Here is a 57671-nt window from a genome sequence, read left to right on the forward strand (position 1 = left end):
CCTCCACACCCACCCCCGCCCCCCGTCCGCTGAAGGTCAGTCGGCGGGCTTCGTGAGGAACCGGTCGATCACCTTGGCGACTTCGGGGTGGGCGAGGTATTCCTCGATGCTGTGGGCCCGGTCGCTCGCGTTCACGACCGCGTGTTCCTCGGTCAGCTTGCCCCAGACGCGCTCCAGCGGACAGCCGATGGCCACCGCATCGGTGGGGCACCAGGTGTTGACCCACTCGGTGACCGTCTCGGGGCGGTTCGTCCCCGGCGGGGTGAGCCTGCTGGTGACCGCGTTCATCCCCAGGGGGCTGCCCGCGGTGACGAGGAGGGTGACCTTCATGCCGGGGAGGAGACGGTTGGCGACGAGGTCCATGCCGACCACCGTGCCGAGGCTGTGGGTCACCAGGACCAGTTCGCCCTCGTGCGGGATCTCTTCGCACACGCGGTCCAGGACTTCCTTGCGGACCTTCGGGTCACCGAGGTAGGCGTCCACGTCGCGGAAGATCGTCGCGATGGCCAGCGCGTCCACGTCGGTCTTGGCCGACAGCCAGCTCAGGGCGCCCTGGAGGGATCCGATGAGGGCGCTGCCGATGTTCTCGGCGGCGTCCTGTCCGTTGGGCGGCATGCCGGCCTGGACCGCCGCCTCCATGACGAGCTGCTCGTAGGTCCCCTCCGGCGACCGGGCGGCGAAGGCCTCGAGCGCCGCCGCGGCGGGCGCGTCGGCGTAGGAGGCGGAAAGCGCCTCGTGCTGCCCGAGGACTTCGACGATCCGGTCGCCGTAGAACGGGAACCAGATGTGCTCCGGGTCGACGGTACGGAGCCCGGCGCGGGTGAGGCCGTGGTTGAGTCCCCCCGCCCAGCCGCGGCGGAGCAGTACGGGGTCCTTGCCCTGCTGGCTCCGGCCGTGCAGGAACACCAGGTGCCGCTTGCCCTTGCCCCACAGTGCGTTCGGCGCGCCCTTCAGGCCGCGGGTACCGCTGGGCGCGGGAACCGTCGCCGCCTCCTTCGGGGCGGAAGCGGGAGCGGCTGCGGGGGCCACGGCGGGCGCGACCGGAACCGCCGGTGTGACGGGAACCGCGGTGGGGACGGGGCCGGCCGGCACGACCGGGGCGACCGGTGTCTCCACCGGGCCGGCGGCGACATCCTGTCGGAGCCCGGACTCGGGACCCATCTCCGCCAGCAGCGCCCGCCGCCCGGGGTCCAGCGGCAACGTGGCGAGGTGCTTGAGGATCGAGCTGGTGCGGGCGCCCTCGTTCGAGACGTAGTCGATGGTGTCGTCGCCGTCGATGCCCCTGCGCCAGAGCTGGCCGTCCTTGCGCAGGATGCGGCCCTGGGCGTCCGTGTTCGGCACGCCCATGTGGTGCAGCGCCACCACCTCCCACTGGTCGTTGTAGACCGGCGAGCCGGAATTGCCGGGCTCGGTGTCGGTCCGGTAGTGGAGGAAGTCGTCCAGCCGCTGCACGAGGGCGTTGTCGCGGAGCGCGATCTCCTTGAGCCGGCCCATCGGGTGGCCGATGACGTTGACCGGTTCGTTCTGGACCAGCTTGCCCTGCTGGATGCTCAGCTGGTTCCATCCGAACCGCTCGCCGGCGAGGCTGCCGTCGGAGGCGGGAGCGACCGCCACCAGCGCGTAGTCGAGATGGCTGTCCGCCGTGAAGAACGTGTCGGGTTCGAACGCGAACCGGATCGCCGCGTCGGAGGCGTTGTCGATGGTGACCTGGGCGTTGAACTCCAGGAAGCAGCGCCGTGCCGTCGCCACGTCCGGCAGCACGTGGTGGTTGGTGAGCAGCAGCCGGGGGGAGACCAGGAAGCCGGTTCCGTGGGGCCGTTCGAGGCCGTTGCGGAGGATCGAGATACGGGCGACGGTGGCGGCCGCGCGGGCACCCCGGGGCAGGAAGCTCCACGGCTGGAGGTCCTTGGTCAGACCGATGACCCGCTCCAGGGTCTCGGGCACGTCCAGCGCCTCCGCGCGGACGCTGCCCACGGCCGCCGTCGGAGGCACCCCGCCCCGTTCGAGCAGCCGGTTGGCCCGGGAGGCGATCCGCTCCGGGGTGTCCGGGTAGCGCACCCCCGCCGCCAGCTGCTTCTCGATCTCCTTCCGTTCCGCGGACGCCTCTCGGTACCGCCGCGCTGCCGCGGTCTGCTGTTCCTGCTCTTCCGGGGTTTCGTTGGATGGGAGCATGTCCCTCACCGTTCCTGTTGCCGTGGGTCTGCCGACGCCTTCCAGAAGGCGCACACGCTCCTCGTGCCGCAACAACAACGGGTCCGGTCACGACTCCAACCGGGCGGAGCGGACCGCCACCGCGGAACCGGCTTCCTGGGGCGATGCTCCGACGCAGAAGATTCCGGGGCGCTGCGCCGGACAGGTGGGCGGGCGCAGTTGCACCGTGGTGCCCCCAACCCGCCTTTCACCTGGGCGTTCGCCTGTCTGCTCCGCTCCGCACGACAGCGGCCCGGGGCTGGTGCAGCGTCGGGAGGAGTGCACGAGAACCCCCTCCGGGAAGAGGCTCGAATGGACGAGGTCGAACAGTACGAGCGTTACGCCGGTGGCAGCCCGGAGGCAGAGCGGCTGCTCTTCGAACGGCTGGCGCGCGAGCTGATGCGGGTGCAGCTGAAGGTGAAGAAGCGCAGCGGCGCGGCGGCGGTCGATCGGACCTTCCACGCCAAGGCGGTCCTCGGTGTGGAGAACGCCCGGCTGCGGTTCCACGAGGACCTTCCGGAGGCTCTGCGGGCCGGCTTCGCCGTGCCCGGAGCCGAGTACCCGGTCACGGTCCGGCTCTCCAACGCGAGCGGGGTCCGCCAGCCCGACTTCGCACCCGATCTGCGCGGGGCGGCGCTGCGCGTCGAGGTGGGCCCGGGCGTGGTCCACGATCTGCTGATGACGAGCTTCCCGGTCTCCCACGCCCGCGACGCGGGCGAGTTCGTCGCCTTCGCCAAGGCCATGGCCGGTGCCGACTCACGGCTGCGGAAGGGGTTCGCCCTGTTCGTCGCGCTCCCGCTGATGGTCGGCCGGCCCGCGGCCACCCGGATGCGGCGCAACGTCGTCGCGGGAACCCGGCGCACGGTGCACAGCCTGGCCCTGGAGACGTACTGGAGCCGGGGCGCGATCCTGTGGGGCGACCGCGGGCCGGTGCGCTACCAGCTGCGGCCCGCCGCGGGCGCCCCGCCGGCCCCGGCGGCGTCGGGCACCGACCCGGATCATCTGCGGCGCGAGCTGGCCCAGCGGCTGCGCCGGGGGGACGTCGTGCTCGAGCTGTGCGTGCAGCGGTACGTGGACGCCCGGCGCACGCCGATCGAGGACGGCGCGGCCGAGTGGCACGAGGCTGTCGCGCCCGTCGTGCCGGTGGCGACGCTGACCGTCCCGCGCCAGGACGTCGACACCGCCGAGGCCCGGGCGAGCGCCGCGCGGGTCGATCTGCTGGCGTTCAACCCGTGGCACACCTCGGAGGGCTTCCGCCCCCTGGGCAACCTCAACCGGGCCCGCAAGGCCGCCTACGAGGCCTCCAGCGCCCACCGTCTGGGCCGGCGCTTCGTGACGGTCGAGCCGCGGCGCAACACCCTGCTCGGGGCTCCGCTGCGGGCCGGTTTCCGCGCGGTCAACCGGTTCGTCCCGTGGCACCGGCTGCCCACGCCGCTCGGCCTGCTCAACCTGATGGCTTTCCGGCAGACGCTGCGGCGGCACAACCTCATCGACACCGAGCCCCGGGAGGCTCCGCCCGAGGCCGGCCCGGTGCCGGCACCGCCCGACGAGGAACTGCTGGTCAGACGCAGTTACGACGGCTCGTACAACGACCTGTCGGCGCCGCGGATGGGCGCTGTCGGAGCCACGTTCGGCCGCACCATGCCGCCCGTCTACCGCCCGGACCGGTTCGACTCGCCCAATCCGGTCACCGTGAGCCGGGAACTGCTGCGGCGTGAGGAGTTCATCCCCGCGACGTCGCTGAACATCCTCGCCGCCGCGTGGATCCAGTTCCAGGTGCACGACTGGGTCAAGCACAGGAGGTACCCGGTCTCCACCCGGAGCGTCGAGGTTCCGATGCCGCCCGGCGAGACCTGGCGGAACACGCCGGGCGGCCCGCGGGAGGCGGTGATGCGCTTCGGCGAGGACGAGCCGGTGCCGACGCCCGGCGACGGCCGGCCTCCAATCGTGTTCGCGAGCGACGTGTCCCACTGGTGGGACGGCTCGGAGGTGTACGGCGGTGACCGGTCCGCCGCGACGTCGCTGCGCGAGCCCGACGGCGGCGCCGGTCTGCGGCTGGAGGACGGGCATCTGCCGGGCGGCTCGAACGGCTTCCCGCTCACCGGGTTCACCGACAACTGGTGGCTGGGCCTCAGCGCGATGCACACCCTGTTCGCCCGGGAGCACAACACGGTGTGCGAAGCCCTGCGGCACGAGTATCCCCGCATGGACGAGGACCGGATCTACCACACGGCCCGTCTCGTCGTGTCCGCCCTGATCGCGAAGATCCACACGGTCGAGTGGACGCCGGCGATCCTCGCCACCGAGACGCTCGACGTCGGCATGAGGACCAACTGGCAGGGGCCGCCGAAGAAATGGCTCGACCAGCTGGGCGTCTGGCTGCTGGAGGCGAACGGCCGGCAGGGCATCCCGAAGAGCCTGCCCGACCACCACGGAGCCCCGTACTCCCTCACGGAAGAGTTCGTCACCGTCTACCGGATGCACCCGCTGATGCCGGACGACTACGAACTCGTCGACCACCGGTTCGGGCGGCGGCTCGACAGCCTGGACTTCACCGCCCTCCAGGGCGCCGCCACGGAACCGCTCATCCGCAAGACGGGGCTGGTGAACACCCTGTACTCACTGGGCATCGCACACCCTGGAGCGATCACCCTGCACAACTTCCCCCGCACTCTGCAGGCGTTCGAGCGGGACGGCGAGGTGATCGACCTCTCCGTGGTCGACCTGGTGCGCACCCGGCGCCGCGGCGTCCCGCGCTACAACGACTTCCGGGCGGGGCTGCACAAGCCGCGGATCCGGCGGTTCGAGGACCTGTCCGCCGATCCGGGGACGGTCGCCCGGCTGCGCGACGTCTACCGCTCGGTGGACGACGTCGACACGATGGTGGGGCTGTTCGCCGAGAATCCGCCCGCGGGCTTCGGCTTCAGCGACACCGCCTTCCGCGTGTTCATCCTGATGGCCAGCAGGCGCCTGCAGAGCGACCGCTTCCTCACGGTCGACTTCCGGCCGGAGGTCTACACGCCCCTCGGCATGGACTGGATTGAACGCAACGGCATGACCAGCGTCGTCCTGCGGCACTGCCCCGAGCTGGCGGGGATCCTGCCGCGGGGGGCGACTGCCTTCGCACCGTGGCGTCCGGTCGTGCCGGTCCGCAACGGAGGCGGTCACGGCTGAGCGGAAGCTGCCGGCGCCCGGGCGTCACACCCGGGCGCCGGTCAGGACGGCGTTCAGGACGGCGATGCGGGGGCCGGTGAGGGAGTGATCTCGAACTCGGGGGCCTTCAGGGTCTTCAGGCACGCGGTGTCCGGTGCGTCCGGGTCGTCGAAGAAGGAGGCGGTGATGTCCTGGGCGCACTTCGACGTCGCGAACACCACGTGCGGCTCGTACGGGACCGTGACGACCTTGGCATCGGTCAGCGTACGGGCGACGTACGGGCCGTTGTCCGCGCCGGTCTGGGAGTCGAAGCCGCCCGACAGGGCGAGGGTGGGGATGTCGCCGCGCGTGGCGTCCCTGATGGAGGGCGGGGCCGGGGGGACGTTCCACACGTCACAGTCCGGGTGCAGGAAGGTGAGCTGCGGGGCCTGCGCCTGCACCGGGCGGGGGAAGGACGGGAACGTCGCCTGTCCGCCCCGGAGCGCCGCCTGCTCACTCTCGTACGGGGTCCACTCGCTGCAGAAGACGCCGTAGACGAGGCCGTGCGCGACCCTGCCCATGGCCTGCGGGCTGAGCTTGCCCCCCGCCCACTGCTGGGCGATGCGCTGGGGCTTGCCGTGCGCCAGCTCGTCGAGGGCGGCGGGCACCTGGGGTGCCACGTGGGTGGCCGAGGTCATCCAGTTCACCAGGGCTCCGCCGTCGAGCACGACCTTCACGGGCTTGTCGCTGCCGGGGAGGGTCACGGTGGTGGTGACCGGCTCGGCCTCCAGCCGGCGGACGAGTTCGTCGAAGGTGGCCGAGAGGTTCGGGTAGCGCTTGTTGCAGGCGGGCTGTGCCGCGCAGGCCTTGAAGAGGCCGTCGAAGCCCTGCCGGGCGCTGCTCCAGGTCGCCGCCGAGCCGGCCCTGGACGGCGGCAGGATGCCGTCGAGACCCACCGAGCGGAGCCCTTCGGGGTGCAGGCGCATGTAGGCCAGGGCCAGGTGGGTGCCGTAGGAGATGCCGTAGAGGTTCCACTTGGGGATGCCCAGTGCCTTGCGCAGGTCCTCGTAGTCGGCGGCGCTCTGGATGTCGTTGTAGGCACTGAGGTCGATCCCCTCGGCCGCGAGCTTGTCGCGGCAGGCCTTGGTGGCTTCGACGTGCAGGCGCTCGGTGGCGGGGTCGTCCTGGACGAGCCCGACGGCACGGGCGTTGAACTCGTCGATGTTGGGGCAGAGGACGTTCGGCCGGGCCGAGTAGGTGCCGCGCTGGGACATGAAGATGACGTCGCGGTCACGGTTCAGGCCTCCGTCGATCGCCATCTGCGCCTCCCCCACCGCGTCGTCCCCGGGTCCGCCGGCGAGCCAGACGATGGGGTCGGCCTTGGGCGTACCGGTGGCCGCGGGCACGATCGCGACGCCGAGTTCGATCGTGCGTCCGCCCGGCTTCCCGCGGTTCTCGGGCACGGTGAGCGTTCCGCAGCGGGCCCCGTCGAGTGCCTCGATCGGTTCCGGTGTCCTCGGGCACGGACCGGGTGTGTAGGTGGCGTCGCCCGCGGTCCTGGCGACCGTGCCGATCGGTGCTCCCGGGGTGGGGTCGGTGGCGGTGCGGGTCTGCGCGCGGGCGGGCGCCGAGAGCAGCCCGGCGACGAGGAGGGCGGCCGTCAGGCCGGCTGATGACGGGGCCAGGAGTCTTCCTGCGCGGTGGTGACGGCGGGGCGCACGGGCGAAGGTCATCTGCCCTCCCGGTCAGTCGGGGATGATCGTGAACGGTTTGGGCTCGACGTCGTCCACGCAGCCGGTGTCGGGCGCGGTCGGGCGAGCGAAGAACGAGGCCAGTACGCTCTGCGCGCACGGCGACTGCGGGACCACCCAGTGGCCGATGCCGGGGACCAGCACGGAGGTCGAGCGGGACAGGTTGCGGGCCACGTCCTTCGCCCAGCTCGCCCCGGTCTTCACGTCGAACGTGCCGGAGATGACGAGCGCCGGGACCGGGCTGACGGTCGGCAGCCGCTGGGCGGCCGCGCGGTCCTGGACGTTCCAGATCCCGCACGCCGGGTACTGGAAGGGGAGTTGCGGCACCTCGGCGAGGACGGTGTCCGGCCACCCCGGGTAGACCTTGCGCCCGGCGTTCAGCACGTCGGTCTGCGTGTGTCCCGGTGCCCACTCGCTGCACACCACCGACTGGGTCAGGCCGTGCGCGAACTCGCCGGTCTTCTGCACCGATCCGGCCGCGCGGGCTTTCGCGAAGCGCTCCGGGTTCCCCCGGCTGAGCTCGTCGAGCGCCGCCGGAAGGTCCTCGGGCCGGGGGGTGAAGGCGACGATCAGGTTCAGCAGCGCGCCGCCGTCGAGGACGACCTTGACCGGCTCGCCCCCGCCGGGCGGCGCGACGTCCAGGGTCAGGGGCCGGGCCTCCAGCCTGCGCACCTGTTCCGTCAGCGTCCGGCGGAAGTCCGGGTAGCGGTTCTTGCAGGCGGGCTGCGCCGCGCACGCCTCGATGATGTTGTCGATCCCCTCGGCCGTGCTGGCCCAGGTCCACGGCAGGGTCACGTGCTGGGGCGGCGTGATCGAGTCGATCGCGAAGGCGCGGATGCCCTCGGGGTGCAGGCGCAGGTACGTGAGGGCGAGGTTGCTGCCGTAGGAGTACCCGTAGACGTTCCACTGCCGGACGTTCAGCGCCTTGCGCAGGTCGGCGAAGTCGGCCGCGTTCTCGGTGGTGTTGTAGGCGTTCAGGTCCACGCCCGCGGCCGTCAGGCGGCCGCGGCAGTCCTTGACCGCCTTCAGCATGAGCTGTTCTGCCTCGTCCGAGTCGTAGCCGAGGCCCACGGCCCGCTCGTTGAACCGGTCGATCTCCGGGCAGGCGAGGTTCGGCTCGTCGTAGAGGTTGCCTCGCTGGGCCATGATGATCAGCTCGCGGTCCTTGTTCAGGCCGGAGTCGACGAGGAAGGGGATGTCGTCGAAGGTGTCGGCACCGGGGCCGCCCGCCATGAACACCACCGGTTCCCGTGCGGGCTTCGCGGGGTCGAGGGCAGGGATGACCGCGACGGACAGCTTGATGGTCCGCCCGCCGGGGCGCGAACGGTTCTCGGGGACTTCGAGACGGCCGCAGCGTGCGCCGTCCAGCGCCTCGATGGGCTCGGGCGGCTCCGGGCAGGGTCCGGGCACGAAGCGGGCGGCGGGCGCGGCGGGGGTGGAGGCGCCCGGTGTGGGGGCGCCGGGCGCCGGGGCGCCGGGGCTGGGGCCGGCCGCGGTCAGGCAGACCAGTGCGGCCGCGGCGGTCACCGCGTGGATGCTGTGCTGTGGCATGGGCTTCGTTCCTCTGCCGACATCGGCGGCGGACCTGCCGGGCCGGGCCGCAGCGGTTGGGCGGAACGCTCGTCCTCGACGCTACCGGCCTGACCGGACGAACGCACGCGGGGCCGATCAGCGGCCCGGGCCCGCGCCGACACCCCCGCCCGGGTGCGGCGCGGTCGACGAGGATCGTACGGCGGCGGGCGTCGAGCCGAACGAGCCCGTAGCCCTTCCCACCTCGCCGGAGTGACCATGGCGCACCCCCGGAACCGTCCCGCCCGCGCCGCCGCCGGGATTCGCTCCTGCCGGTCCTGCTGCCCATCGCGGTACTGATCGTGGCGGCGGCGGCCGTGGGGTCGTGGCTGCATTTCACCGAGCGGCAGGCGCTCGACACGGTCCACACGGCGGGCTCGCGGGCGGCCGACGGGCCGGACGGCGATGGGGCGGACGTGCCCGGTCCCGGCGGGACGGGCGATCTTGGCCCGGCGAGCAGACAATGAGCACGAGGCGCCCGGCGCGGTGACGGTCCCGGGTCCAGCGAAGGGCTGATGGGTGATGTCGGACGAGAGAGCCGAGCGCATCGCGGAATTCATCGAGCCGTTGCGGGTGGAGCCGGGGTCTGAGGTGCGCCTCGACCGGGACTTCGATCCCCGCTACAAGGCCGGCCTGAAGAAGCGGGACGGCGCCGAGCTGCTGCGTACCGGGGTGTCGTTGCTGGCCGAGTACCAGGACCGGCTGGCCGCCCAGGACACGTACGGCGTGCTGCTGTGCCTCCAGGCCATCGACGCCGGGGGCAAGGACGGGACGATCCGTCACGTCATGAGCGGTGTCAATCCCCAGGGCGTGCGGGTCAGCAGCTTCAAGGTCCCCTCCGCCGAGGAGCTCGACCACGACTACCTGTGGCGGTACGCCCGTCGGCTGCCGGCGCGCGGCGAGATCGCCATCTTCAACCGCTCGCACTACGAGGAGGTCCTCGTCGTACGGGTCCACCCCGAGAACCTCGTCCGGCAGAAGCTGCCGCCGGAGGCGTGCGGGCCGGATGTGTGGGACCGGCGCTACCGGGAGATCAACCGGTGGGAGCGCTACCTCACGGACAACGGGTTCAAGGTGGTGAAGATCTTCCTCAACCTGTCCTGGGAGGAGCAGCGCGCCCGTTTCCTGCAGCGCATCGACCGGCCGGAGAAGAACTGGAAGTTCTCCGCGGCCGACGTCCGCGAGCGGGCCCGGTGGGACGACTACCAGCGCGCCTTCTCCGCGATGCTGTCGGCCACGAGCACGAAATGGGCGCCGTGGTACGTCGTCCCCGCGGACCGGAAGTGGTTCGCCCGGATCTGCTCGGCGGCGGTCCTCGCGCACACCCTGATGGACATCGACCCCCAGTACCCCGACGTGGGGGAAGAGGCGCGCAAGGCCCTGCTCGTCACCCGGCGGGAGCTGGAACGGGAGGCCCCCGCCGGAGCGCCGGCCGATCCGCACGCCGCCTCCCGGCGGCACGGGAAGAAGAAGCGCGGCTGAACCCGGAGGCAGGACGATGACGGTGCGGGCGGAACCTGCGGGAGAGGGGCCCCGGACTCCGGGGGACGACTGGTACGTGCGCCCTGCGGGGGAGGTCGCGGCCGCGTTCGGCGTCGACCCGGCGGTCGGCCTGTCCGCGGCCCGGGCCGCGGAACTCCTGACCGCGCACGGGCCGAACGCGCTGCCCGCGGAGGAACCAACCCCTGCCTGGCGCCGGTTCCTCGCCCAGTACCGCAGCTACATGCAGATCGTCCTGCTGGCCGCGGCGGCCGTCTCGCTGCTCATCCGGGAGTGGACCACCGCGATCCTGCTGATCATGCTGACCCTGCTGAACGCGGTGGTGGGCCTGCGCCAGGAGGGCAAGGCCGAGAGCGCGATGAACGCGCTGCAGTCGATGATGAAGGCGACGTCGCGGGTGCGCAGGGACGGGACGGAGGCCGAGATCCCCGCGGAGCAGCTCGTCCCCGGCGACGTGGTGCTCATCGCCGCCGGGGACCAGGTGGGGGCGGACGGGCGGATCATCGAGGCCAGTGCCCTGCAGATCGACGAGTCGGCGCTCACCGGCGAGAGCGTGCCCGCGGCCAAGGACTCCGGCAGGCTGGCCGGTGCCCTGCCGGCGCCCGGCGACCGGACGAACATGGCGTTCATGAACACGCCGGTCACCCACGGCAGCGGCGTGCTCGTCGTCACCGCGACCGGCGCCGGAACGGAACTCGGGAAGATCTCCGGGATGCTGGCGGTCACCGAGAAGGAGGTGCCGCCGCTCACCAAGGAGCTCGACACCCTGACACTGTGGATCACGGCCGCCGCGGGCCTGACCATGATCGTGATGTTCGCCCTGGGGCGGCAGCGCGACCAGGCCTGGGACGTGCTGTTCGTCAGCGCGGTCTCGCTGGCCATCGCCGCCATCCCCGAGGCCCTGCCGACGGTGACGCAGGCGATCCTGTCCGTCGGCAGCCTCAACCTGGCGAAGCGCAACGCCATCGTCAAGGAGCTGCCGTCGGTGGAGACCCTGGCGTTCACATCGGCGATCAACTCGGACAAGACCGGCACCCTGACGATGAACCAGATGACCGCCGTCGAGGTGCTGAGTCCCACCGCCCGGTACACGGTCTCGGGCACGGGGTACGGGCTGGAGGGGCGGGTCCACCACGCGGCGGGCTCCTCCGCCGGCGTCGAGGACGCGATCCTTCCGTACGTGGTGGCCAGCGACGCGAAGCTGGTGGACGGCGCGGTGGTGGGCGATCCCACCGAGGGCGCGCTGGTGGTGCTCGCGCACAAGGCCGGGCTGGACGTCGACGCCACCCGGGCGGGCCTGCCGCGGCTCGCCACGCTGCCCTTCGACCCCGGCTACAAGCTGATGGCCACCTTCAACGAGGCGCGCGACGAGTCCGGCCGACGGGTCGTGCGCTGCTTCGTCAAGGGCGCGGTCCCGGCGGTGGTGGCACGGGCCGCCACCGCGCTCGCGGCGGGCAGGACCGTCCCGTGGGACGGCGAGCTGGCGGCGCGCGCCGGGGAGCAGACCGAGCGGATGGGCGGCGAGGGACGCCGGGTGATGGCCGCGGCGACCCGGGACATGGATCCGGCCGCCTTCGACCCGGAGGGCGATCTCCTCTCGTACGTCACGGACCTGCGGATGACCAGCCTCGTCGGGATGGTCGACCCGCCGCGCGAGGAGGCCAGGGCCGCCGTGGCCGCGGCCCGGGCGGGCCACATCCGGGTCCGCATGGTGACGGGTGACGACGTCACCACCGGTGCGGCGATCGCCCGGCAGCTCGGCATCCCGGGCGAGGCGATCCTGGGCGCCGACTTCGCCGCCCTGAGCGAGGAGGAGCAGGTCGCCCGGATCGACGGCATCGGTGTGGTGGGGCGGGTCGCGCCGGAGCACAAGGTCCTGCTCGCCGACACCCTCAAGAAGAGGGGCGACGTCGTCGCGATGACGGGAGATGGCGTGAACGACGCACCCGCCATCAAGGCCGCGGACATCGGCATCGCGATGGGCAGCGGCACGGACGTCGCGAAGAACGCCGGACGCATGATCCTTTCCGACGACAACTTCGCGACGATCGTCTACGCCGTGGAGCAGGGCCGGAGGATCTACGACAACCTCACCAAGTACATCCGGTTCGTCCTGCTCCTGCTGGTCACCTTCGTACTGACCTTCCTCGGGGCCACGGTGTTCAACATCGCCGCCGGGGAGCCCTTCACCCCGCCGCAGGTGCTGTGGATCCACTTCGTTGTCAACGCGTCCTTCGGCTTCGCGCTGGGCTTCGACCGGGAGAGCCCCGGGCTGATGGAACGCCGGCCGCGTCCGCGCGGGGAGTCGGTGCTCACCCGGCCCGTGCTGATCACGGTGGGACTGGGCGGGCTGGCGATCACCATGGTCCTGCTCGGGCTCATCACGCTCGGCGCGTCCCTCTTCGACGGTGTGGCGACCGGCCAGTCCATCGCGTTCACCGCCTTCGCGCTCTGTCTGATCGTGGCCGCGTTCGAGTGCCGCAGCGAGACGGAGTCGGTGCTGACCCCGTCGACCTTCGACAGCAGGCAGATGAACCGGGTGGCGCTGGCCCAGTTCGTGCTGGCGGTGCTGGTCACCCAGATGGACGGCTTCCGCCGGCTCCTGGGGACGACGGAGATCGATGCCCGGCAGTTCGGATGGGCGTTGCTGGCCGCCCTCGCGCTCCTGATCCTGTGGGAGCTGGGCAAGCTCGTGGCCCGCCGGTCCCGAGGCCGCTGATGGGCGGGCGGCCCGCGCCGGCCCGCCACGGGAACCGCAGGCTCCTCCCCCGGCTGGAGGCGGCCGTGCCGGGGATCCGGGCGGTCTCGACCTACCGGCGGGAGTGGCTGGTCAAGGACCTGGTGGCGGGGGTCGTGCTGACCACCCTGCTGGTACCGCAGGGCATGGCGTACGCCGAGCTGGCCGGCCTGCCGGCCATCACCGGCCTGTACACGACGGTGCTCTGCCTGCTCGGCTACGCGGTGTGCGGGCCGTCCCGGATCCTGGTGCTGGGCCCGGACTCCGCGCTGGGCCCGATGATCGCGGCCACCGTCCTGCCGCTGGTGGCCGCCGACGGGGATCCCGACCGGGCCGTGGCGCTGGCGTCGGTGCTCGCGCTGATGGTCGCGGCGATCATGATCCTGGCCTCGGTGGCCAAGCTGGGCTTCATCGCCGACCTGATCTCCAAGCCGACGATGATCGGCTACATGAACGGTCTGGCGCTGACCATTCTGATCGGCCAGTTGCCCAAGCTGTTCGGCTTCAAGGTCGAGGCGGACAGCCTGATCGGCGAGTTCACCGGCTTCGTGCGGGGCCTCGCCGACGGGGCGGCGGTGCCGGCAGCCGCCGCGGTCGGCATCGGCGGGATCGTCGTCGTGCTCGTGCTGCAGCGCTTCCTGCCGAAGGTTCCGGCGGTCCTCGTGATGGTGGTCCTGGCCATCACCGCGGCCGTCGTCCTCGGCCTGGGCGACCGCGGTGTCTCACTGGTCGGGCAACTGCCCGAGGGCTTGCCGCCCTTCACGGTCCCCGACGTGCGGCTCTCCGACCTGCCGCTGCTGCTGGGCGGCGCGCTGGGCATCGCCCTGGTGTCGCTGGCCGACACGATCTCCAACGCGTCCGCCTTCGCGGCCCGTACGGGCCAGGAGGTCCACGGCAACCAGGAGATGACCGGCGTCGGCGTGGCCAACCTGGCGGCCGGCCTCTTCCAGGGCTTCCCCGTCAGCACGAGCGGATCCCGCACGGCGGTCGCGGAGCGCGCGGGAGCCAGGACCCAGCTCACCGGGGTGGTCGGGGCGGCGCTGATCGTCCTCATGCTCGTGCTGGTTCCGGGACTGTTCCGCGACCTCCCCCAGCCGGCGCTCGCCGCCGTCGTCATCACTGCCTCGCTGTCCCTGGCCGACGTCCCCGGAGCCGTGCGGCTGTGGCGGCAGAGCCGTACGGAGTTCCTGCTGTGCTGCGCGGCCTTCGCCGGCGTGGCCCTGCTCGGCGTGCTGCCCGGGATCGCCATCGCCGTGGCGCTGTCCGTCCTCAACGTCTTCCGGCGGGCGTGGTGGCCGTACCGCACCGTGCTCGGCCGGGCACCGGACGTCGAGGGCTATCACGACGTCCGCTCCTACCCGCGGGCCCGGCAGCTGCCGGGCCTGGTCATCTACCGGTTCGACGCTCCGCTCTTCTTCGCCAACGCCAAGACCTTCCGCGACGAGATCAGGCGACTGGCCGCCGCGGATCCGCCGCCGACCTGGATCGTGATCGCGGCCGAGCCGATGACCGACGTGGACACCACCGCGGCCGACGTCCTGGAGGACCTCGACGAGGAACTCAACGCGAAGGGCGTGCACCTGGTGTTCGCCGAGCTGAAGGATCCGGTGCGGCGGAAGATCGAGCGGTTCGGGCTCACCCACACCATCGACCCCGGTCACTTCTTCCCCACCGTGGAGGCCGCCGTCACCGCGTTCCGCCGCCTCACCGGAGCCGGGTGGAGGGACGGGGACGGCTGACCGGACGTCCGCGCACCGGGCCGGTGCGCGGGGACCCGCGGCCCACCCGGGTACGGCCGCATCGCGGGACCATGACTCCGGAGGACAGCGATGACCATTGATCCGCCGGTGTCCGAGGCAGACGAACCAGCCGAGCAGGTCGAGCGGCCCGAACAGGCCGAACGGGCCCGCGCGTCCGGGAAGCACCGTCGCCGGTTGCGCGTCACACTGCCGGGGTGCTGGGGCGCACTCGTCCTCGCCTGCCTGTCCTTCACCCCGTCACTGCTCCCCCGGGGCGGCGTGCTCCAGGGACTGATCTGCGGCATCAGCGCGGCCATCGGCTACGGGCTCGGTCTGGTCGCCGCCTTCGTGTGGCGCGCCTTCGCCGACCGGGACGCCCGCAGCCCTTCGCGCCGGTCCTGGCTCGTCATGCTGGGCTGCGCGGTCGTGCTGTTCGGCCTGGCGTTCGGGCTGGGGCAGTACTGGCAGCACCGGATCCGGCAGCTCATGGGGGTCACCGACTACAGCGCACTCGCCACCGTCGCCTCCCCGTTCGTCGCGCTGCTCGTCTTCTACCTGCTGCTGATGGCGGGCCGCGGCCTCCGGCGGCTGTACCACTGGGCGGCGCGGCTGCTCGGGCGCTGGATCGGGCCGCGGGCGGCACGGGTGGTCGGCTGGGTCCTGGTGGCCGGTGTGGCGTGGTCCCTGGTCAGCGGGGTGTTGCTGGGCGGCTTCGTGAACGCGGCGAACGAGGCGTTCGGCGTACGCGACACGCAGACGCCCGAAGGGGTGCACCGGCCGACGTCCGTCCTCCGCTCGGGCGGGCCCGGATCCCTCGTGCCATGGGACTCGCTGGGCCGGCAGGGCCGGGCCTTCACCGGCAGCGGCCCGACGGCCGGGGAGATCGGCGCGTTCACCCGCCGTACCGCGCAGGAGCCGATCCGCGCCTACGCCGGCCTGTCGACCGCCGAGGACGCGGAGACCCGGGCGGAGCGGGCCGTCGCGGACCTCCGGCGGGCGGGCGGCTTCGAGCGGGAGAACCTGCTCGTGATGACCACCACGGGAAGCGGCTGGGTCGATCCCGCCGCCGTGGACTCCTTCGAGTACCTCGGCAACGGCGACTCCGCCACCGTGGCGATGCAGTACTCGTACCTGCCGTCGTGGCTCTCGTACCTCGTCGACCAGTCCAAGGCGCGCGAGGCCGGCCGCGAGCTCTTCGACGCGGTGTACGACGTGTGGTCCAAGCTGCCCCAGGACGAGCGGCCGCGGCTGTTCGTGGCGGGTGAGAGCCTGGGGTCGTTCGGCGGCGAGGCGGCCTTCAGCGGGGAGTACGACCTGCGCAACCGCACCGCCGGCACCCTGTTCGCCGGTCCGCCCAACTTCAACACGCTCTTCCGCGAGTTCAGCGACCACCGCGACGCGGGCACTCCCGAGATCGAGCCCGGCTACAAGGAGGGGCGCACGGTCCGGTTCACCGACGATCCCCTCACCGGGATCCCTCCCGCGGACCGCGCCTGGGACGGCACGCGGGTGCTCTACCTGATGCACCCTTCCGACCCGATCGTCTGGTGGAGTCCCGCCCTGGCCCTGTCCGAACCCGACTGGATCGGTGAGGCACCCGGCGGTGACGTGCTGGAGGAGATGGTCTGGATGCCCTTCGTGACCTTCTGGCAGGTCACCGCCGACCTGCCGTTCTCGACGGGGGTGCCGGACGGGCACGGTCACACGTACAAGGCCGCCTACGTCGACGGCTGGAACGCCGTGATGCGGCCGGAGGGGTTCACGGCGCAGGACTTGGAGAAGCTGCGGGGCATCGTCCGGCCGGTCCAGGAGTGAGCCCGGCCGCCGCCCGGTCAGGGCAGCAGGAAGGTGGCCACGTAGCCGAACGCGTTGACCGCCCAGTGCAGGCCCATGGGGGCCAGCAGACTGCCGCTGCGGCGGCGCAGTTCGCAGAACAGGACTCCCGCCGCCGCGGTGAACAGCACGGCCCCGGCGACCGCCAGGGCGGCGCCGGCCGCGGAGTCGCCGAAGACCTCGGTCAGGGCGGGTTTCGCGGTCGCCAGGTGCAGTGACGGCAGGACGTGCCACAGGCCGAACAGCAGGCTCGACACGGCCGTCGCCCGCAGCGCCCCGTGGGTGCGGCACACCAGGCCGTAGAGCACGCCGCGGAAGGCGACCTCTTCCAGCAGGACGGTCCCGACGGGGACCAGCACCAGGACGCGCACGGCGAGCTCGCCCGCGCCCATCCCGTCGTAGCGCCGGTCCTCGAAGAGGGTCCTGGTGGCCGGCAGCAGGGCTCCGGCCAGGTAGACGACCGCGACCAGGCCGATCAGGGCCAGTGCCCACCGGGCGCCGCGGCCGAACGTGCCGGCGCCCAGACCCGCGTCCGCCCGGGTACCACCGGCACCGCGGAGCACGCCGAGCAGCAGGGCGCTCGCCACGACGGCCGTCACCAGGCCGGGGAGGCCGCTCCGGTAGTGCACGGCCAGGTTGGCCGCGACAAGGACGGCCAGGGTGAGTCCCACGGCCGGCCCGGTACCGAGGGGGCCGCGCCGTCGGCGCCCCGGCGGGTCGCTCGCGGCCCGGGGCCCCGGCGCCTCGCGGGGCTCGGCGTCACCGGGGTCGCCGCTGGGCATGACGTCCACGCTACCGGGCACCTCCCGGGGGCGCCCGGCCGTCGGAGCCCGGCACGCCGAAGAGCGGCCCCCCGCTGTGCGGAGGGCCGCTCCCACAGGTCTGCCGAAACGTTACGGCGCAACCTTCAGCAGCTTGTTCGCGGTGCCGGAGGACGGGTTCTTGATGGCTCCCTTCGTCGCGGCCCCGGTCAGCGCGGCGGCCGTGTCGGCCGGCGTCGCGGACGGGTGGGCCGCCAGGTACAGGGCGGCGGCGCCCGCCACGTGCGGGGAGGCCATCGAGGTTCCGGAGATCGTCTTGACCCCGGTGTCACTGTCGTTCCAGGCCGACGTGATCTCCGAGCCCGGCGCGTAGAGGTCCACGACCGAGCCGAAGTTCGAGAAGTCCGACTGCTGGTCGTCCTCGGTGCTGGACGCGACGGTGAGGGCTTCGGGCACCCGGGAGGGGGAGCCCTGGCCCGCGTCGGCCGACTCGTTGCCGGCCGCCACGGCGAAGCTCACGCCGGCGTCGATCGCCCGCTTGACCGCCGCGTCCAGCGCCTGGTCGACGCCGCCGCCGAGGCTCATGTTGGCGACCGACGGACCGGAGTGGTTCTGCGTCACCCAGTCGATGCCCGCCACGACCTGCTCGGTGGTGCCGGAGCCGTTGTCGTCCAGCACCCGCACGGCGACGATCCTGGCCTTCTTGGCGACGCCGTGCGCGGTGCCGGCGATGGTTCCGGCCACGTGCGTTCCGTGCCCGTTGCCGTCGTCGGCGCTCTCGTCGTTGTCGATCGCGTCGAAACCACTGGTGGCCCGGCCGCCGAAGTCCTTGTGCGTGATGCGGACCCCGGTGTCGATGACGTAGGCCGTGACCCCCTCTCCGCCGCCGTCGGGGTAGGTGTACTTCTGGTCGCCGGCCGCGGCGGCCTGGTCGATCCGGTCCAAGCCCCAGGACGGGGGCTTCTCCTGGGTCTCGTTGATGGTGAAGCGCTTGTTCTGCACGACCGTGCCGACAGCGGGGTCGGCGGCGAGCCGCTTGGCCTCCGTCTCCGTCAGACCGGACGCGGAGAAGCCGTTGACCTTGGAGCCGTAGGAGCGCTCCAGCTTGCCGCCGTACTTCTTCGCCAAGTCCTCCTTGTTCGCGGATGCGTCGAGGATGACGACGAAGCTGCCGTCCACGGAGCCCGGGGCGCCGAGGCCGTGCACAGTCCCTTCGGCCGGAGTGGCCGCCCCTGCGAGGGGGCTCGCAAACAGGGCCGCGGCGACCGCTGTTGCGGCACCCGCTGCTATGGCCGTGTTGCGAACAGCTTTGGACCGCTTGTGAGTTGCCATGTAGAAGGTTCTCCTCGTGTTGACGTGTGGGGCGTCAAACGTTCTGAAGAACCCTGTTCCGATTGACAGGAGCAAATCAAGGGCGAACCGGGGGTAAGGACTTGTTCAACAAGGTTTCTGAATACGCCCTCCACACCTCCTCCACCCCGCACACGCGTTCTGACGAACTCCTGCGTGCCATATGCACGTTCTTCGGTGACGGTGCCGGCGGCCCGGCGTGCGATGCCGGCCGCGTAGGAGGCGAGCCCTTCGGCCAAGACCCCGGCCCACCCGACATGGCCGTCGGGGCGGATCAGGAACACCCCGGTTCCCGATCTCCACGGCGAGGGCCGGGTCCCGGTGCCGGGGACCTAGGGAGGGACCAGGCAGTTGCGACGGCAGCGCGGCCGTGGAGCGCCGGGCGCGGCTGCGCGACGGCTCCGCCCGAGCGGCGGACGAACTTCGCTTCGGGCCACCGGACGGTGCGGTGCCCGTGGACCACCATCACTGCGAGGCAGGCCGCCGACAGGCGCCGTCGGCGCCCCGCGGGTCCGCAGCGGTCCGGGAGCCGGGCCCCGGACCGCTGCGCCGGGGGCTCCGGCGCGGCGCGGCCGTCGGGTCAGATGACGCCCTGGGCCAGCATCGCGTCCGCGACCCGCTCGAAGCCGGCGATGTTCGCGCCGGTGACGTAGTCGCCCGGGGCGCCGTACCGCTCTGCGGTCTCGTAAGCGACGGCGTGGATCGACCGCATGATGGCGGCGAGTTCTTCCTCCACCCGCTGCGCGCCCCAGGCCACCCGGCCGGCGTTCTGGCTCATCTCCAGCGCGCTGACCGCAACCCCGCCCGCGTTGGCGGCCTTGCCGGGCCCGAAGGCGACCCCGGCCTGCTGCAGGATCCGTACGGCCTCGGGCGTGGTCGGCATGTTGGCGCCTTCGGAGACCGCCTTGACCCCAGCCGCGACGAGCGTACGGGCGTCCTGCGCGTCCAGTTCGTTCTGCGTGGCGGAGGGGAAGGCGATGTCCGCCGGCACCTCCCAGACCCGCCTGCCGGGCACGAACCGCGCCGAGGCCCCGCGCCGTTCCGCGTACTGCCGCACGCGTCCGCGCTCGACCTCCTTGACCTGCTGGAGCAGGGCCAGGTCGATGCCCTTCTCGTCGACGACATAGCCCTGGGAGTCGGAGCAGGTCAGCGGGTTGGCGCCGAGCTGCTGGAGCTTCTCGATCGTGTACTGCGCGACGTTGCCGGAGCCGGAGACCACCGCCGTCAGCCCGTCCAGCGACTCGCCCCGGACCTTCAGCATCTCGGCGGCGAACAGCACGCTGCCGTAGCCGGTCGCCTGCGGCCGGATCGCGGAGCCGCCCCAGCCCTGGCCCTTGCCGGTCAGGATGCCGGCCTCCCAGCGGTTGGTGATGCGCCGGTACTGGCCGAAGAGGTAGCCGATCTCGCGGCCGCCGACGCCGATGTCCCCCGCGGGTACGTCGGTGTGCTCGCCGATGTGCCGGTGCAGCTCGGTCATGAAGGACTGGCAGAAGCGCATGACCTCGGCGTCCGACCGGCCGCGCGGGTCGAAGTCGCTGCCGCCCTTGCCGCCGCCGATCCCGAGGCCGGTCAGGGCGTTCTTGAAGATCTGCTCGAAGCCGAGGAACTTCACCACGCCGATGTCCACCGACGGGTGGAAGCGCAGGCCGCCCTTGTACGGGCCGAGGGCGCTGTTGAACTCGACGCGGTAGCCGCGGTTGACGTGGACCCGGCCCCGGTCGTCCTGCCACGGGACACGGAAGACGATCTGCCGCTCCGGCTCGGTGAGCCGCTCGACCAGGGCCGCGGCCGGGTCGGCGTACTCGGGCCGGGCGGTGAAGACGGGAGCCAGGGTCTCGAGGACCTCCCGTACCGCCTGGTGGAACTCGGGCTGCGCGGGGTTGCGGCGCTCGATTTCGGCCCGCAGTGCTTCCAGCCTGTCCTTCGAGTCCTTCACGTGTGTCCTTCCAGGAGTGCGCGGTGCGCGGACGACGGCAGGTGCGTGGTCCGCGCGGTCCGCGAATGCCGGTGGCTTCCGAGTGCAGCACGCTGCGCACACGCGCTTTTCGGAAGAGTTCTTCCGGAGGGCGGCCCCCTTCGCGGAGGCTACCCCCCGCGGTGCCGATCCGGGCAAGGCTTCTGCCCTGCGGACAAAAAAGCGCGTCAGCCGTCGCTGCCGGTCCCCCGGCCGGGTGCGCTCATGTCCCCCGTCGCGGGAACGCCGTCGGCGAGCCCGTAGCGCAGGAACACGGTGCCCTTCGAGCCGGCGGCCGGGGGTTCGAGGAGCGTGAGGCTGGTGGGCACCTCGCCCCCGTCGAACACCTTCTTCCCGACGCCGAGCACGATCGGGTGCACCCAGAGGTCGAGACGGTCGAAGAGCTTCTCGCGCAGCAGGGTCTGCACGAGGTTCAGGCTGCCGACGACCTTCACGTGCTCGTGCCGGTCGCGGATCTCGCGCACGGCGGCGGCGAGGTCCGGGCCGAGCTGCGTGGACCCGGCCCAGGACAGGTCGGGCCTGCCGCGCGAGGCCACGTACTTCGGGACGCCGTTGAAGAGGGTGGCGATCCCTTCGTCCTCGCCGCCCTGCTGGTGGGGCCAGTAGGCGGCGAAGATGTCGTAGGTCCGCCGGCCGAGCAGGAGGGCGTCCGTGCCCTCGTACGCGGCCGCGACCTGCTCCCCGGAGACCTCGTCCAGCAGCGGCGCCTGCCAGCCGCCGAACGGGAACCCCACCGGGTCCTCGTCGGGGCCGCCGGGCGCCTGCCCGACGAGGTCGAGGGTCGCGAACAGCTCGATGTGGATGAGTCCCATGACGTGCTCCAGGTGAGTCGGCGTTCTCCGTCCATGGATAGACCCGCGGGCGCCCGCGGACCCATCGCCGCGGCGGACATTCGCTCCGGTCGGTCACCGACGGGTCATGACGATCGGCCGGACGGCCTGCACGCCGGCGGGTCGAAGCGGAAGGTGGTGACCACCGCCGCGTGGTCGGAGGGCCAGTCGTTGGCCGCGACGTCGGGCCAGGGGGCGATGCGTCCCGTGGCCAGGGTGGTGGAGTCCAGGACGGTGAGGCGGTCGCCGGCGTGGAGCACGAAGTCGATGCGGTCCTGGGGTTCCGGGCGGCCGCTGCCGTCCTCGTGCCGCGGGTGGACGGGGGACCAGGTGGTTCCGGGGGCCGCCACCGGGTCAGGATGGGCCTCCCGGTAGGAGTCGCGCAGCCCGGCGCGTTCCACGGCGCGGGCGACCGGCCAGTCCACGGGGCCGTGCCCGCCGTGCAGCGGGGCCGCCCCGGCCGTCCAGTCCAGGTGGGAGGGGGCGTTGAAGTCACCGACGAGCAGGACCGGGGTACGGTCGGCCGCGGCCAGGTCCGGCGCCATCCGGGCCAGGATCTCCCCGATCTCGCGGACCCGTCCCGATTCCCTTTCGCGGTAGAACAGTTCGGGTGCGCCGAGGCCGTCGAAGCAGGCGTCGTAGGGACCGTACGGCGTGTGGTTGAGGTGGGCGGTCCACAGCACCAGCTCGTGCGGGGCGCCGTCAGGGTGCTCATCGAGGCGGATCAGGGCGCCCGCAGCCCCGTAGAAGCCGACGCCGGGGTCGCCGAGGGTCTCCACGACGGGATGGCGGCTGAGGATCGCGAGGTTCTCCCCGGCGCTGTGGTGGAACCAGCCGAGTGTGTCGGCGAGTTCGGGCGCGGCGTGCACGGCGGTCTCCTGGAGGCCGACGACGTCCACGTCGGCGGCGAGGAGCACGGCCAGTTGCTTGTCGCGGTGGTCGTCGACGGGAGCGCCGCCGAGCCACAGGTTCCAGCTCATCACCCGGACCCGGTCGAGCGCGGGCGCGTCCGCGGCCACCACGGGGATGCGGACGGTGAGGTGGGCGGTGGCGCCGTGCGCGTCGACCGCGGTGACCGTGGCGACGGCGACGGCAGTGTCCGGGCCCGCCAGCGGCGAGGGGGTGCCGCTCAGGGTGCCGTCGGCATGGACCGTGAGCCAGTCGGGGCGGTCGGCGGCGACGAACGTCACGGGACGGGCCGCGCCGCGGACGAGACCCGAGACGCGGGCGGTGAAGGGCCGCCCGGCGCGGGCGCGGCGGGTCGTGAGCCCGGGGACGAGGAACCGCGGCGCCGGTGCGTCGGCGACCAGTGCCCGCAGCCGGTCGGGGGTGGCTTCCTCCAGGGTGCCCAGCACCGTACGGCCCGGGGCCGGGTCGATCCGGACGGCGGACGGTACGGCGAGGACCTGGCAACCGGCGGCTTCTGCGGAGGCGACGCCGGTGGGGGTGTCCTCGACGGCCACGCAGGCGGCGGGCAGGACCCGCAGGGCGCGGCAGGCCGCGAGGTAGGGGTCGGGGTGGGGCTTGGTGAGGGCGGTGTCGTCGGCCGTGACGGTGACCGTGAAACCGCCGTGACCGGCCTCCGCGAGGGCGGCCACGACGGTCTCCGCGACCTCCCGCGGGGAGGCGGTGACGAGCGCGGTGGGGACGCCCTCGTCACGCAGCGCGCCGAGCAGGGCCAGCGCGCCGGGCAGGGGTACGACCCGGGTGCGGACCCGCTCGGCGAAGGCCCGGTGCAGTGCGGCGGCGATCCCGGCGGCGGGTGCGCCGCTCCGGGCGGCGAGGACGCCGGCGGTGTGCGCCACGGGCCGGCCGAGCACGTCGGGCCGGTCGGCCTCGGCAAGGACGTACCCGAGCCGCTCGGCCGCCTCGGCCACGGTGTCCCACCAGAGCTGTTCGGTGTCGACGAGGGTGCCGTCCATGTCGAAGAGGACGGCTTGCAGCGTCGGCGGGGCGGGCGTGTGCGTGGACGTCACGAACGGTGTCTCTTTCCGGTGCGGGAGGGTGGGAAGGGGGCCGGACGGCCGGCGGTACGGGCGGATCGGGGCGGTGGTGGGTCGGTACCCGCGCGGGACGGGCAGGGCGCGGGACGGCCGGCGGCCGCCGACGGCGTCGTTCCGCCCGCCGGTCGCCGCGGCGCCGGGCATCCGCGGGGACACGCGCGGGCACGGACGCGATCGCGGGCGGCACGGCGGCCGTGACCCCGTGCCGTCCGCGCGGCCCCGCCGCGGCCCCGGCGTCAGCTCGCGCGCGGAGCGACCAGGACCGGGCGGTCCGGCAGGGACAGACGGACGGGCGCACCCACAGCCAGCCGCCCCGCGTCGTGGGCGGGGACGTCGGCCTTGACCCGGGTGCCGTCGGCCAGGGCGACGGTCACGCGCACGGCGGCGCCCAGGAAGGAGGTGCCGAGGACCCGGCCCTCCCCGTCCTCGGCGGCTGCGACGCCGAGCGACTCCGGCCGGACGAGGACGTCTACATCGGCTCCGCCCCCGGTGCTCGGCGGGGCGCCGTCGACGGCGAGGTGCCGGCCCAGGACCGAGACGGTCGCGTCGGAGGCCCGCAGCCGGCCCGGGATGCGGCTCATGGTGCCCACGAACTCCGCGACGAAGGCCGTGGCGGGGCGGGCGTAGAGCTCGGCCGGGGCGGCGCATTGCTCCAGACGGCCGGCGCGCATGACCGCCACGCGGTCGGCCATGGAGAGCGCCTCCTCCTGGTCGTGGGTGATGAACAGGGTGGTGATGCCGAGCTCCTGCTGGAGGCGGCGGATCTCCTCGCGCAGGGTCAGGCGCACCTTGGCGTCGAGGGCGGACAGCGGCTCGTCCAGGAGCAGGACCCGCGGTCGCAGGGCGAGGGCACGGGCCAGGGCGACGCGCTGCTGCTGACCGCCGGAGAGCTGGTGGGGGTAGCGGTCGCCCTTGTCGGCGAGGCCTACGAGTTCGAGCAGTTCCGCGGCACGGGAGCGCCGCTCGGCGGTCCGGACCCGGCGCATCCGCAGTCCGAAGGCGATGTTGTCGAGGGCGTTCAGGTGCGGGAAGAGGCTGTAGGACTGGAAGACCATGCCGGCGTCGCGGCGGTGGGCGGGGACCGCGGTGACGTCCTCGCCGTCGACGAGGATCTCGCCCGAGTCGGGGTGTTCGAAGCCGGCCAGCATGCGCAGGGCGGTGGTCTTGCCGCAGCCCGACGGGCCGAGCAGGGCGAGGAGTTCGCCGGGGCGCACGGTCAGGTCGAGTCCGTCGAGGGCGGTGGTGGTGCCGAAGGACCGGCGCAGGCCGCGCAGTTCGACGGTGGCCGCGTCGGGCGGTGCGGGCGTGCCGTTCGCGGTCGGCGTCGCGGGTGCGGTGAGGCTCATGGGGTCCCTCATTTGCGGTCGGTGGTCGAGGAGGGGGTGGGGCGGCCGCCGAGGCCAGCGAGGAGAAGGAGCAGCAGCCAGGTGACCAGCAGGCTCATGACGGAGACGGCCACGGACATCTGCGCCTGCGAGCCGCTGATGTTGACGATCCAGACGGCGAACGGCCGGAAGCCGAGGAGCTGGGCGGTGGTGAACTCGCCGAGGACCAGGGCGAAGGTGAGGAAGGATGCGCTCAGGAGGGCACCGCGCAGGTTCGGCAGGACGGCGCGCAGCAGGGCGTGCGGAAGGCTCGCGCCGCAGGAGCGGGCCGCCTCGACGAGCGTGCGGACGTCGATGGCGCGCAGTCCCGCATCCAGGGCCCGGTATACGAACGGCAGCGCCATCACGGCGTGGGCGAGGACCAGGACGAGGGGGAAGTCCGGGTTCTGGACGGCGACGAAGGTCTGGAAGAGCGGGGTGCGGGAGAGGTGTTCGGGTCCCCACTTCAGGACGGTCCCGATGCCGGCGACGAAGGCAATGGGCGGGACGACCAGCGGAGCGGCGCACACGATCTCGACGACGGGCCGCAGCTTCGGCGCGCCCAGCCGCAGCGCCACCGTGGCGGGGACCATGAGCAGCAGGACGACCGCGATGGTGGCGGCGGCGAGTCCGAGGGAGAGCAGCAGGCTGGGCAGGAAGCCCTCGGTGTCCAGGATGCGGGTGTAGGCGTCGAGGTCGATGCCCTGGCCGGGCACGTCGACGGTGAAGACGACGGAGGCGGCGAGCGGCATCAGGAAGTACAGGGCCGCGGCGGCGAGGACGAGGGCGCGCCAGGGGGCGGTGCCCCGGGCCGGGCGGGCGGTCAGGCGAGCCATCGGGCGCTCCGTCGTTGCAGGGGCAGGTAGACCGCCATCACCAGGCCCGCGACGAGGACCATGTCGAGACTGAGGGCGAGGGCCACGTTCTCCTGTCCGATGAGCACGTTGCCGGAGATCGCGTCGGCGATCTGGAGCGTGACCAGCGGGACCGAGCTGCCGACCATGGCCGCGGCGGTGGCGTACGCGGCGAAGGCGCTGCCGAAGAGGAGCACGAGTCCGCCGAGGAGGGAGGGGGCGAGAACGGGCAGGGCGACGTGCTGCCAGTACTGGCGGTGGGTGGCGCCGTTGTTCCGGGCGGCCTCCCGCCACTGGGTGCGCAGCCCGTCCAGGGCGGGCGTGATCGTGAGGACCATGAGGGGGACGAGGAAGTAGAGGTAGACGAGGACAAGGCCCCAGAAGCTGTAGAGGCTCCAGCCGGTGTCGGTCAGCCCGAGCTCGCGGGTGAGGACGCCGGAGTTGCCGAGGGTGGCGACGAAGGCGAAGGCGAGGGGGACGCCGCCGAAGTTGGCGAGGACGCCGGAGGCGGTCAGCACGGCCTCGCGCAGGGACCGCAGCGGGGAGGTGACGACGGCCTGGGCGAGGAGGAGGCCGAGGACGGCGGCCAGGACCGCTGAGGTGGCGGACAGTTTCACGCTGCCGACGAGGGCGGTGAGGTAGGCGCCCTGCCAGGAGGCGGTCAGGTTGCCGAGGCCGTACGAGGCGGCGCCGGTGACCGGGTCCTCGACCGTGAAGGCGCCGTCGAGCATGGCGGCGGCGGGCAGGCCGAAGGCGACCGCGGTGAACAGCAGCAGGGGGACGACGGCGAGGGCGCCGGAGCGGCGGGCCCGCCGCCCGGTCCGGGCGGCGGGGGCGGCCGGGGCCGCCGGGGCGGCGGCCCCGGGTGACGCGGCAGCCGTGCGGGGTGTGGTCATGTCGGTGGTCATGAAGTCGTGTCGAGGTCGGTGTCGGTACCGGTGGCCGGGCCGGCGGTCAGCCGGCGACCGCCTTGCCCCAGCTCTGGGCGAGGACGCCCTTGGCCTTGGTCTGCTGGGCCTCCGTGGGGAAGGCCGGAGTGCCGCTGACCTGGGGGAGCTTGGCGGCGGCGGCCTTGTCGAGGGTGCCTGCGCCTTCCATCGCGGCCATGAGCACCGGGCGGGCGTACCCCTTGAGCCACAGGTTCTGGCCCTCGGCGCTGTAGAGCCACTCCTGCCAGAGCCGGGCGGCCGCGGGGTGCGGGGCGTCCTTGTTGATGGCCTGGGCGTAGTACTGCGCGTACTTGCCGTCCTCGGGGACGGCGACCTTCCAGTCGACGCCCTTGCCCTTGAACTGGTCGGCGTATCCGGCGTTGAGGTAGTCCCAGTCGATGCTGATGGGCGTCTCGCCCTTCTCGACGGTGGCCGGGGTGGACTCGACGGGCGTGTAGTTGCCGTTCTTCTTCAGCTGCCCGAAGAAGTCGATGCCGGGCTGGATGTCGTCGAGGGAGCCGCCGCCTGCGAGTGCTGCCGCGTAGACGCCACCGAAGGCCGAGCCGGACTTGGTGGGATTGCCGTTGAGGGCGACCTGGCCCTTGTACTCGGGCTTGAGGAGGTCCTTGAAGGTCGTGGGGCAGTTCTTGACCCGGCTCGCGTCGCAGCCGATGGAGATGTAGCCGCCGTAATCGTTGTACCAGCGGGCCTGGTCGTCCCGCTGCGCCGAGGGGATGTCGCCGTAGGAAGCGACCTTGTACGGGGCGAAGAGGCCCTGCTGGGCACCGCTGACGGCGAAGGAGGTGCCGAGGTCGAGGACGTCGGGGGCGCGGTCCTGGCCCTTGCGGCTGGTGACGGCGTTGATCTCGTCCTGGCTGCTGCCGTCGGGGTTCTCCACCTCGACCTTGATCCCGTACTTCTGGGTGAAGCCGTCGATGAGGGCGCCGTAGTTGGCCCAGTCGCGGGGCAGGGCCATCGCGTGCAGGACGCCCTCCTTCTTGGCGGCCTCGACGAGGGCCTCCATCCCGCCGAAGTCCGCCGCGGAGGTCGCGGTGGCGGCGTCCTTGCCGGTGGCGGTCTTGTTGTCGGCCTTCTCGGGAGCGGCGCCGCAGGCGGTGAGGGTGAGGGCGGCGACGACGGCGAGGCAGCCGGCGAGGGAGGCGTTTCTCGGCAGGGACACGGTCTCTCCTGGGAGGTTGTACGGGGAAGGCGCGGGGAGGTGGAGCGGTACGGCGGACCCGGCGGGCGCGATGCCAACTTGTCTGAACAAGTCGGCCTCAGTAGGCCCGGCATCCATGACCTTCCGGTGAACGGAAAGCGACGGATTCCGGCCAATAGCCTGGACACTCTCCCCTCGTTTCGGTCCGAGCGCCCCTGCGCATAGGCTGTAAGCGCCAAACACACTGCGCACACTCGGCGTTCACGACGAGGGACGGGAGCACCACCGATGACGGCCCGGCACGAGGAGATCGCCGAGGAACTGCGCCGGGCGATCGACCGCGAGGAGTATGCGGTGGGGGCGCTCCTGCCCGCGGAGACCGAGCTGGCGGCGCGCTTCGGGGTCTCCCGCGGCACCGTCCGCCAGGCCGTGTCCGCCCTGACCGCCGAGGGCTTGATCGGGTCCCGGCAGGGCGCCCGGCGCGTGGTACTGGCCAGCCGGCGCAGCCAGAGCTTCGCCGAGCTGCGCAGCTTCGCCCAGTGGGCCGCGGCGATGGGCCGCACGGCGACGGGCCGGGTGGTGTCGTCGGAGTACCGGCCGGCCACCGACCGGGACGCCATGTGGCTCCACGTGGAGCCGGGCGCCCGCGTGCTGCACGTCCTGCGCGTGCGCGGGCTGGACGGCGAACCGGTCCTGCTGGAGCGCACGGTGTACGCCGGCTGGATCGCCCCCGCCGTCGAAGACATCGAGCCGGACTGCCCGTCGGTGACGCAGCGTCTGCTGGACGACACGGGGCTGGTGTTCGCGTACGGGGAGCACCTCATCGACGCGGTCGCCGCCGGGGCCCGCGACGCCGAACTCCTCGAAGTCCGGCGGACCAGCCCGCTGTTGCGGGTGCGCCGCATGACCACCACGCGGGACGGCCGGCCGGTCGAATGGTCCGACGACCGCTACCGCTCGGACGCGGTGGGCTTCAGTGTCCACAACTCGATCGGCAGCAACGCCCTGGCGCGCCGCACGGGCCCGGCGCTCACCGGCACCTGAGCGCTGCCGCCTCCGGTTCAGGCGGGGGTGAGGGCGGCCGCGCCGAAGGAGACGTCGAAGCGGTCGCACCAGATGCTGACGCTGCTGTAGTCGGACAGGCTCACGTCCGCCGGGATCGGATAGTTCTGATCCCCCTTGTTGCCCTTGAGCTCGCCCAGGCTGACGTGCTTGCCGTCGTCGAAGACGCGCCAGCCCGCCACGCCCTCCTTCACCGGGGCATCGGTCAGCCACACCCTCAGATCCGGTCCGTTGCTGGTGTCCAGCCCCTCCAGGCGCAGGAAGCGAGAGCCGTCCTGCGCCTGGATGATCTTCACCTCGCCCCTGGTGGTGTGCTCGTGGCTGATGAGGTCGCCCGTGGCGAGCGTCCGGAGCGCGGCGGGCCCGGCGGAACCCGAGGGCCGCACGCCCGGCGCCGTAGTGGGCGGGGCCTCGCGCACCGTCTGCTCCTGCCACAGCTTCCACGGCTCGAACCAGTACAGCCCCGCACCCACCAGTACGGCCACCACGGCCGCCGCGGCGATCAGCAGCGGCCGGCGCCGCCCGTCCTCACGTCCCACGTCGCACTCCTCGGTCGTTCGACACGCGGTTCGGCCGGCTACAGGACGGCGAACCCTACGATGCCTGTTATGCCCGGTACGACCGCCAGTGATCCGCATGTCCCGTCCGCCGGCTCAAGGCTCCGGTCCGGCGCCCGCCTGGTGGTCTGCGCCGCGGTGCCCTGGTACCTCTGTCTGTGGTGGGGCACGAGCACGGCGCCCGTGCCCGCCGCCCTGCCGGCCGTGCTGATCCTCCGTGAGGACGTGTACGCCGCGCCGCGCCTGGCGTGGGAACGCCTCGCGGGCGTCTTCGTGGGCGTGCTGCTCAGCACGCTCCTGCTGGACCGGCTGCCGCCCTCGTCGCTGACCTTCCTCGCCGTGCTGGTCTGCGGGTGCGCCGGCACGTACCTGCTGGGCCGGCCGGGATCCCCCAACCAGCAGGTCCTGATCACCGCGCTGATGATCTACGCCACCGCCCTCCCGGGGTATCCGCTGGCGCGCCTGGCGGAGACGCTGGCCGGCATCGCCGTGGTGATGCTGCTCGGACCGCTGCTGTGGCCGCCGGACCCGTACCGGTCGGCCGCGGCGGGCCTCGACGCCTACCGGGCCGGAGTCGGGCGCCTCCTCGACGGGGTGGCCGGCCGGCTCGCCCGCGGCGGGCCGCCCGCCGCTCCGGATCCGCTGGCCGAGGGGGAGCAGCTGTGGATGCGGCCGCAGGCCTGCCGCGCCGCCTTCGACCGGGCCGTCCGGCGCCGGCGGACCCGGACGCCGCCCGCCGGGCTCGACGGGCGGCTGGGACTGGCCGTCAGGAGCGCCGTCACCCTGCAGTGCTTCACGCAGGAACTCCGGGAGCGGGCCCGCGGCCCCGGCCCGGCGCCGGCCCCCGATTCCGCGCTGCGTGACATCGCCCCGCTGGTCCGGGCCACCGCCCTGGCCCTGGACGCCGCCCTGCGCGGGGACGAGTTCGCCGCCGAGCTCGACCGGGCCCGCGGTCTCGACCTCGCCCACCGCTCGGCCCACCCCACCCGGCACGACGCGGTCCTGCGGACGGGTCTGCACCTGACCCACGAGGCCCTCAGCGACCACCGCGCGACCCACCCCTGAGGGCGGTGCGGTCCGCCGGGACCGACCGCGGCAGCAGCAGCGGGGTGGCCATGGCGAGGGCCCCGGCGATCGCGATCGCGGTGCGCGGTCCGGTGACGGCGGCCAGCAGTCCCCACAGGGCGGTCAGCGCGGCGATGGCGGCCCTGCCGGAGACCGACCAGGCCAGCAGGGTGCGTGCGGCCCGGTCCGCGGGGGTCCGCTCGAGCCGGCAGGTGGCCAGCACCGGGTTGAAGACGCCCATGCAGGTGATGATCCCGAACTCGACGGCCATGACGAGGACCAGCCCGGCCGTGCCGGGGCCGACGAAGGCCAGCCACGGCAGCCAGCACACGCGCAGCGTCCCCGCGGTGAGCAGGACCCGGTGCTGCCCGAACCGGGCGACGAGCCTCGGCGCCAGGCGCGAGCCGAACAGGCCACCCACGCACGGCGCGGCGAAGGCGAGTCCGTACTGCCACGGCGCGAAGCCGAGAGGTCCGAGCATGAGCACGGCCAGCAGGGGCGAGGTCGCCATGATCAGACCGCTGACCAGGACGGTGTTGAGGAACAGCGGGCGCAGCACGGAATCACCCAGGATGTAGCGCCAGCCTGCGAACAGATCGCCCGACCGCAGCCGGCGCGGCGCTCCGGCGGGCGCGGGGCGCGGCGCCGGCCGGCCGATCGCGCGGATCCCCGCGGCCGAGAGCAGGTGGCTGACCGCGTTGGCGAGGACGGTCGCCATCGGCCCGAACGCGGCGATCGCGACGCCGCCGAGCGGCGGTCCGAGCAGGGTGGCGGTCCACGTCGTGGATTCGAACCGGCCGTTCGCGACGAGCAGGTCCTGGGGCGGCACGAGTTCCTTCAGACAGGCGCCGCCGGCCGCGGTGAAGGCGATGCCGGCCGCGCCGACCACGACCGAGACGACCGCGAGGTGGGCGAAGGTGAGCCCGCCGAGCGCGTACGCCGCCGGCACGCTCGTCAGCGCCGCGAACCGGGCCAGGTCCATGGCGATCATCACCGGCTGCTTGGGGCGGGACTCCACCCACGGGCCGAGCGGCAGCGCCAGCACCGCGCCGACGGCGGGCCCCACGGCCGCCAGCGCCGACACCGCGGTCGTCCCGGCGTGCAGGACGAGGATCGCGATGAGCGGGAACGCGTCGAAGGCGAGCCAGGTGCCGAGCGTGCTGACGGCGTACGAGGTCCACAGCCACCCGAACCGCCGGCCCAGCGACCGCCCGCCGACCACGATCCGCCCACCCCGATCTCCGTACGGGCGGCACCGCGCCGCCAGGGGGATCCAAGCGAGCGGGGGCTCGCGGGTCAACCCGCAAGGCCATCGGTCCCGCCGGGTGCGGCGCGCCGATGGCCCCGTCCGCGCGGTGCAGGGGGCGGGTTACGGCACCGGCTGCTGCTGGGCGATGCAGTGGATACCGCCGCCGCCGGTGCCGAGGCGGTCGATGTCGAGCTGCTAGACCACGCGGTCGAGCTGCTCGACCACGCGGCCGGGCGCAGCCCCGCCGCGACGACGGCGATCCCGCCCAGGAGCAGGCTGCCGCCTGGCGTTGGAGCTTCGCGACGATGTCCATGCGCTGCTCGGTCGGGTAGGCGGCCACGGGTGCCGGACGGCTCTGACTTCACCTCCCTGACGTTGACTGAAAATTCAGTCCGTAGGGAGCACTGAAAAGCTGCAGGCCATCCCGGGGTGGGGTCGGGCCCCGCCCCGGGGGCCGTCCAACGGGTGGTCAGCCCTGGCGCAGGCCGGCCAGTTCGGCGTCGATGGCGCCGCTCATGAGCTCCCGCGCGTGACCGATCCTGATGCCGCCGCTGAGCCAGCGCATGCTGAGCCCTTCGAGCAGCGCGGTGAGCCGTTCCGCGGCGGCGGCCAGCGACGACGCGGGGGCCATCGGGTGGACCTGGCCGAGCAGCGCGGCGACCTCCTGGACCCACACCAGGGTGGCCCTGGCCAGGTCCTCGCGCAGGACCTCGTCGAAGACGGCGCTCGCCCGCAGTTCACCCCAGGCCGAGCTGTTCTCCCGTACTTCCACGGTGTCCTGGAGCTCCAGGAGCAGGGTCTCCTCCAGCTCCTCCCGGGGGGTGAGCGGCGGGGCGTCCGGGTCGCGGTCCGCGGTGTAGCGCTCGGCCCGGTCGTTGATGAACTCCAGGGTCTGGCGCAGGACCCCCGTGCGGTCCTTGAAGTGGTAGTAGATCAGGGCGGTGGACACGCCCGCCTCGGCCGCGAGTTCCTCCACGCGCAGCCCGCGGACCCCTCGCCGGGCGATCACCCGGGCGGCCGCTTCCAGGATCTGAGTGCTGCGAGACGCCATGGACCGCACCTTACCGGGGCGTTCGGGTGCGGACGTCCGCGGCCCGTGGCGGGGCCCGGCCAGCACCGCGGGGGCGGGCTGGGCTCCGGGATGGCGCTCGGACATGCGGGCCCGCGGCAGCTGCTGGAGCGGACCCTGCTGCTGGAGTTCCAGGACCTGCCCGAAGTGCGCGAGAAGCACGGCCTGGGGCGAGCTGCGGGCCCACTCGGTCTTCGACCCGCCACTGCGCGAGGAACTCGCCGCCGCGGGTGCGGCCTGGGCCGCGGAGACCGCGGGCCACCTCGCCGAGCTCTGCCCGGCGCCGTCACCGCGGCCGCGGAGCGGCTGACGGCCCTGCTGGAGGGGGTCGGCGTCCGCTGGCTCAGCGGCCTGATCCCCCTCCGGCACGCCCGCGACCTGGTGCGCGACGCCATCGGAGTGGGAACGGGCCGACCGGGTTCCCCTCGTCCGCGCATTGACTGAATTTTCAGTCAGTGCCACAGTGGCGACACGAGGCCGCCTCACTTCTCCCTGCAGAGCGGCCGTTCGCGGAGCGGAGCGCGCACTCTTGTCCGTAGGGCCCGGCTTGTCGGCCTATGTGACACCTCGCGCCCGCCCTGGCCGGATGCACCCCTTCCGCCAGCCCACGATCGGAGTTCCCCGTGTCCTTCCTTCCCCCCACCCGCCGGACCGTCCTTCGCGCCCTCGCCGGAATCGGCGCGATCGTCGCCGGCGCCCCGGCCTGCGGCCCGTCCGCCGTCGGAGCGAAGCCGGAGGCCACGAAGGGGTCCGCCCCCGCGGCCGACGGGCGCCGCCTCGGGGCCGAGTGGGAGAGCCACACCCGCACCTTCATGGCCTGGCCGGCCCTGGCCGCCGGGGTGTGGGAGGAGGACCTGCGCCACGTGCGCGACGACATCGCGCGGATCGCCCGGGCGGTCGGTCAGCACGAGCCCGTCGTCATGATGGCGCGGCCCGACCAGGTGGCGGCGGCCCAGCGGGCCTGCGGCAATGACGTCGAGGTCATCCCGCTGGCGGTGGACGACCTGTGGGCCCGTGACACCGTCCCCGTCTTCGTCGAGGAGGGCGGGAAGGTCGTCGGCGTCGACTTCAACTTCAACGGATGGGGCAACAAGCAGGAGCACAAGAACGACGGAGTGGTCGCCCGGACCGTGCTCCAGAAGTACGGGATCCCCCGGGTCCAGGCCCCGCTGGTCGCCGAGGGCGGCTCGTTCGAGACGGACGGCGAGGGCACCCTGCTGGTCACCGACAGCTCGCTCGTCAACGACAACCGCAACCGGGGCAAGAGCCGGGACGCGATCGAGGCGGAGCTCAAGCAGACCCTGGCCGTCCAGAAGGTCGTCTGGCTGGCCGGCGTACGCGGGGAGGACATCACCGACGCCCACGTGGACAGCCTCGTGCGGTTCACCGCCCCCGGCGTCGTGCTGCTGGACCGCGCCCACCCCAGCACTCCGGCCGACTCCTGGTCCCGCTCCGCCGACCAGGCGAAGTCCGTCCTGTCGAAGGCGACGGACGCCCGCGGCCGGCGTTTCGAGATCATCGACCTCCCGCAGCCCGACCTGAACAGGACCACGGGCGAAGGCGACGACTTCGTGTCGACCTACGCCAACTTCTACATCGCCAACGATGCCGTCTTCATGCCCAAGTTCGGCGACCGGCAAGGCCGACGACCGGGCCCGCGGCATCCTCCAGGAGCACTTCCCCGAGCGGGACGTCGTGCCGGTCGCCATCGACACCATCGCCTCGGGCGGCGGCGGCATCCACTGCTCGACCCACGACCAGCCGGGCAAGCCCGCCGCCTGAGCGGATCCGCCGCCCGGCCGTTACGGTGGCGGTATGGAACAGCGGATCAGCCTGGTCACCCTGGGGGTCGCCGACCTCGCCCGCGCCAAGAGCTTCTACACGGCCCTCGGCTGGCGCGGCACCGAGGTCGAGGAGACGGTCTTCCACCAGGCGGGCGGCCTGGCCCTGGTCCTCTGGGACCGCGGGAAACTGGCCGCGGACTGCGGTCTTCCCGACGCGCCGCCGGCCGGCTTCGGCGGCATCGCCCTCGCCCACAACGTACGCACCGACGCCGAGGTGGACGCCGTCCTCGACGCGGCAGCGGCGGCCGGCGGCACCGTCACCCGGCCGGCCGCCGTCAACGCGATCGGATTCTACTCGGGCGTCTTCACCGACCCCGACGGCCACGCATGGGAGATCGCCCACAACCCCGGTTTCACCCTGACCGAGGACGGCTCCCTCGTCCTGCCCGACTTCGGGGGTTAGCAGAAAGAGCGGAGCGGGCAGGGAATCACGTACGCGTCCCGGGACGGCAACACCGGCCCCGGGGCGCGTTCTTGTGCCGCCCTGCGGACGTCACCGGACGCCGCCCGCGGCCCCTCGTCTCCGCGGCGCACCTTCACGGCGACGGTCACCTCCCCTGACACCAAGCCGAGTTGGGGCGATTGCCCGACTCGTCCCTGTGTTGATCCTGCGGGCTTCCTTAAGGGAACTTGAAGAACGCCTCCAGGGGGATCTTTTCGCTGGTCACCGGCCTAGGCTCAGGCGGACTCCCCTCCTCCCCTTCTCTTGCGAGGTGTTACCGGCATGAGCCGCAGCCGAACTCCCGAAACGCAGACCCGCGTCGAGGCCCGACGGAAGAAGACGATGCGCACGCGCATCGTGCTGTCCGTCACCACGGCCGCCGCGGTGGTGGCGGTGGGGGTCGCGGTGGCCGACTCCGGCGATGACGCGCCTACCGACCGGCGTACCGACGCCGCCGGAACGTCCTCCGGGGCGGCGACTCCCACCCCCGACGCCGCCTCGCCCAGCACCGACGCCACGGCCACCGCGAGCGCCAGTGCGTCCCCGACGCCCGACGCCTCCGCCTCCGCGTCCGCGTCCGCCACCCCCACGGACCCCGCGACGGCGCAGGACGCCGAGACCAAGTCGGAGTCCTCCCCCGCCACGAAGCCCACGCGCAAGCCCGCCCCCACCACGGGCGGCGGCACCGTCAACGGCGACGCCGAGTCCGCCGTGCTGGCCCTGGTCAACAAGGAGCGGGCGGCCGCCGGGTGCGGCCCCGTGACCTCCAACGCCAAGCTGAGCGCCGCCGCACGCGGGTACAGCGACACCATGGCCCGCGCCGGCGTCATGTCGCACACCGGGCCGGACGGGTCCACCATGACCAGCCGGGTGGAGGCCGCCGGCTACAAGTGGTCCAACCTGGGCGAGAACATAGCCCGCGGGCAGGCCGACGCGGACGCCGTCATGAAGGCGTGGATGAACAGCTCCGGCCACCGCGCCAACATCCTCAACTGCGCCTTCAAGGAGATCGGCATCGGCGTCCACAAGGGCGACGGCGGCCCGTGGTGGACGCAGAACTTCGGCGCCCCGAGGTAACCGCCTCCCGCACGACGGACTTACCGGGCGAACGCCCCTGCCCCCCCCCTGAACCACCCCCCACAGCCACGTCCTCCCACCCGCACCCGGGTGGGAGGACGTCGGCGTTCGCCCGCTGCCCCGCACACCGGTCCGGGCCTTTTCAGAGGGAGCCGGTGACAGACCGGCCGGAACGTCGGACACTATGGGGCCGTGCCCCGAACTCCGCGCTACCTGCTCATATGGCTGTCCTGCACGGCCGCCAGCGTGACCGCCGTGCTCGCGACGGTCCAGTTCGTGGTCGGCACGACCCGGCATACACCGCCGGTCGCACGGTCCGCCCCGACGGTCATCGACACGCCTCCCGCCTGGCAGGCGGGCAGCCCGCCCGCGGACACACCGTCCCCGACCGCGTCCGCCAGCGCCTCGCCCACGGCCTCGCAGAGCCCCTCCCCCACGACGGCCGCCCCCACCCCCGTCAAGGCGACGTCGGGCGCGCCCAGGACCCCCGCCCCGAGGAAGGTCGACTGCGAGGAGGGCGGGGCGGGCCTGTACACCGTCCCCGCACAGGGCGGAAAGGTGACGGTGCGGTACGGGAGCCGGGGCGTGTGCCTGATCTCCGCGGTCCCCAGCCGCGGCTTCAAGACCACCACGTCGCAGACCTCGGACAGCACCCTCACGGTCACGTTCACCAGCGCCGACCACCGGTCGGTCATCACCGCGACGATCGATCCGAGCGCGAAGGCCAGCGTGCGCGAATCCTCCTTCTGAGGGCCCGGCCGGCCGTCGCGGGCGTTCTGTCCCGCTCGAACCTCTCGCCCCTCTCGCCCCTTTCACGGCGATCGCCACCTTGTGGGAGCCCGTGGGCCTGGGCCCGGCAAAGCGGAAGGTGAGCTCTTCCTTAGGGCAAGCTCAAGATCGCCCCGACGGGGTTCCGGGGGCCCCGAGCGGTCCTATGCTCGCGTCAGCCGAGCGGCCGTCGGTTCCGGGGTGTGACGCCCGGGAGCCGCGTCGGGCCGCCGTCTTCACCGAGCCGGGGGGCTTCCCGCCCGTCCCGCAGTCCGAACCGTGCCTTGGGGTGTCTCCGCCATGAGTTCTCGCATGCTCCGACCCGTCCGCGCCGACCGCCGTACGACGTCGCCCCGCTCCACCGCGCCCCTGGGAAGGCGGCTGCCGCTGGTCGCCGCGGCCGTCGTCGCGGCGGGCCTGACCGCGGCCTGCGGGCCGTCCTCGGAGCCCGCCGGCGGCTCCGCCGCCGCGGCCACCGCCGGCCAGTCCGCGCAGGCCCTCTCCGGGGCGCAGTCCGCGACCTCCACCGCCGAGACGTCCCCGACGGCGTCGGCCTCGCCGTCCGCGTCCGTGTCCGCCCCGGCGTCGGCCTCCGCCTCGCCGACCGCTTCGCGGGCGCCGTCCGGTTCCGCCTCGTCCGGCGGCGGCTCCGCCAAGCCGGCCCGTACCTCCGCCGCACCCGCGCCGGCCAAGGTCCCCGGCCCCGGCTACGACAGCTCCGCGGACGCGCAGAAGCAGATCGACGCGGCGCTGCGCGCGGCCAAGTCGGACGGGCGGATGGTCCTGCTCGACTTCGGTGCGAACTGGTGCGGCAACTGCAAGGCCGCCGACAAGGTGTTCGCACAGTCGCAGACCGCCGGGATCCTCGGTGCCTCGTACCACCTGGTCAAGGTGGACATCGGCGGGAACAGCTCCGCCAACTCCGCGCTCCTGCGCAAGTACAGCCCCTCGGGCGGCACCTACACGATGCCCGTCCTGGTCGTGGTCTCGCCGTCGGGCACGGTGCGCACCGACACCCACGTCACGGGCAACCCCTCGCTGACCGCGGACGGCATCAACGCCTTCCTGCGCAAGTGGGCGTCATGAGAGGTCCGGTACGCGCGTCCCTCCTCGTCCCGGCCGCCACCGGGCTCGCGGTGGCGGCCGTGCTGGTCGTCGCCGGTCTCTGGACCGACGACGGCGCCGCCGCGGGGTCCCGGGCCGGACGGCCGGAGGCGGTCACCGCGGCGGCCGGGGCGAAGGTCATGGACCCCGGCGCCCGGCAGGAGGCACCGGCCCTGGCCGGCGCCGACCTGGACGGGAAGCAGGTCGCGCTCGGCGACTTCCGCGGCCAGGTCGTCGTCCTGAACGCGTGGGGCTCCTGGTGCGGTCCCTGCCGTGCGGAGGCGGACGACCTGGAGCGGCTCAGCCGGCAGACCCGGGCCGACGGGGTCCGCTTCCTCGGGATCAACACCCGGGACCGGGACCGGGCCGCCGCACGGTCCTTCGTACGGGCCCACGACATGTCCTTCCCCAGCCTCCACGACCCCGAGGGCGAACTCCTGCTCCGCTTCCCTCCCGCCCTCGTCAACCCGCAGGCGATCCCCTCGACCCTCGTCATCGACCGCCGCGGACGCGTCGCCGCCGCCATCGGGGGCGCCGTCACCGACGAGCAGCTGCGGCCCCTGCTCGCACGGGTCCTGGAGGAGGAGTCGTGACGGCCGCCGCGCAGTGGACGCTCGCCGTCACGGACACTTCCTCCCTCGTGAACGGAACACTCGCGATCGCGGCGCCCGTGGCGTTCGTGGCGGGACTGGTCTCCTTCCTCTCACCGTGCGTGCTGCCGCTGGTACCGGGCTACCTCAGCTACGTGACCAGCCTGTCGGTCGCCGACCTGGCGGAGGCGAGCGGCGGGCGCCGCAGCCGGATGGCGACCGGCGCGCTGCTGTTCGTCCTGGGCTTCACCGCGGTACTCGTCTCCGGGGGCGCCCTGTTCGGCTACTTCGGCCGGAGCCTGCTGGCCCACCAGGAGGTGATCACCCAGGTGCTCGGTGTCCTCACCGTGCTCATGGGGCTGTCCTTCATGGGGTTCCTGCCGGGCTTCACCCAGCGGGAGTTCCGCAGCCACCGGCGTCCCGCCCTGGGCCTCGCCGGAGCCCCCGCCCTGGGGGCGGTGTTCGCGGTCGGCTGGACCCCGTGCATCGGGCCGACACTGGCCGCCGTGCAGGCGCTGGCCTGGACCGAGGCGAGCGCGGTCCGCGGGGCCCTGCTGATGGCCGCGTACTGTCTGGGGCTGGGGTTGCCGTTCGTCCTGGCCGCGCTGGCCTTCCGCCGGGCGCTGGGCGCCTTCGGGCTGGTCAAGCGCCACTACCCGTGGGTCCTGCGGATCGGCGGGGGGATGCTCGTACTCGTCGGTCTGCTGCTGGCCACCGGCGTGTGGAACGACATGGTCTACAGCCTGCAGTTGTGGAGCGCGAACTTCACCACCGCCTTCTAGCCGGGCCGTTCATCCGGTTCACCCCGTTCATTCCGTTCACCCCGAGTACCCCGAGTACCACGACCGATCCGACCCGATCGCGTGACGAGCGCAAGCGCGCGCACGCGCCACGCACCACAGAGGCACAGATGAACGTTTCCACGCAGGTGAGGCACTCCCGCACGGCCCGCGTCGCGGCCGCCCTCCTCTCCCTGGCCGCGCTGTCGGCGTGCGGCGGGCAGCCCGCAGCGGACGCCGCCGGCTCCGCGCCCACGACGCGCTTCTCCGAGAACGGCGTGACCGTCACCCTGTCGGTGACCGACTGGAAGGCCTCGGGGGGCACCCTCACCGCGGTCTTCACGCCCGAGGCGAAGGGCTTCCACCTCTACAGCACCGAGCTGCCGGCCACCGGCATCGAGGGGGTCGGCCGGCCGACCTCCGTGGCGGTCACCGGGGCGCTCAAGGCCCGGGGCGGTCTGAAGGCGGCCTCGGAGGTGAAGTCGATCAGCGTGCCCGGTGTCGACGCCCAGGTCCCCGTCTACCCCGACGGCCCGGTCACCACGACGCTGCCCGTCCGCGCCGACGGGAACGGGGAGGCGACGGTACTGGTCGGCTACGCGAGCTGCAGCACGCGGGACGGCTGCACCATTCCGGTGTCCGACCGCCCGGTGCGGCTGCGCATCACCGGTGACGGGCCGACCTTCGAAGCTTCCTGACGGCGGACCGGCCAGGGGCGTGCCGACCCGGCGACCGCCCGGTTCGGGAGGGTTCGTATGATCCAAGGGGTTCGCTGCCGCCCCCACCCCGGGCGGCCGCACCCCCGGGCCACTGCACCCCGGCCCCCGTCGACCGCCGACCCGCCGGTCGCACGGGCCGCCGAGGGGATCGGCCCGCCCCTCCCGCCGTTCACCGCCGGACGGACGCCCGTCCGCCGGCCCTGCCCCGAAGACGTCATCCCCCGTGAGCACCGACCAGATCGCCCCCGAACGGGCGCGGCCCCGCCCGTCCGCGGCCCCGCGTGCCCGCGTCCTGCCGCGCCTCGCGGGACGCGCCCCCGCTCCGGCGCCGGGCACCGTCCTGCACAGCGCCAGCGGTGCCACCGCCGTCATGCTGGGCCTGGTGGCCATCGGCGCCGCCATCCACGAACCCGTCCTCATCCCCCCGCTGGCCGCGTCCGCGGCGATCGTGCACAGCGTGCCCGGCCTGCCGCTGGCCCAGCCGCGCAGCGTGATCGGCGGCCACCTGCTCTGCGCCGCCATCGGCTACGCGGGACTCGCCGCCTTCGGCAGCTCGCCCTGGGTCGCGGCAGCCGCGGCGGGGCTCGCGCTCGCCGTGATGACCCTGGCCAGGACCCCGCACTCCCCCGCGTGCGCCACCGCCGTCGTCATCGTCCTGCGCACGCCGGACCCGCGCACGTTCGTCCCGCTGCTGGCCGGAGCCGCCGTGCTCATCGTCCTCGCGGGCTGCGCCCTCTCCCGCACCCGCCGCACCGGCACCCGCTACCCGCAGTACTGGTGGTGAGCCCCGGCCGACCGAGCCCCTAAGGTGTCCGCATGCCGAGCGTCCTGGTCGTGGAAGACGACCCCAGCATCCGCCAGTCACTGATCGAGGTCCTGACGGAACACGGGTATGCCGTACGCAGCGCCGCCGACGGGTTCGGCGCGCTGCGCGAGGTCACCCAGACGCCGGTCGACGCCGTGGTCCTCGACCTCGGGCTGCCCGATCTGGACGGAGGGGACGCCCTGCGCATGATCCGGGGCATATCCTCCGTGCCCGTGCTGGTGGCCACCGCACGGGACGACGAGTCGGAAATCATCAAGATCCTCAACGCGGGGGCGGACGACTACCTGGTCAAGCCCTTCTCCGGCGGTCAGCTCGTCGCCCGGCTGTCCGCCGTCCTGCGGCGCACCAGCCACGTCCCGCCCGCCGGGGCCGCGGGCGCACCGGTCGCGGCGGCCGCCGAGCCGCTGCGGGCCACCGTCGTGGGCGAGCTCGCGGTGGACCCGGGTGCGCGCACCGCGTACCTGGCCGGGCGTGAGCTGCGCCTCACCCGCCGGGAGTTCGACCTGCTGGCCTTCCTCGCCCACCATTCGGGGCAGGTCGTCTCCAAGCGCCGGCTGCTGACCGAGGTCTGGCGGGAGCCGTACGTGGACGACCAGACCGTCGACGTGCACCTGTCCTCCCTGCGACGCAAGCTCGGCGAACGCGCCGCGGCCCCGCGCTACCTGCTGACCGTCCGCGGCGTCGGCATCAAACTGGTGGCCCCGCGTTGAGGCGCTCCCTGGCCGGCGTGGCCCTCGCCGTGACCTCCATGGTCGCCCTCTCCTTCCTCATACCGCTGGCCGCGCTGGTGCTGTCACTGGTCAAGGAGCAGGGCGTCAACGCGGCCGAACAGCGCGCCGCCGCCCTGGCCCCCGTCCTCACCCTCACCACGGACCCGAACGCGCTGCGGGAGTCCGCGGCGAGCCTGGACGCGGCCGAACACCTGGTCGTGCACCTGCCGGGCTCCGGGGCCCTCGGCACCTCGAAGGCGCCCGCCGCGCTGCTGGAACGGGCGCAGCAGGGGCGCGAATCCATCTCCCAGGAGATCCCGAAGGGCTGGATCTGCCTGCAGCCGGTGGTGCTCCCCGGTGATCAGGTCGCCGTCATCGAGAACTTCGTCCCCGAGGCGGAACTGACCCGCGGGGTCAAGGAGTCGTGGGCGGTGATGCTCTTCCTCGCGGTGGGGCTGGTCGGCGGTTCCGTCCTGGTCGCCGACCGCCTCGGCGCGAAGGTCGTCCGGTCCTCCAAGAGGCTGGCGCAGGCCTCGCACGCGCTGGGCCGGGGCGATCTGGACACCCGCGTGGACCCGATGGGCCCCAAGGAGCTGCGGGACGCGGGCCTGGCCTTCAACGCGATGGCGCACCGGATGACCGAGCTGCTCGCCGTCGAACGCGAACTCGTCGCCGACCTGTCCCACCGGCTGCGGACCCCGTTGACCGCCCTGCACCTCGCGTCGGAACGGATGGCCGGCACACCGGAGTCGGCCAGGGTCGAGGCGGCGGTCGGCGAGCTGGAGACGGAACTCCAGGCCATCATCGCCGCGGCGCGCACCCCGCTCGCCGTGGGACCCATGGGGCAGGGCCTGCTCGGTGCGGAACCGTCCGCGGGCCGGCCCTCGGCCGGGGCGGGTGCCGCCGCCGGTCCGCGCTGCGAGGCGGCCGACGTCGTACGCCGCCGCACTTCCTTCTGGACGGTCCTGGCGGAACAGCAGAACCGGTCCTGCACCCTGGACCTGACCCAGGAGCCGACGACCGTCAGCCTCTCCGACGACGACATCGCCGCCGTGGTGGACGCGCTGATCGGCAACATCTTCCGGCACACCGCGCCGGGGACCCCCTTCGGCGTCCACGTCGTCCGCACGGCCCAGGCCGTGGAGCTGGTCGTGGAGGACGGCGGCCCCGGCATCCCCGATCCCGACCGGGCCCTCTCCCGCGGGAGCAGCACCGGATCCACCGGGCTGGGCCTCGACATCGCGCAGCGTGCGGCGAGCGCCACGGGTGGCTCGATGCGCATCGCCCGGGGCCCGCTGGGGGGTGCGCGCATCACCGTGACGTTCGCGCTGGCCCCCTCGGCCCCCTCGGGCCGCAGGCTGCGCCGGCCGCGTACGCCCTCCCGCCGCCGACCGGTCTGGCCGGGCTGGTCGGGCTAGTCGGACTGTGCGGCCTTGGCCGCCTTGAGCTTGCGCCACACCCGGCCGAGGGCTTCCAGGTCCTCGGTGTCGAGGAGGTCGGTGAAGACCGGCGCCAGGGCCTCGCGCCGCGTGGTGTCCGCGGCGGCGAAGAGGGTGCGTCCGGCCGGGGTGAGGGCGACCTCCACGGAGCGCGCGTCGCGTGCCGAAGGCGTACGCGTCACCAGGCCGCGGCTCTGCAGGGCGTCCACGACCCGCGAGACCTGGCTGCGGCTGAGCAGGGTGCTGTTCCCGAGGACCGAGGCGGGCACCGGCTCGGGGCTGGACGCCAGCCACAGCATGACCTCGAACCAGGACACGGGCAGGTCGTGGGCCTTGACCAGGGCCTTGTCCACGCGGTCCGTCATCGTCGTACCGGCCCAGACCAGCCCGTAGAAGGCGTAGTCGGCCGCCGGCATCTCGGCTTCTGTGAGCTTCTTCGGCATGTCGCACAGTCTAGAGGTTGCGTGCACACGCACATAACTTTAAAGTGTGTGTGCACGCACATAAACCCGAGCTTCCGAGGTACGCCATGTCCACGCCCCCCACCGCTCCCGCCGCCGCCACCGCCGACGCCCCCCTCCGTACCGTCCTGATCACCGGCACTTCCTCCGGCATCGGGCTGGCCGCGGCCGTCGCCGCGGCCCGCGCCGGATGGCGCACCGTTGCCACGCTGCGCGACACCGGACGGGCCGACGCCCTGCGCGAGGCCGCCGCCGAGGCGGGCGTCGACATCGACATCCGCCGTCTCGACGTCGTCGACGAGGAGTCCGTCATCGCGGCGGTGGAGGGCGTGATCGCCGACTACGGCCGCCTGGACGCGGTCGTGAACAACGCCGGCGCGGGACACCTCGGCACCCTGGAACTGGAAACCGTGGCCGATGTCCGCGAGGTCATGGAGGTCAACTTCTTCGGCGTGCTGAACGTCTCCAAGGCGGCACTCCCCCACCTCCGGGCCACCGGCGGCCGCCTGATCACCGTCACGAGCGTCGGCGGCGTGATCGGCCAGCCCTTCAACGAGGCCTACTGCGCGGCGAAGTTCGCGGTGGAGGGGTACATGGAGAGCCTGGCGCCCGTGGCGAGCACCCTCGGCGTGACCGTGTCCGTCGTCGAGCCGGGTGCGGTGGCGACCGAGTTCGTCAACAACATCGGGCTCGACTTCGACGCCCGGATCGCCGCGGCCGGACCGTACGCAGACGCGCTGCGCACCTACATCGACCGTACGGTGAGCCAGTTCACGGAGGGCGCGGCCCAGACCCCGGCCGGCGCGGCCGAGGCCGTGATGGAGGCGCTGACCGCCGACCGTCCCGCCTTCCGCATCCAGACCTCGCAGTGGGCCCGCGACTTCACCGGGACCAAGCTGACGGACCAGGACGGCGCGGCCGTGCTCGGCATGACGGCCACCTGGGTGGCCTGACGGGCCGGCCCCGCCGCCCGCGGCCCGCGCAGGACCGGGCCCGGGGCGGGGGGGCGGGGGGCGGGCAGCCGACCTGCGCTCCGCGCGCCGGGGGGTCAGCATGGGAGGAGGCCGGACGGAACGCCGCCGGCCGGCGGAGCGCCGCGCGGCGGCGCGTCCCCGTCGGGAGGTGACCCGCACCCATGGACGAATCACAGAAGGCCTGGATCGCGATCGGCATCGTCGTCACGGTCATCCTCCTGAACCTGGCAGCCATCATCCTGATGAACACGGTCGGCCTGTGACCGTGTGACAGCGCCCGGCCGAGGCCCTGGTCCGCCCCCTGCTCGCGGGGGCGGACCTTTCGTGCGTACGGGGGGCCGCTCCCGGCCCCGGCCCCGGCGCCCGCACCCGCGCCGCTATTTCTGACATATCCTCAACTCGCCTGTTCTGACGGGCAGTTCTTGTCCCCGCGCATGCAGAAGAAGCTGCGCGCACCCTTGCCGTGCCGAGCCGGTTCGCGAATGATGCTCCGGGCGTGTCGGTCGGCGCAGGCCGTCGTCGGCCCGCGCCCCTCGAACCCGACCGGCCAGGAGGCCCGTTGTGCGGACCGACCGTCACGTCCGGAGATCCCTCGTCGTCGTCGGCGCCGCCCTCGCGCTCGTCGTCGGCGTCCCGCAGGTGGCCTTCGCGGCTCCGCCCCCGGCGCTGCCCGGCCAGGCCGAGGCGATCGAGCGGACCTTCCAGCCCGCCTACGACTACGACACCGACGGCTGCTACCCGACCCCCGCCATAGGTCCCACCGGGGTGCTGAACGGCGGGCTCAAGCCCACCGGAGCCCTCGACGGCAACTGCCGGGACGCCTCGGACCTCGCCAACACCAACGGGTACTCCCGCTGGAAGTGCAACAACGGCTGGTGCGCCGTGGTCTACGCGCTCTACTTCGAGAAGGACCAGGCGATCCCCGGCATCAGCCTCGGCGGCCACCGCCACGACTGGGAGCACGTGGTGGTGTGGATCCAGGGCGACGAGGCGAAGTACGTCGCCACGTCCGCGCACGGCGACTTCGTGGTCCACGCGCGCGACCGGATCCGCTGGGACGGCACCCACCCCAAGATCGTCTATCACAAGGACGGCATCGGCACGCACTGCTTCCGTGCGGCGAACACCAACGACGAACCCCCGGAGAACCACCGCGGCACCTGGCAGTACCCCACCCTGGTCGGCTGGTCCGGATACCCGGCGACGCTCCGGGACAAGCTCAGCCAGGCCGACTTCGGCAGCGCGCACTTCGGCCTGAAGGACGGCTCCTTCGCGTCCCACCTGGCGGAGGCCAAGCCGGCGGGCATCCCCTTCGACCCGTACCTGTAGGGCGACCCGTACCGGGAGCGGCCGGACACCGCGCGCGGCTCCTCGCGCGGTCACAGGCGCAGCAGGAGCAGTGCGATGTCGTCCGTGTGGCCGTAGGCCGCCCCGGTACCGAGCAGCAGGGCCTCGACGAGCTCGTCCAGGTCCGCCCCCTCGTTCTCGGCGAGGACCGCGGCGACGTCGTCGGTACCGCGCTCGGCGTCAATGCCGGCCGCGGTGGGCTTCTCGACCAGCCCGTCGGTGTAGAAGACGAGGAGGGTCCCCGGCGCCAGCTCCAGGCGGGTGACGGGGCACGGCGTGCCGGTGTCGATGCCGAGGAGCGGCCAGGGATCGACCTGCACCCGCTGCGGCCGGGAGCCGGGCGCGTGCACCAGCGGGGGCGGGTGCCCGGCGCTGGCCAGGGTCGCCCACCGGCTCGCCAGGTCGATGTGGACGTAGAGGCAGGACACGAGCAGTTCGGTGTCCAGCCCCGCCAGAAGACGGCCCGTGCGGGCCAGGACCGCGTCGGGCGGGGCGCCCGCGGCGGCCCGGATCGCGGTGCGGACCTGGCCCATGAGCGCGGCCGCGGCCACGTTGTGCCCCTGGACGTCGCCGATGACGGCCGCGACGGTGGTGGCGTCCAGCGGGATCAGATCGTAGAAGTCGCCGCCGATGTCCATGCCGTGGCCCGCGGGCAGGTACCGGGCGGTGGCCTCCAGGCCCGGCACCACGGGCAGGGTGTGCGGGAGCAGGGCCTGCTGGAGGCCGTGGGCGAGGTCGTGCGCGGCGTCGTGCAGCCGGGCCCGGTCCAGGGCCTGGGCGATCAGTCCGGCCAGGGAGGTGAGGACGGCGCGCTCGTCGGCGGTGAAGGTGTGCGGCCGCTCGTAGGAGAGGATGCAGCACCCGACCGGGCGTCCGGAGATGGTGAGCGGCAGGAACGCCCAGGCCTCCTTGCCGCTGACCTGCGAGGCGCCGGGGTGCGCGCGGGCCATCGCGGCACGGTCGCCGAAGAAGGCGGGGACGCCGTCGGCCAGTACCTGCCCCGCGGGGGTCAGCCCGGTGTCCAGCGGCAGGCCGTCGAGCCGCTCGATGGTCAGCGGGTCGTACCCGTGGTACCCGGTGATCCTGAGGCGGCCCGCGTCGGCCGCGGACAGGACGAGGGCGTCGGCTCCGAACGCGGGCAGCACCTGGTGGGCGACCAGTTCGACGACGTCGCGGACGGTGACGGTCTCCGTCATGGCGGCCGCGAGGTGCAGGAGCTGGTGGATCCGGCCCGTGTGCGGGACGGGGGTGCCCGTCGGCCCGCCGGATGGCGGGGCTTCCTCGTGCCGGGCGGCGCGGGTGACGCGGACGCTGATGCCGCTGGAGTCCGGGTAGAGCTGGAAGCGCAGCGGGACGTCCGGCGGGCGCAGGGCGGTGAACTCCACCGGCTCGCGGCTGAGGACGGCGGAGCGGTAGCGGTCCTCGGCCAGGGGTGCGTCCAGCCACGGCAGTGACTGCCAGGGCCAGGTGCCCAGCAGCCCGCCGGAGGCGCGGCCGAGCAGGGCGGCGGCCGTCCCGTCCACGAAGGTGATCCGGCCTTCCAGGTCCAGGGCCAGGGCGCCCTCCGGCAGGCGCTCGGCCCAGTCGGCTGCGGCCTGGGCCGGCCGGCCCCCGTAGGCCCGGAAGGACGTGGCGGGGATGACGCGGGGCCGTTCGGGTATCTCGGGCACGCCTGCGGCTTCGTCCAGTGTCCGGGCGATGCGGCGGGCGGCCACGACGAGGTGCTGCTGTTCGCGCGGGGTCGGGGTGCGGTCCCGGCCGGCGGGATAGACCAGGAGCAGGGCGCCGTGGGAGCCGTGCCGGCCCTTCAGGGGGACTGCGGCCAGGCAGAACTCGTAGGGCAGGCTGACGGCGGCCTGCGGGTAGTCGTGGGCGAGGTCCTCCTGCGAGCCGATCCAGACCAGCCGGTCCTCGCGCACGGCGTCGCTCACCGGGTTGGAGCCGGCCGGGGAGATCCGGTGCCACGGCCAGGCCACGTCGGTCGGTACGCCGCACAGCACCACGAGCGCCAGCCGGGAGTGCTCCGGACCGTCCCAGAGGTGGATCCCGCCGGCGGACGCCCCGGTCCGGCGGATCGTCAAGGTCAGCGCCTCGTCCAGCGCCTCGTCCGCCTCGTCCAGCGCCTCGTCCGCCGCGCCCGGCGCCTCGTCCGCGTCGTCCGGTGTCTGGTGCGCGTCGTCCGGTGTCTGGTGCGCGTCGTCCGGCGCCTCGCCCGGCGCCTCGTCCCGGTGCCGGAGGTCCTCGGGGCGCGCGCCCGCATCCGCCAGGCCCTCACCGCCGCCGCTCACTGCCCACCTCCGGTCTCGGCCCCGCCTCGGGGCTTGCGCCCGCCCGCGGTCCGTCAGGGCCGGGTCGGGCCGGCGGCGACGGGGCGGACGCCGAACTCCTTGACGAAGGCGGCGCAGAAGGCGTCGAGGTCGTTGGGCCTGCGGCTGGTGATCAGGGTGCCGGGCGCCGCACGGCAGACCCGTACCTCCTCGTCGACCCAGGTGGCGCCGGCGTTGCGCAGGTCGGTGGCGAGGCTGGGCCAGGACGTCAGGGTCCGGCCCCGGACCGTGCCGGCCTCGACGAGCGTCCAGGGGGCGTGGCAGATCGCCGCCACCGGCCGGTCGGCGCGGAAGAAGCCCTGGACGAAGGCGACCGCACGCCCGTCCATGCGCAGGGCGTCGGGGTTGGCGACGCCGCCGGGCAGCACCAGGGCGTCGTACGCGTCCGGTCCGGCCTCTCCGACCACGTCGTCGACGGGGAAGGTGTCCGCCTTGTCGAGGTGGTGGAACGCCTGGACCTCGCCGTTCGTGGTCGAGACGAGGCGAGGCTGCCAGCCCTGGTCCTTCACGGCCTGCCAGGGCTTCTCCAGCTCGACCTGCTCCACGCCTTCCGGCGCCACGAGAAACGCCACCTTCATCGCCGTCACGTCCCTTCCACGGTGATTGCGCACTCCTGCCCGCCCCCGTCCGCGCAGTGCGCCTGCCCCTTCGGGAGGCGGACAAACGGCCGGGCGGCCCGGACCGCGCGCTCCTGCGGGTGATCCACTCCCCGGGGCGGCCGTATGATCACCGGACGCGCCGGCCCCGGCCACCCACCCCGACGAGACAGGCGAGGACGTGCCCGTGCACAGGACCGTCACCGAGCTCGCGGACGGCCGCGAGCTCATCTACTACGACAGTGGCCCCGGCCGGGACCGCGCGACCGAGGACCGGCGCCCGCCGGACCGGGTCGGGAGCGCCCCGGAGCTGCGCCGGGACCCGACCACCGGCGACTGGGTCACCATCGCCGCGCACCGGCAGTCCCGTACCCACCACCCGCCGGCGGACGCCTGCCCGCTCTGCCCGTCGCGGGACGGCCGGACGAGCGAGATCCCGGCCGCCGACTACGAGGTGGCCGTCTTCGAGAACCGCTTCCCGTCCCTGGCCGGCGAGGCCGGCCGCTGCGAGGTGGTGTGCTTCACCCCGGAGCACGACGCCGGGTTCGCCGATCTCAGCCCGCAGCGGGCCCGGCTGGTCCTGGACGCCTGGACCGACCGCACCGCCGAACTGTCCGACCGCCCCGGCGTGCGGCAGGTGTACTGCTTCGAGAACCGGGGTGCGGAGATCGGTGTGACGCTGGCCCACCCGCACGGCCAGATCTACGCCTTCTCCACCGTCACCCCCCGCACGGCCAAGCACATCGCCGCCGCGTCCGCGCACCGCGCCCGCACCGGGCGCAACCTGTTCGAGGACGTCCTCGCGGAGGCCCGCGGGGCCACCGAGCGCGTGGTCCTCGCCGGGGAGCACTGGACGGCCTTCGTCCCGTACGCCGCGCGCTGGCCGTACGAGGTCCACCTGTACCCGCACCGCAGGGTCCCCGACCTGACCGGGCTCGTCGAGGCGGAGCGCGCCGAGTTCCCCGGCCTGTACCTGGACCTGTTGCGCCGCTTCGACCGCCTCTTCGGGCTGGCGGCGCCCACCCCCTACATCGCGGCCTGGCACCAGGCGCCGCTCATCGGGGGCGAGGAACTGGCGCTGCACCTGGAGCTGTTCACGGTCCGGCGGACCGCCGACAAGCTCAAGTACACGGCCGGGACCGAAGCCGGCATGGACGCCTTCATGAACGACGTCGCGCCCGAGGCGGCGGCCCGGCGGCTGCGGGAGGCCGTGTGACCGGGACCGTGGCCGAAGCCGCCACCGTAGGCCGGGAGTTCGCGCGGATCCACGGCTGCGCCCCCGACGGGGTCTGGGCAGCTCCGGGTCGGGTCAACCTGATCGGCGAGCACACCGACTACAACGACGGTTTCGCCCTGCCGATGGCGTTGCCGCAGACCACCGTGCTGGCCGCCCGCCGCCGCGAGGACGGGCTGCTGCGCCTGCACAGCGCCCAGGGCGACGGCGCGATCACCGAGCTCGCAGTGGCGGACCTCGTCCCCGGCGCGGTCACAGGCTGGGCCCGCTACCCCGCCGGGGTGGTCTGGGCGCTGCGGGACCGGGGCCTGCCCGTCGGCGGCGCCGACGTGCACCTGGACAGCACGGTTCCCACGGGCGCCGGTCTGTCCTCCTCCGCGGCCCTGGAGTGCGCCGTGGCCGTCGCGTACGACGAGCTGTACGCGCTGCGGCTGTCGCGGCCGGAGCTGGCCCGCGTGGCGCAGTACGCCGAGAACGCCTTCGCCGGCGTGCCCTGCGGGGTCATGGACCAGATGGCGTCGGTCTGCTGCGCCGAGGGCGCCGCCCTGCACCTCGACAGCCGCAGCCTGGAGGTCCGGCAGGTCCCCTTCGACCTCACCGGGCACGGACTGCGCCTGCTGGTGCTCGACACCGGTGTCGCGCACGACCTCGCCGACGGGGCGTACGCGGCGCTGCGCACGGGGTGCGAGCGGGCGGCGGGACTGCTGGGCCTGCCCGCCCTGCGGGACCTCTCGGAGGCGGAGCTGCCGGGCGCCCTCGCGGAACTGCCCGACGGGCTGGCACCGCTGGCCCGGCACGTGGTCACGGAGAACGCCCGCGTGGGCCGGGCCGTCGCCGCTCTGACGGCGGGCGAGCCGGAGGCACTGGGGCCGCTGCTGACGGCGGGCCACGCCTCCCTCCGGGACGACTACCGGGTCTCCTGCCCGGAGACGGACCTGGCCGTGGCAGCCGCGGTGGCCGCCGGCGCCCTGGGCGCCCGGATGACCGGCGGCGGCTTCGGCGGCTCCGTGATCGCGCTGGTCCCGGCCGCGGCGGCCGGGAGCGTGGCGCGGGCCGTGGCGGACGCCTTCGCGGCGGCGGGCTTCGGAGCACCGGCCGTGCTGGAGGCCGTTCCGTCGGCGGGGGCCCGTCGCGTCGGCTGACCGGCGCGTTGTCGTGCGGCGTCCCGGGCCGGGGCGCCCTCAGGGGGTGGGGAGCACGGGGGCCGCGCTGCCTGGCGTCCAGCGCGGGGGGGATCGCGGCGAGGGCGTCGGCGACGGCGGCACCCCGCAGGAAGGCCGCGCCGGGGCCGGTGCTGAGCGTGGCGCCGGTGCCGTCCCAGGTGACGGGGACCAGCCGGGGCAGGCCGGGGGCGGGCCGTACGGATCCCGTCACGGGGACGTGCGGCAGCGGGCCGAGGGCCCGGCCGCAGAGGCCCGCGATCAGCGGCCCGAGCAGGGTGTGGGCGGCGACCAGGGCCGCGTACGGGTTCCCGGGCAGCCCCACGACCCAGCCGCCGGAGGGGAGTTCGGCGAGCAGCATCGGGTGGCCGGGGCGGCAGGCGACCGTGTCGACGACCATCCGGGCAGCGGACTCGGCCAGCAGACGGCGCAGGCGATCGGTGGCGCCGACGGAGGTGGAGCCGGTGACCGCCACGACCTCTGTGTCCCGGGCGGCGTGCACGGCGGCTGCCAGGGAACCGGCCGGCCGGTCGCGTACGTGCCGTACCTCGCGCATCTCCCCGCCGAGTGCGGCGATCAGGGCGGGCAGGGCGGGCCCGAGGGCGTCGCGCACCCGTCCCGGACCGGGCGGTCCGGCGTGGTCCAGTTCGGCACCGGCGATCAGGACGCGGACCCGGGGCGCGGGCCGTACCGGCAGGGTGTCGAGGCCGCCGGTTCCCGGTGCCGCGGCGCCGCAGTCGCGACGGGCGTGGGTCCGGGGGCGGGCAGCGTGGGAGGGGCGGCGGTCGCAGGAGGCATGGCACGACTGTCCTCGCGCGGCGTTTCGGGGCGCCACCGGCCGGGTTGACGCGCCGCACCGAACCGCTCACGGCGCGGCCGGCGCGTCGGTGAGCGGCCCGGCGCGCGGCCGCACCGCCGCCGGCCTCGAACCGCTCTTCACCGGGCCCGAACGGCCCGCGGGCCTGCACCCGGCCCGCTGGGCCCCTGCAGCCGCCCGCCGACGCCGCCGCACGGTCCCGTGTGAGCGGCCGGACGGGGCCCCGCTGCTGTTCCACCCGTCGGGCCGCGCGGAACGCGCCGCACGGCACGGCCGCCCCCTCTGAGCCCTCGGACCTGCCGGTCGAGGACAACCTCCGACGCGCCCGGCTGGCAGCCGGTGGTGCAGTACCCGGTGGCCGAGCCGGGTCCGTCGGAGCCGGTGTCGCTGGAGACGGTCACCCTCCGGCTGGAGGCCCTCGCGCACCCGGTACGGCTGCGGCTGCTGCGCACCCTGGCCCGCGGCCCGCACACCACCCGCGAACTGGCCCATGCCTGGGAGCTCTCGCCTCCGGAGGTGTCCCGTCACCTCGCCGTCCTGCGCCGGGCCGGCCTGCTCACGGCCCGGCGGCGCGGCCGGTACGTCCGCTACACCCTCAACCTGCCCGACCTCACGGCTCTGGGCGCCGACCTGCTGGCGGCCGTACCGCGCTGAGGCGAGCGGCGCCGGGCGGCCCCGTCGACGCGGGCGCCGGGGGTGGCGCGCGTCACACGGCTCCTCCTGTCACAGCGGGCGGGCTGCCGGTGTCTTGTGCCCGGAAGCGACACCGAGAGAACGGGGAGCCCGTCATGGCCGAGAACACCGAAGTCGTCGTGATCGGCGGCGGATACGCCGGAGTCATGGCCGCCAACCGCCTGACGCAGCGCGCCAACGTGACCGTGACGCTGATCAACCCGCGTCCGGAGTTCGTCGAGCGGATCCGACTGCACCAGTTGGTGGGCGGCTCCGACGACGCCGTCGTCGCGTACGCGGACGTCCTGGGCCAGGGCGTCCGGCTGCTCGTCGACAGCGTGACGGGCATCGACGCGGGCGCGCGCCGGCTGACCCTGGCGTCGGGCGGCACGGCCGGTTACGACTACCTGGTCTACGCCGTGGGCAGCGGCAGCGCCGACCCGGGTGTGCCCGGGGCCGCGGAGTTCGCCTACCCCATCAACAGCCTGGAGGAGGCGCAGCGGCTGCGGCCCGTCCTCGCCGCGGCGCCCGCAACGGCGCCGGTGACGGTGGTCGGGGCCGGGCCGACCGGTATCGAGACCGCCGCCGAACTGGCCGAGCAGGGCCGTGCGGTGACCCTGGTCTGCGGTGGGGTGCTCGGCCCGTACCTGCACGCCCGGGGCCGGCACTCGGTCGCCCGACGGCTGGCCGCGCTCGGCGTGACCGTGCTGGAGGGACCGGGGACGAAGGTGACGGCCGTGACCCGTGACGCCGTGCGGCTCGACGACGGCCGCGGACTGGCGAGCGGGGTGACCGTCTGGACGGCCGGCTTCGGTGTGCCGGACCTGGCCGCGCGCAGCGGTCTGAGCACCGACGCGGTGGGCCGTCTGCTCACGGACGAGACGCTGACCAGTGTGGACGACGACCGCATCGTAGCGGCCGGGGACTCGGCGGCTCCCTCGGACCTGCCCCTGCGGATGAGCTGCCAGGCCGCGATCCCGCTGGGCGCGCGGGCCGCCGACACGGTGCTCAGCCGGATGGCGGGCGAGCGGCCGGGGCCGCTCAGCGCGGTGTTCGCGGGCCAGTGCATCAGCCTCGGCCGCCGCGCGGGCATCTTCCAGATCGCCCGCCGCGACGACGTGGCGGTCCGGTTCCGCATCGCCGGCCGCCCCGGCGCGAAGCTGAAGGAGTTCATCTGCCGGAGCACCGTCAAGCACCTGGCCGGCGAAGCCCGCGAGCCCGGCTCGTACGGCCTCCACCGCGTCTCGGGCAGTACCCGGCGCGGGCAGCTCCTCGCTGCCGGCAGCCTGCGGTCCCCCGGCCCGGACGCCGCCCGGGAGACGACACCGCTCCGCTGAATCCCTGCGGCGACCTGCACGGACGGGGCACCGGCCGTCACTTCGCGGGCCGGGCCCCGAGGTCCCTCTTCACCCGCTCCTCGAACCCTGGCTCCTTCACGGTCACGGTGGAGTGACCCGTGTGGACGGCGCCCCCGTCCTGCGGCAGGAGCAGCACCGCCGGCCGGGGTGCGGTGGTGGCGGGGACGTCCATCGAGGTCGCCAGCAGGCCGGTGCCGAGTCCCACCAGCAGCACGGAGGCTGCGGCCAGGACGACACCCCGGATCCACGCATACTCGGACACCACGATTCTCCTCCTCTCCCTCCGGCTCTGCGCGCGGAGGCGTACTCCCACTGGACCCCGGCGCCGCGGTGGGCGTCACGCCCCGTGAACGCGTGACTTGACACCCGTGACAGACCCTGCCGATGCCGCGCCCGCCGCCGGGGCGCCCCGCCCGGCAGCACTGCGTTGGTGCTCCTTGCCCCGTCGGATGATGCTTGTCAGTGGGGCCCCTGGCCGTGCAGGTCCCGTGGGACAGCAGCGACGGATCGAGCGAGGGCGAGATGAGCGGCGATGGAGCAACTTCCCACTCCTCCCGGTGAGCGGCCGGAGCGGACCGATGCCTTCCAGGAACCCGCGTACACGGCGACGGCCGCCGTCGACGAGCAGGGCATCGTCACCGAGTGGGGCGAAGGCGCCACTCGACTGCTCGGTTACGCCTCCGCCGAGGTGGTGGGGCGGTCCGCCGCGTTCCTGCTGGCCGATCCCGTCGGCGACGAGGCGCGCCGGATCCCGCCCGAGCAGGAGCGGTGGAGCGGCACCGTGGCGCTGCGGCACCGGGACGGCAGCCGCGTCGAGCAGTCGTTGCTGGCGCACCGCTGGACCTCCACCGGCGGCGGCACCCGGTGGTACGTGGTGTCCGCGGTGGCGGGCGTACGGGGCGGTGACGGCTCCTCGTGGGGCGATCCGCTGGACGAGTGGTCGTTCTCCCAGTCCCCGTGCTTTCTGGCGGTCTTCGACGCGGACCTGCGGCTGGTCCGGGCGAACGCGGGCATGGAACGCACACTGTCCCTCACGCAATCCGAAATGTTCGGGCTGCGCCTGCCGGAGATCGCCCCTGACCCGGTGAGCGAGGAGACCGAGCGCCGGATGCGGCTGGCGCTGGAGGCCGGCGAGCCGCAGCACATGGAAGCCTTCGTCCGCGCCACGGGCGTCAGCGCCGAGCACGGCTGGGCCACGTCGGTGGCCCCGCTGCGGGATCCGGACGGCGTGGTGCGTGCCGTGTGCCTCGCCGCGCACGACCGGACCGGGGCCGAGGTCGAGACGCAGCAGCTGTTCGTGCCGGACGCCGCCGGCGCGCGCATCGGCACCACCGGGGACAGCACCCGCACCGCGCAGGAGCTCGCGGACGTGGCCGTCCCGAGGCTCGCCGATTTCGCCGTCGTCGACCTGCTCGAACCCCTTCCGCGCGGCAACGGCCACTCCTCCGGCCCGCCGTCGGGGCCGGTCACCGTGTGCCGTACGGCGGTGCGCTCGGCCGTCGAGGGGAGCTCCGAGGGCCGGGTCGCGGTCGGCGAGACGGCCGTGTATCCGCCGCTGTCGCCGCCCTCGGAGTGCCTGGCCTCGGGGCGTGGCGCCGTGTACGCGACGACCGCCCCGGCGGTCGCCCGGTGGATGGCCCAGGACCCGGCGGCCGCCTGGCTCGGTGCGCACGGGACCCATTCGATGCTGGTGGTGCCGTTGCACGCCGACGGCGTCAGCCTCGGCGTGGCCGTCTTCGGCCGCCGCCGGAGCCGGGAGCCGTTCCTGCCGGAGGACCTGGAGCTGGCCGAGGAGCTCACGGGCCGGGCGGCCGCGAGCATCCACGGCGCGCACCGGTCCGCCCGGGAGCACACCAGCACCATGACCCTCCAGCGCAGCCTGCTCCCGCAGACGCTGCCCGACCACCCGGCGCTGGAGACGGCCTCCCGCTACCTTCCGGCCGGCACCGAGGCGGGTGTGGGCGGCGACTGGTTCGACGTGATCCCGCTGTCCGGCGCACGGGTGGCCCTGGTCGTGGGCGATGTCGTCGGCCACGGCATCCGGGCCTCCGCGACGATGGGGCGGCTGCGGACCGCGGTGCGCACGCTGGCCGACGTCGACCTGCCGCCCGACGAGCTGCTGACCCACCTCGACGACCTGATCATCCACCTGTCCGCGGACGAGGGCGGCCGGGAGGCCGTCGACGAGAGTGCCGGGGGCATCGGTACAACCTGCCTGTACGTGGTCTACGACCCGGTCACCCGCCACTGCACGCTCGCCCGGGCCGGGCACCCGCCGCCGGCGGTGGTGTCCCCGGAGGGCTCCGTGTACCTCCTCGACGTCCCGGCCGGGCCGCCGCTGGGACTGGGGGGCCTGCCCTTCGAGACGCTGGAGGTCAACCTTCCCGAGGGCAGCGTGCTGACCCTCTACACCGACGGACTGCTCCAGCCCCGCGAGCGGGACATCGACGAAGCGCTGGACACCATGTTCGCCGCGCTCGCCCGGCCCGCGTCCACGCTGGACACGGTCTGCGACCGGGTGCTGACGGCCCTGCTGACCCACCGCCCCGACGACGACGTGGCCCTGCTCGTCGCACGGACGCGGGCCCTGCACGCCGACAAGGTCGTCGTGTGGGACCTGACGTCCGATCCCTCCAACGTCTCCCAGGCCCGTCGGCAGACCACCGACCAGCTGACGGAGTGGGGGCTGGAGGAAGCCTCGTTCGTCACCGAGCTGCTGGTCAGCGAGCTGGTCACCAATGCCATCAGGTACGGCGAGCCGCCCATCCAGCTGCGGCTGATCCACGAGAAGGACACCCTGATCTGCGAGGTGTCCGACGCGAGCAGCACCGCCCCGCACATGCGGCGGGCCCGGACCTTCGACGAGGGCGGCCGGGGCCTGCTGCTGGTGGCCCAGCTCGCCCAGCGCTGGGGCACCCGGCACGCGCCCGTCGGCAAGACGATCTGGGCCGAGCAGTCGCTCCTGGGGTTCTGAGGAATCGAATCCGGACGGCGGGTACGGGTCGCGGAGACGTCCCCGGGTACGCCCTAGGTCCGGCCGGCCGGGGCGCGGAAGACGGGCAGGGCCCACCCCGGCGGCTCCGGTGGCGCTGTGGTCTCCTCCCGGACGCGCCGGGGCCGCTGCTCCGTCGGCGGGCCCTTCTCGGTGGCGCGCCGCAGGGCCGCCACGAACTCCAGGCAGGATCCGTACCGGTCCTCGGGCACCTTCGCCAGGGCCTTCCCGAAGACCTCGTCGGCGGCGGGTGCGATGTCGGGCCGCCGCTCGGTCAGGAGGGGCGGCGGGTCGTACTGGTGTGCCCACAGCAGGGCCGCGTCCTCCTCGCGCACGAAGGGCGGTCCGCCGGCGAGGCTCTCGTAGACGACGCAGGCCAGGCTGTAGAGGTCGCACCGGCCGTCCACCGGCCGGCCGGAGATCTGCTCGGGCGCCATGTAGTCGAGCGTGCCGACGAACTCCCCCGCCGTGGTGAAACCGCTCAGCGACAGGGACTTCTTCGTCAGGCCGAAGTCCGTGAGGTAGATGTGCTCCGGGTGGTCCCGGTCGGGGCCGGCCGCGACCAGGATGTTGCCGGGCTTCACGTCCCGGTGCACCAGTTCGTGGTCGTGGGCGGCGTCGAGGGCGGACGCCACCTGGGCGGCGATCCGCAGGGCGGTCGGCACGGGCAGCGGGCCCTCCTGGTCCAGCAGTCCCCGCAGGTCCAGCCCGGGTACGTAGCGCATGGCGATGTAGAGGACGCCGTCCGTCTCGCCCG

The 57671-nt window shown here is 73.6% G+C and carries 43 protein-coding genes and 3 pseudogenes (1 of these 46 running past the window's edge); 25 read left to right on the forward strand and 21 right to left on the reverse strand.

Features of this window, described 5'->3' with window-relative positions; genetic code table 11:
• Positions 1–36 precede the first annotated feature (36 nt).
• Positions 37–2172, reverse strand: a complete 2136-nt coding sequence (locus IH80_RS0119455; protein WP_030962028.1) for a trypsin-like serine peptidase — start codon at positions 2170–2172, stop codon at positions 37–39.
• 330 nt (positions 2173–2502) lie between these two features.
• Between IH80_RS0119455 and IH80_RS0119460 the strand changes: the two genes are divergently transcribed.
• A complete protein-coding gene (locus tag IH80_RS0119460) occupies positions 2503–5364 on the forward strand; it encodes a peroxidase family protein (RefSeq protein WP_030962030.1) in 2862 nt (953 codons plus the stop codon).
• A gap of 53 nt (positions 5365–5417) precedes the next feature.
• Here IH80_RS0119460 and IH80_RS0119465 read toward each other — a convergent pair whose 3' ends face one another.
• Both IH80_RS0119465 and IH80_RS0119470 read right to left on the reverse strand, forming a co-directional pair.
• Positions 5418–7055, reverse strand: coding sequence for an alpha/beta fold hydrolase (locus tag IH80_RS0119465; protein WP_051809568.1), 1638 nt, complete (start codon positions 7053–7055; stop codon positions 5418–5420).
• A gap of 12 nt (positions 7056–7067) precedes the next feature.
• On the reverse strand, positions 7068–8624 hold the full coding sequence (locus IH80_RS0119470; protein WP_030962033.1) for an alpha/beta fold hydrolase: 1557 nt from the start codon (positions 8622–8624) through the stop codon (positions 7068–7070).
• A 540-nt stretch (positions 8625–9164) separates the two neighbouring features.
• Here IH80_RS0119470 and IH80_RS0119480 point away from each other — a divergent pair.
• The 4 genes from IH80_RS0119480 to IH80_RS0119495 all read left to right on the forward strand — a co-directional run bounded on the left by IH80_RS0119480 (position 9165) and on the right by IH80_RS0119495 (position 16433).
• Complete coding sequence (locus tag IH80_RS0119480) at positions 9165–10124, forward strand: polyphosphate kinase 2 family protein (protein ID WP_030962034.1); 960 nt, start codon at positions 9165–9167, stop codon at positions 10122–10124.
• A 16-nt stretch (positions 10125–10140) separates the two neighbouring features.
• Entirely contained in the window at positions 10141–12861 is a 2721-nt protein-coding gene (locus IH80_RS0119485) for a cation-translocating P-type ATPase (RefSeq protein WP_030962035.1), read from the forward strand.
• On the forward strand, positions 12861–14618 hold the full coding sequence (locus tag IH80_RS0119490; RefSeq protein ID WP_051809569.1) for a SulP family inorganic anion transporter: 1758 nt from the start codon (positions 12861–12863) through the stop codon (positions 14616–14618). The genes IH80_RS0119485 and IH80_RS0119490 overlap by 1 nt, the downstream gene beginning before the upstream one ends.
• 90 nt (positions 14619–14708) lie before the next feature.
• A complete protein-coding gene (locus IH80_RS0119495) occupies positions 14709–16433 on the forward strand; it encodes an alpha/beta hydrolase (RefSeq protein ID WP_030962038.1) in 1725 nt (574 codons plus the stop codon).
• A 17-nt stretch (positions 16434–16450) separates the two neighbouring features.
• Here the strand turns inward: IH80_RS0119495 and IH80_RS0119500 are convergent, their stop codons facing one another.
• The 9 genes from IH80_RS0119500 to IH80_RS0119545 all read right to left on the reverse strand — a co-directional run bounded on the left by IH80_RS0119500 (position 16451) and on the right by IH80_RS0119545 (position 27691).
• The gene (locus tag IH80_RS0119500; protein WP_078906633.1) at positions 16451–17233 is read right to left on the reverse strand and encodes a CPBP family intramembrane glutamic endopeptidase; all 783 of its coding nucleotides are present in this window, start codon (positions 17231–17233) and stop codon (positions 16451–16453) included.
• 111 nt (positions 17234–17344) lie between these two features.
• Positions 17345–18544, reverse strand: coding sequence for a S8 family peptidase (locus IH80_RS0119505; RefSeq protein ID WP_030962040.1), 1200 nt, complete (start codon positions 18542–18544; stop codon positions 17345–17347).
• 598 nt (positions 18545–19142) lie between these two features.
• Complete coding sequence (gene gdhA / locus IH80_RS0119510; protein WP_030962041.1) at positions 19143–20498, reverse strand: NADP-specific glutamate dehydrogenase; 1356 nt, start codon at positions 20496–20498, stop codon at positions 19143–19145.
• Between the two features lie 206 nt (positions 20499–20704).
• Positions 20705–21349 carry a dihydrofolate reductase family protein gene (locus IH80_RS0119515; protein WP_030962042.1) on the reverse strand — a complete coding sequence of 215 codons (645 nt, stop codon included), beginning with the start codon at positions 21347–21349 and terminating at the stop codon, positions 20705–20707.
• A gap of 104 nt (positions 21350–21453) precedes the next feature.
• Positions 21454–23343, reverse strand: coding sequence for an HAD-IA family hydrolase (locus IH80_RS0119520; RefSeq protein ID WP_234432294.1), 1890 nt, complete (start codon positions 23341–23343; stop codon positions 21454–21456).
• 263 nt (positions 23344–23606) lie between these two features.
• On the reverse strand, positions 23607–24716 hold the full coding sequence (locus IH80_RS0119530) for an ABC transporter ATP-binding protein (protein ID WP_051809570.1): 1110 nt from the start codon (positions 24714–24716) through the stop codon (positions 23607–23609).
• A gap of 8 nt (positions 24717–24724) precedes the next feature.
• A complete protein-coding gene (locus IH80_RS0119535; protein ID WP_030962046.1) occupies positions 24725–25570 on the reverse strand; it encodes an ABC transporter permease in 846 nt (281 codons plus the stop codon).
• The gene (locus tag IH80_RS0119540; RefSeq protein ID WP_030962048.1) at positions 25558–26484 is read right to left on the reverse strand and encodes an ABC transporter permease; all 927 of its coding nucleotides are present in this window, start codon (positions 26482–26484) and stop codon (positions 25558–25560) included. The genes IH80_RS0119535 and IH80_RS0119540 overlap by 13 nt, the downstream gene beginning before the upstream one ends.
• 58 nt (positions 26485–26542) lie before the next feature.
• Positions 26543–27691: an ABC transporter substrate-binding protein gene (locus tag IH80_RS0119545; protein WP_030962049.1), complete on the reverse strand. Its 1149-nt coding sequence runs from the start codon at positions 27689–27691 to the stop codon at positions 26543–26545.
• 273 nt (positions 27692–27964) lie between these two features.
• Between IH80_RS0119545 and IH80_RS0119550 the strand changes: the two genes are divergently transcribed.
• Positions 27965–28720 carry a GntR family transcriptional regulator gene (locus IH80_RS0119550; RefSeq protein WP_030962051.1) on the forward strand — a complete coding sequence of 252 codons (756 nt, stop codon included), beginning with the start codon at positions 27965–27967 and terminating at the stop codon, positions 28718–28720.
• Between the two features lie 17 nt (positions 28721–28737).
• On the opposite strand, the gene IH80_RS0119555 is transcribed toward IH80_RS0119550, so the two are convergent.
• Positions 28738–29277 carry a DM13 domain-containing protein gene (locus tag IH80_RS0119555; protein ID WP_030962052.1) on the reverse strand — a complete coding sequence of 180 codons (540 nt, stop codon included), beginning with the start codon at positions 29275–29277 and terminating at the stop codon, positions 28738–28740.
• A gap of 69 nt (positions 29278–29346) precedes the next feature.
• Between IH80_RS0119555 and IH80_RS0119560 the strand changes: the two genes are divergently transcribed.
• Positions 29347–30360, forward strand: coding sequence for an FUSC family protein (locus IH80_RS0119560; RefSeq protein ID WP_158943515.1), 1014 nt, complete (start codon positions 29347–29349; stop codon positions 30358–30360).
• Here IH80_RS0119560 and IH80_RS0119565 read toward each other — a convergent pair.
• Together IH80_RS0119565 and IH80_RS0119570 are read right to left on the reverse strand one after the other, a co-directional pair.
• Positions 30332–31582, reverse strand: coding sequence for an MFS transporter (locus tag IH80_RS0119565; RefSeq protein WP_030962054.1), 1251 nt, complete (start codon positions 31580–31582; stop codon positions 30332–30334). The genes IH80_RS0119560 and IH80_RS0119565 overlap by 29 nt on opposite strands.
• Positions 31583–32078: 496 nt before the next feature.
• Positions 32079–32660: a TetR/AcrR family transcriptional regulator gene (locus tag IH80_RS0119570; protein ID WP_030962056.1), complete on the reverse strand. Its 582-nt coding sequence runs from the start codon at positions 32658–32660 to the stop codon at positions 32079–32081.
• Between the two features lie 641 nt (positions 32661–33301).
• Here IH80_RS0119570 and IH80_RS39485 point away from each other — a divergent pair.
• The 11 genes and pseudogenes from IH80_RS39485 (at position 33302) to IH80_RS0119630 (ending at position 42955) form a co-directional block, all read left to right on the forward strand.
• Positions 33302–34460 (forward strand): annotated as a pseudogene (locus IH80_RS39485) (agmatine deiminase family protein).
• A gap of 33 nt (positions 34461–34493) precedes the next feature.
• Positions 34494–34925, forward strand: coding sequence for a VOC family protein (locus IH80_RS0119580; protein WP_030962058.1), 432 nt, complete (start codon positions 34494–34496; stop codon positions 34923–34925).
• Positions 34926–35246: 321 nt separating this feature from the next.
• On the forward strand, positions 35247–36041 hold the full coding sequence (locus IH80_RS0119585) for a CAP domain-containing protein (RefSeq protein ID WP_030962059.1): 795 nt from the start codon (positions 35247–35249) through the stop codon (positions 36039–36041).
• A 192-nt stretch (positions 36042–36233) separates the two neighbouring features.
• On the forward strand, positions 36234–36791 hold the full coding sequence (locus IH80_RS46080; protein WP_234432295.1) for a hypothetical protein: 558 nt from the start codon (positions 36234–36236) through the stop codon (positions 36789–36791).
• A 330-nt stretch (positions 36792–37121) separates the two neighbouring features.
• Positions 37122–37895: a thioredoxin family protein gene (locus tag IH80_RS40920; protein WP_051809571.1), complete on the forward strand. Its 774-nt coding sequence runs from the start codon at positions 37122–37124 to the stop codon at positions 37893–37895.
• Positions 37892–38506, forward strand: coding sequence for a TlpA family protein disulfide reductase (locus IH80_RS0119605; RefSeq protein ID WP_063757312.1), 615 nt, complete (start codon positions 37892–37894; stop codon positions 38504–38506). The genes IH80_RS40920 and IH80_RS0119605 overlap by 4 nt, the downstream gene beginning before the upstream one ends.
• Positions 38503–39285 carry a cytochrome c biogenesis CcdA family protein gene (locus IH80_RS0119610; protein ID WP_030962065.1) on the forward strand — a complete coding sequence of 261 codons (783 nt, stop codon included), beginning with the start codon at positions 38503–38505 and terminating at the stop codon, positions 39283–39285. The genes IH80_RS0119605 and IH80_RS0119610 overlap by 4 nt, the downstream gene beginning before the upstream one ends.
• A gap of 128 nt (positions 39286–39413) precedes the next feature.
• Positions 39414–39980, forward strand: coding sequence for a hypothetical protein (locus tag IH80_RS0119615; RefSeq protein WP_030962066.1), 567 nt, complete (start codon positions 39414–39416; stop codon positions 39978–39980).
• Between the two features lie 244 nt (positions 39981–40224).
• Complete coding sequence (locus tag IH80_RS0119620) at positions 40225–40785, forward strand: HPP family protein (RefSeq protein ID WP_051809572.1); 561 nt, start codon at positions 40225–40227, stop codon at positions 40783–40785.
• A gap of 32 nt (positions 40786–40817) precedes the next feature.
• Positions 40818–41537, forward strand: coding sequence for a response regulator transcription factor (locus tag IH80_RS0119625; protein ID WP_030962068.1), 720 nt, complete (start codon positions 40818–40820; stop codon positions 41535–41537).
• Positions 41534–42955: a HAMP domain-containing sensor histidine kinase gene (locus IH80_RS0119630; protein ID WP_030962070.1), complete on the forward strand. Its 1422-nt coding sequence runs from the start codon at positions 41534–41536 to the stop codon at positions 42953–42955. Before IH80_RS0119625 ends, IH80_RS0119630 begins: the two co-directional genes overlap by 4 nt.
• On the opposite strand, the gene IH80_RS0119635 is transcribed toward IH80_RS0119630, so the two are convergent.
• Entirely contained in the window at positions 42952–43419 is a 468-nt protein-coding gene (locus IH80_RS0119635) for a MarR family winged helix-turn-helix transcriptional regulator (RefSeq protein WP_030962071.1), read from the reverse strand. The genes IH80_RS0119630 and IH80_RS0119635 overlap by 4 nt on opposite strands.
• Before the next feature lie 86 nt (positions 43420–43505).
• Between IH80_RS0119635 and IH80_RS0119640 the strand changes: the two genes are divergently transcribed.
• Together IH80_RS0119640 and IH80_RS0119650 are read left to right on the forward strand one after the other, a co-directional pair.
• A complete protein-coding gene (locus IH80_RS0119640) occupies positions 43506–44390 on the forward strand; it encodes an SDR family oxidoreductase (RefSeq protein WP_051809573.1) in 885 nt (294 codons plus the stop codon).
• 582 nt (positions 44391–44972) lie between these two features.
• Entirely contained in the window at positions 44973–45740 is a 768-nt protein-coding gene (locus IH80_RS0119650) for an NPP1 family protein (RefSeq protein WP_030962074.1), read from the forward strand.
• A gap of 50 nt (positions 45741–45790) precedes the next feature.
• Here the strand turns inward: IH80_RS0119650 and IH80_RS0119655 are convergent, their stop codons facing one another.
• Both IH80_RS0119655 and IH80_RS0119660 read right to left on the reverse strand, forming a co-directional pair.
• Positions 45791–47857: a SpoIIE family protein phosphatase gene (locus IH80_RS0119655; protein WP_078906634.1), complete on the reverse strand. Its 2067-nt coding sequence runs from the start codon at positions 47855–47857 to the stop codon at positions 45791–45793.
• Positions 47858–48099: 242 nt separating this feature from the next.
• Positions 48100–48663: a type 1 glutamine amidotransferase domain-containing protein gene (locus IH80_RS0119660; protein ID WP_051809574.1), complete on the reverse strand. Its 564-nt coding sequence runs from the start codon at positions 48661–48663 to the stop codon at positions 48100–48102.
• 205 nt (positions 48664–48868) lie between these two features.
• Between IH80_RS0119660 and galT the strand changes: the two genes are divergently transcribed.
• Positions 48869–49897, forward strand: coding sequence for a galactose-1-phosphate uridylyltransferase (gene galT, locus IH80_RS0119665; RefSeq protein ID WP_030962078.1), 1029 nt, complete (start codon positions 48869–48871; stop codon positions 49895–49897).
• The gene (gene galK / locus IH80_RS0119670; protein WP_078906630.1) at positions 49894–51057 is read left to right on the forward strand and encodes a galactokinase; all 1164 of its coding nucleotides are present in this window, start codon (positions 49894–49896) and stop codon (positions 51055–51057) included. The genes galT and galK overlap by 4 nt, the downstream gene beginning before the upstream one ends.
• Before the next feature lie 337 nt (positions 51058–51394).
• Here galK and IH80_RS47385 read toward each other — a convergent pair.
• Positions 51395–51910, reverse strand: a pseudogene (locus IH80_RS47385) (molybdopterin-binding protein); the annotation flags it as partial.
• Positions 51911–52213: 303 nt separating this feature from the next.
• On the opposite strand from IH80_RS47385, the pseudogene IH80_RS0119685 reads away from it, so the two are divergent.
• A pseudogene (locus IH80_RS0119685) lies at positions 52214–52546 on the forward strand (metalloregulator ArsR/SmtB family transcription factor); the annotation flags it as partial.
• 134 nt (positions 52547–52680) lie between these two features.
• Positions 52681–53901: an NAD(P)/FAD-dependent oxidoreductase gene (locus tag IH80_RS0119690; protein WP_051809575.1), complete on the forward strand. Its 1221-nt coding sequence runs from the start codon at positions 52681–52683 to the stop codon at positions 53899–53901.
• A 37-nt stretch (positions 53902–53938) separates the two neighbouring features.
• Here the strand turns inward: IH80_RS0119690 and IH80_RS0119695 are convergent, their stop codons facing one another.
• The gene (locus IH80_RS0119695) at positions 53939–54184 is read right to left on the reverse strand and encodes a hypothetical protein (protein ID WP_158943517.1); all 246 of its coding nucleotides are present in this window, start codon (positions 54182–54184) and stop codon (positions 53939–53941) included.
• Between the two features lie 270 nt (positions 54185–54454).
• On the opposite strand from IH80_RS0119695, the gene IH80_RS0119700 reads away from it, so the two are divergent.
• Positions 54455–56896, forward strand: a complete 2442-nt coding sequence (locus IH80_RS0119700) for a SpoIIE family protein phosphatase (RefSeq protein ID WP_030962087.1) — start codon at positions 54455–54457, stop codon at positions 56894–56896.
• A 53-nt stretch (positions 56897–56949) separates the two neighbouring features.
• Here the strand turns inward: IH80_RS0119700 and IH80_RS0119705 are convergent, their stop codons facing one another.
• Positions 56950–57671: the 3' portion of a serine/threonine-protein kinase gene (locus IH80_RS0119705; RefSeq protein WP_030962089.1), read on the reverse strand. The gene runs 265 nt beyond the window's last position; the window shows 722 of its 987 coding nt (coding positions 266–987); its start codon lies off the right edge, out of view; its stop codon occupies positions 56950–56952.

The organism is Streptomyces sp. NRRL S-378 (assembly GCF_000720645.1).
GTDB lineage: Bacteria > Actinomycetota > Actinomycetes > Streptomycetales > Streptomycetaceae > Streptomyces.

Excerpts from the sequence above, each read along its gene's own strand:
- IH80_RS0119455 (WP_030962028.1), bottom strand. The coding sequence starts at position 2,172 with ATGCTCCCATCCAACGAAACCCCGGAAGAGCAGGAACAGCAGACCGCG.
- IH80_RS0119460 (WP_030962030.1), top strand. The coding sequence starts at position 2,503 with ATGGACGAGGTCGAACAGTACGAGCGTTACGCCGGTGGCAGCCCGGAG.
- IH80_RS0119465 (WP_051809568.1), bottom strand. The coding sequence starts at position 7,055 with ATGACCTTCGCCCGTGCGCCCCGCCGTCACCACCGCGCAGGAAGACTC.
- IH80_RS0119470 (WP_030962033.1), bottom strand. The coding sequence starts at position 8,624 with ATGCCACAGCACAGCATCCACGCGGTGACCGCCGCGGCCGCACTGGTC.
- IH80_RS0119480 (WP_030962034.1), top strand. The coding sequence starts at position 9,165 with ATGTCGGACGAGAGAGCCGAGCGCATCGCGGAATTCATCGAGCCGTTG.
- IH80_RS0119485 (WP_030962035.1), top strand. The coding sequence starts at position 10,141 with ATGACGGTGCGGGCGGAACCTGCGGGAGAGGGGCCCCGGACTCCGGGG.
- IH80_RS0119490 (WP_051809569.1), top strand. The coding sequence starts at position 12,861 with ATGGGCGGGCGGCCCGCGCCGGCCCGCCACGGGAACCGCAGGCTCCTC.
- IH80_RS0119495 (WP_030962038.1), top strand. The coding sequence starts at position 14,709 with ATGACCATTGATCCGCCGGTGTCCGAGGCAGACGAACCAGCCGAGCAG.
- IH80_RS0119500 (WP_078906633.1), bottom strand. The coding sequence starts at position 17,233 with ATGCCCAGCGGCGACCCCGGTGACGCCGAGCCCCGCGAGGCGCCGGGG.
- IH80_RS0119505 (WP_030962040.1), bottom strand. The coding sequence starts at position 18,544 with ATGGCAACTCACAAGCGGTCCAAAGCTGTTCGCAACACGGCCATAGCA.
- IH80_RS0119515 (WP_030962042.1), bottom strand. The coding sequence starts at position 21,349 with ATGGGACTCATCCACATCGAGCTGTTCGCGACCCTCGACCTCGTCGGG.
- IH80_RS0119530 (WP_051809570.1), bottom strand. The coding sequence starts at position 24,716 with ATGAGCCTCACCGCACCCGCGACGCCGACCGCGAACGGCACGCCCGCA.
- IH80_RS0119535 (WP_030962046.1), bottom strand. The coding sequence starts at position 25,570 with ATGGCTCGCCTGACCGCCCGCCCGGCCCGGGGCACCGCCCCCTGGCGC.
- IH80_RS0119540 (WP_030962048.1), bottom strand. The coding sequence starts at position 26,484 with ATGACCACACCCCGCACGGCTGCCGCGTCACCCGGGGCCGCCGCCCCG.
- IH80_RS0119550 (WP_030962051.1), top strand. The coding sequence starts at position 27,965 with ATGACGGCCCGGCACGAGGAGATCGCCGAGGAACTGCGCCGGGCGATC.
- IH80_RS0119560 (WP_158943515.1), top strand. The coding sequence starts at position 29,347 with ATGCCCGGTACGACCGCCAGTGATCCGCATGTCCCGTCCGCCGGCTCA.
- IH80_RS0119570 (WP_030962056.1), bottom strand. The coding sequence starts at position 32,660 with ATGGCGTCTCGCAGCACTCAGATCCTGGAAGCGGCCGCCCGGGTGATC.
- IH80_RS0119580 (WP_030962058.1), top strand. The coding sequence starts at position 34,494 with ATGGAACAGCGGATCAGCCTGGTCACCCTGGGGGTCGCCGACCTCGCC.
- IH80_RS0119585 (WP_030962059.1), top strand. The coding sequence starts at position 35,247 with ATGAGCCGCAGCCGAACTCCCGAAACGCAGACCCGCGTCGAGGCCCGA.
- IH80_RS40920 (WP_051809571.1), top strand. The coding sequence starts at position 37,122 with ATGCTCCGACCCGTCCGCGCCGACCGCCGTACGACGTCGCCCCGCTCC.
- IH80_RS0119605 (WP_063757312.1), top strand. The coding sequence starts at position 37,892 with ATGAGAGGTCCGGTACGCGCGTCCCTCCTCGTCCCGGCCGCCACCGGG.
- IH80_RS0119615 (WP_030962066.1), top strand. The coding sequence starts at position 39,414 with ATGAACGTTTCCACGCAGGTGAGGCACTCCCGCACGGCCCGCGTCGCG.
- IH80_RS0119625 (WP_030962068.1), top strand. The coding sequence starts at position 40,818 with ATGCCGAGCGTCCTGGTCGTGGAAGACGACCCCAGCATCCGCCAGTCA.
- IH80_RS0119635 (WP_030962071.1), bottom strand. The coding sequence starts at position 43,419 with ATGCCGAAGAAGCTCACAGAAGCCGAGATGCCGGCGGCCGACTACGCC.
- IH80_RS0119640 (WP_051809573.1), top strand. The coding sequence starts at position 43,506 with ATGTCCACGCCCCCCACCGCTCCCGCCGCCGCCACCGCCGACGCCCCC.
- IH80_RS0119660 (WP_051809574.1), bottom strand. The coding sequence starts at position 48,663 with ATGAAGGTGGCGTTTCTCGTGGCGCCGGAAGGCGTGGAGCAGGTCGAG.
- IH80_RS0119690 (WP_051809575.1), top strand. The coding sequence starts at position 52,681 with ATGGCCGAGAACACCGAAGTCGTCGTGATCGGCGGCGGATACGCCGGA.
- IH80_RS0119700 (WP_030962087.1), top strand. The coding sequence starts at position 54,455 with ATGGAGCAACTTCCCACTCCTCCCGGTGAGCGGCCGGAGCGGACCGAT.